This is a genomic window from Mucilaginibacter sp. P2_A4 (genome assembly GCF_056405015.1).
The window spans coordinates 115,343-173,013 of record NZ_JBFUCX010000016.1 but is presented as its reverse complement, the minus strand read 5'-3'; the positions used below and the strand labels follow the sequence as shown (position 1 = coordinate 173,013).

Sequence of the window (57,671 nt, the reverse complement as noted above, 5' to 3'; positions counted from 1 at the left end):
CCTTAAAAAAGTGTGGTGAATGCGGATCCTTTTCGGTATCGCTGTAAGCATGATGCTCACGGTGCATTATAGCATAAGCACGAGGATTTAAGAAAGAAGATCCCTGGCAAATGAATGTTAGCAGATAAAATGTTCCCTCAAAAAACTTGTTTGTTGTGAACATTTTGTGTGAAGCGTACCTGTGTAAGAAGAACGTTTGAAAAAATAGCGACAAGAACCAGTGCGCTATGAAGAATATTATTATTACCACTGAATTAGAATAATTAGAATGAACTGTTATTTATAATCTTTCCAAAGGTACGATTAAAACCGATAAAAAGTTTTTGTGCGAAATTTTTGACGTGAATTTTTTATGAAGAAAGGCTATATTCCCCTTAAATAGCAGCCTTTCTTACTAAGAAATATTTTTTTTATTGTTATTATAAATTAAATTCCCGGGCAAGTAATCGATAAGATTCCAGTCTGTCCTCAAAGTTTTCGGTGATCGTAACGGCCATAATTTCATCAACATTGTAATCATCTGCCAGCCAGCCCAGCTTTAATTTAATTTCGGATGGTGTACCTGTAATAACCCGGTAGCGGTTATGACGGATACGTTCCTGGTCCTGTGCAGTATAAACTTCGTTTTTAATGTCATCATAAGCTATGGGAATAATTGGTCCGCCTTTTTCAAACTGCAGGAAACGATGATCCATAACCGCCCGGTGTTGCTTAATCTTCTCCTCATCTTCAGAGCAAAAAACAAAAATTGCTACGTTAACCTCAGCCTGTGCCAGGTCATCAGATGGCTGGAAACGCTCGCGGTACAATTTAACGTTTTGCGGCCCGCCATTAGGGTTTATGAAATGGGCGAAGGAAAAGCCCATGCCAAAATGCGCGGCAAATAAACCGCTTTGCCCGCTTGAACTTAGCAACCATTGAGCAGGCACCGTTTTTACCTGTGGTATAGCCCTTATTTTAGCCTGTATGGTACCCGGCTCATAAGTATCATGAAAATAGTTATTTAAATCGGCCAGCTGCTCTACAAAATCCTGCTCCTTAAACTGATTGGATGGATTTAGTACTGATGCCGTGATACGGTCGGTGCCGGGTGCGCGGCCCATGCCCAGGTCAATACGACCGGGAAACAATGCTTCCAGCATCCTGAAATTTTCGGCCACCTTTAAGGTACTGTGGTTAGGCATCATGATACCGCCCGAGCCGATACGCATTCGGTGGGTTTGCCCCGCCAGGTGGGCTATCAATACTTCGGGGGTTGAGCCGGCCAAACTACCGGTGTTATGGTGTTCAGATACCCAATAACGGGTATACCCTAATTCATCAGCAAGCTTTGCCAGTTGTATAGTTTCTTTTACTGCGAGCTCGGCAGTAGCGCCTTTTCTAATAGGCGACTGATCAAGCACACTTAAGCGAATTTTCTTTGTGTCCATATTATATATGAACACAAAAATAAGCATAGGTTTGCCTGTGGATATTACAATAGGGTTTTATGGCTTTGGAATTACTTTTAAACAGGTACAAATAGCCATCCGGACACCAGTGAATTTCGCTTAAACGTGTTTAAAAATGGATGTAGATTTTCTCAATTATTAAAAATCAAATTTTAAATTGGAGCTTACGCGTCAACCCCATCAATAAAATGTCATTTTCATCCGTCTCAGATACCAAAAGAAGGAATTGCACAGTTCAATATGCGGTGTTTTATACCTGAAAAGCCCAATTCATAAGCTCAAAAAATTAAAAAAACTATAAAACATTTTTAATTAAAATTTTATCTGCCTTGGTATGCAAACAATTACAGAAATTACAACTTTTAGGGGTATAACCTTTTAATTTATTGTTCCGTATAAAGAATATCGATTTAAGCGAATTATGACAATTAACACAAAATCCGTTAGCGTATTATTGGTTGATGACGATGAGATCAATAATTTCATCTCCATTAAACTAATAAAGAAGGCTTTATTAAATACAGAGATCATGGCCTGCTTAAACGGTAAATTTGCTATTGAGCAATTAGCTGAGATCCAGAACCAGGACCCCAATAAATTGCCCGATTATATACTTTTGGATATTAATATGCCCATCATGAACGGATGGGAATTTTTGGACGAATACAAACGCTTAAACCTCGATCCGCTGGGCAAAAGCAAAATTTTTATCATATCATCATCTGTATTTAGTAACGACATTAATAAAGCGCGCTCGTACCCACTAGTAAAAGACTTTATCAGCAAACCGCTTAACGTAGAAAAAATTAAAGAACTTTTTGATGTGCAGCCACAGGATTAAGCGGGCGTAACTTTAAAATGCTCGCCGCCATCATCACTGCTTACATTACCAATTGCAAATGATTTGGAATGATAAAACAGGCAGGTCCAACCCTCTTCTGATGCTAATTTCCCGTACTCTTCACGCAGTTGCATCGCCTTGCGCCCATCCATATCATATTTAGCTATAAACTTTCTTATCAGTTGCTCTGGTTCCGGTAGTTCGTCGCCACCAAAAAGCACTTTTGTACCTTCTATATCTATCCAGAAAACCTGGTGAAAAGGGCAGTGCCCGCCGGATAGTTCATATCTTATACCGGGTATCAAATCGCCACTCCCCTCAACAAGGGTAATGTTAGCATCCTGCAGGGCCTTAAATATCTCTTTATGGTATGATGATGATTTGCCGGTTATCCCAAACTCCCATTCTCCTTTTTGTATGATATGCCTGGCCTGCGGAAAGCTGGGCACCAGTTTGCCATTGCGCTCAACCACCAGGCCGCCAGAATGGTCATAATGCAGGTGCGACATGAGCACCAAAGTTACATCGTCCGGGTCAAAACCCGCGTTGCGGATATTTTGATGCAGGATCAGTTCATCGCGGGTATCTTTAAAGCCAAGACCGGTATCTAACACGATAAGATCGCGGCTGGTTTTGATCAGGAAAGGGTTTACATGGATAAACAATGAACCCGGTCGGTCTCTGAAATTGTCAGTCTCGGGGTTAAAGGGAATAAATTTTTTAGTTGAATCAACTGAGTATGAACCCTCTCCTAACGCGAAAATTTCCATAGATGCAATGTGTCAGATTTTGAATGTAACTTTGTCTGTTTAAAAAGTCAATAATTATATTTACTGTTTTAAAAGCTACAAAGATATGAATAAACGTTGGGCGGTAAGGGAAAATGCTGATGAAGGATTGGTAAGCAAATTAGCCGCCGAACTTAATATTGATACCGTTTTAAGTACCCTGCTGGTTAACAGGGGGATAAGTGATTTTGAGGAAGCCCGGTACTTTTTCAGGCCCGATCAGCGGCACCTGCATGATCCATTCCTGATGAAGGATATGGAGAAGGCTATTGAACGCATAGAACTTGCCATGGCTGCCGGCGAAAAGATATTAGTATATGGCGATTATGACGTTGATGGCACAACCGCGGTAGCCACCGTTTACGGCTTTTTTAGCAAACGCTATACAAACCTGGAGTATTATATTCCTGATAGGTATAAAGAGGGTTATGGCATATCAACCCAGGGAATTGATTATGCGGCCCAAAATGGCTTCAGCCTAATTATCGCGCTGGATTGCGGAATAAAATCGGTGGATAAAATTGATTATGCCAATACTTTGGGTGTTGATTTTATTATTTGCGATCACCATTTACCCAGTGCCGAACTGCCTGCCGCGGCAGCCGTACTTGATCCCAAACGTGCAGATTGCGAATACCCCTACAAAGAATTATCCGGCTGTGGCATTGGCTTTAAATTGATACAGGCCTACGCCGAAAAAAATGATATTCCCTTTGAGGAAGTAAGCATATACCTTGATCTTGCCTGTATCAGCATATCCTGCGATATTGTACACATCACCGGCGAAAACCGGGTATTGGCACATTTCGGCCTGCAAAAAATAAATACCAATCCCTGCATCGGCGTAAAAACATTAATAGAAATAGCTGGCAGAACCCCGGGTAATTTAACCATATCTGATGTGGTGTTCCTGATTGGGCCGCGCATTAACGCGGCCGGCCGTATTGATGATGCCAAACATGCCGTTGAGCTGCTGATAGCCTGCGATGAAAATGTAGCCAAAGCAAAAGGCCTCATGATCAACACCCGCAATACCGAACGAAAGGGCCACGATCTTAATATCACGGATGAAGCCCTCGGAATGATTGATAATGACGAGATCCTGATTGGCAAAAAATCAACCGTGGTTTTTAATAAAGACTGGCATAAAGGGGTTATCGGCATTGTGGCATCACGCCTTACCGAAAAATATTACAGGCCAACCATCGTGCTCACTCAATCAAACGGTCATGTGGCGGGTTCGGCACGCTCTGTGCTCGGCTACGATCTTTATGAGGCCCTTTGCGAGTGCAAAGATCTGCTGATCCAGTTTGGTGGCCACAAGTATGCGGCAGGCCTCACCATGCATCCTGAGAACGTTGAAGCGTTTAAAAACCGGTTTGAAGAAGTAGTAAGCGCCACCATATTGCCAGAACAATTAATTCAACAGATACAAATTGACGCCGAATTACGTTTAAGCCACATAGAACCTAAATTTTTTAGAATACTGAACCAGTTTGCCCCCTTCGGCCCCGAGAATATGGCGCCCATTTTCATTAGTAAAAATGTGTATGTTAGCGGTAACGCGGGTTTGGTAGGTTCGGCGCATATAAAAATGGCTGTAATGCAGGAAGGCTCACCGGCTTTTGATTGCATTGCCTTTAACCATGGCGAATATCTGCCACAATTGAAAAGCGGTGTTCCGTTTGATATTTGCTACAGCATTGAAGAAAACGTTTGGCGGGAAAGAAGGACTATACAGTTAAATATAAAAGGAATAAGGATAGGAGCGTAAGCTATACATAACAGTCATTACGAGTGGTAAAATCCGGAGGACGCTGAAGGGGAAATAACGTTAAAAAGGTTTGTCATCCTGAGGAACGAAGGATCTATTCGCAGATTTACAGGGCGAAGAAGCATGGCGAATAATAGATCCTTCACTGCGTTCAGGATGACAAAAAATTAAAAAAAACGTCGTAGGTAGGTACGAAGCAATCCCCGATTTGCAGGTCAGCCCTGTACGGTTAGAAATCGCTTCGTACCTCGCAATGACGGTCGGAAAAATAAAATAATGATACTAAGAGCAGAAAATTTAGTAAAAAAATACAAACAGCGCACCGTTGTTAACGATGTATCGTTCGAGGTAGCACAGGGCGAGATAGTTGGTTTGCTTGGGCCGAACGGAGCCGGGAAAACCACCTCATTTTATATGATCGTAGGATTGATAAAGCCTAATGAGGGTACTATTTTTCTGGATGATAAAAATATTACCGGCGATGCCATGTATCGCCGGGCTCAAAAAGGTATCGGTTACCTGGCGCAGGAAGCATCAGTTTTCCGCAAGCTTTCTGTAGAAGATAACATTAAAGCGGTACTGGAAATGGGCACTATGCCTAAAGACAGGCAACGCGATAAACTGGAGGAGCTGATAGACGAGTTTAGCTTACATAAAGTACGCAAAAACCGTGGCGACCTGCTATCGGGAGGCGAACGCCGCCGTACCGAAATTGCCCGCGCCCTTGCCGCCGAACCTAATTTTATTTTACTGGATGAACCCTTTGCCGGGGTTGACCCTATCGCGGTAGAAGAGATCCAGGCGATGGTAGCAAAACTGAGGCACCGCAACATCGGCATCCTGATTACCGATCACAATGTTCAGGAAACCCTATCCATTACAGATCGTGCTTACCTGCTTTTTGAAGGCAAAATACTGGAATCGGGCGTGCCCGAAGTATTGGCCGAAAACGAAATGGTGCGCAAGGTATACCTGGGTGCAAACTTTGTTTTGAAAAGAAAAGTATTCCCTCAATAAGCTTATATGACAATTTTCAACTCTGTATTTACATGGTTTATGAAGAAGCGTATCCACCAGATAGAGCTTTTTATGAAATACCCTAATGAAGTACAGGAGGAATGGTTTGAGCAGCTCATATCTATGGCCGAAAGCACCGAATGGGGCCGCAAGTATCAGTATAAAAGTATTGAAAACCTCAACCAGTTTAAAGAGCGGGTACCTATCCAAACTTATGATACGCTTAAACCCTACATCGAGCGGATGCTCAAGGGCGAAAAAAATGTGCTGTGGCCGTCAGAGATCCGCTGGTTTGCAAAATCATCGGGCACTACCAGCGATAGGAGCAAATTTATACCTGTAAGCGAGGAGGCCTTAGAAGAATGCCATTTTAAAGGCGGCAAGGATTTGCTTACCATCTATTTTAATAATCAACCCAATGCCCGTATGTTCACGGGTAAAATACTCACCTTAGGTGGTAGTCACCAGGTGAGCCAGCTAAGTGCCGATACTTCTTTCGGCGATCTATCCGCGGTGATCATGAAAAATCTGCCCCTTTGGGCCGAATTTCACCGCACGCCCGATATGGATATCGCGTTACTTGAAAATTTTGAGGAGAAAATTGAAAAGATGGCTTATGCCACCAAAGATGTGAATGTAACCAGCATCAGCGGTGTACCTACCTGGAACCTGGTATTGTTTAAACGCGTACTGGAGATCACCGGCAAAAAAAACCTGCTGGAAGTTTGGCCCAACCTGGAAATGTATTTTCACGGCGCCGTTAATTTCACCCCTTATCGCGAGCAGTTTAAAAAACTGATTCCCAGCGATGAGATGTATTACCTGGAAAATTACAATGCATCCGAAGGCTTCTTCGGCATCCAGGACACCAAAGAGCCCGGAGATATGCTCCTGATGCTTGACTATGGTATTTTTTACGAATTTTTACCCTTAGAGAACCTGCATCATGAAAATCCCGAAACGCTTACGCTTGATGAAGTAGAGCTGGATAAAAACTATGCCCTCATCATCAGCACTAATGCGGGTCTTTGGCGGTATATGATTGGCGATACCATCAAATTTTCATCGCTGGCACCTTTCCGGATCCGGGTTACCGGCCGAACCAAACATTATATTAACGCCTTTGGCGAAGAAGTGATCATTGACAATGCAGAGCAGGCGCTTGAAGAAGCCTGCCATCAAACCGGCGCAATCATTCGTGAATACACCGCTGCCCCGGTATACTTTAACGGTAACGACTGTGGCGCCCATGAATGGATCATAGAATTTGAGAAGAAACCCGCCGAGTTTGAACGCTTTGTTGACCTGCTGGATGAAACCCTGCGCCGCATCAATTCCGACTATGATGCCAAGCGTTTTAAAGACCTTGCCCTGCGCCGGCCGATAGTTCGCGTTGCACCCCAGGGCACCTTTTTTAATTGGATGAAGGAAAAAGGAAAACTGGGCGGCCAACATAAAGTACCGCGTTTAGCAAACGACCGCGAGTATGTGGATGCTATTTTGAAGATAATGGAACCGGTAGGACTATAGACGAGATACCTTCTATTCCTATAACTTTAAAGTCAGTTGATCTCCGGGGCCGATTTCTTTTTCTTCTTTATGCCTGGGTACAATATCACCAAAATTGGATAGCGAAATGCCTAACAGCCTGATGCGGGTATCATCCGGGTTAGTAGCAGCCATCAGCTGTTTAGCCGTTTGGCTAATAGTTTCCAGATCGTTAAACGCGGTAGTAAATGATTGATTGCGGGTGATCTGCCTAAAATCGCTGTATTTTACTTTGAGGGTAAGCGTTCGGCCTTTCAGCTCATACTTTAGCAAACGGTTATGAACAGTAAGCGCTATCTTATCCAGTTCGGCCTCCATTTCGGGCAGGGTGGTAAGGTCATAGGCAAAGGTATCCTCGGCACCTAATGATTTGGTTTCGCGGTGGGGCTGTACTTCCCTGTTATCAATACCGCGTACTATCTGGTAGTAAAACCTGCCGGGCTTGCCAAAGTGTTTGGTCATTTCCTCCTCGCTCTGCCTCTTTAGGTCGGCGCCGGTGTGCAGGCCCATTTGCTTCATTTTCTGGGCAGTTACCTTGCCTACGCCAAAAAACTTTTCGACCCCTAAAGCCTCCATAAAAGCTTCAATATTTGATGGCCCTATAAACTTCAGGCCATCGGGTTTATTAATATCGGATGCTATTTTGGCTACAAATTTATTGATAGATACACCTGCCGAGGCTGTTAGGTTTAACTCGTCTTTAATGGCCTGTTTTATTTGCTTGGCAATATCAATGGCCGAGCCGATGTTGAGTTTATCGTTGGTAACATCAAGATAAGCCTCATCTAAAGAGAGCGGCTCTATCAGGTCCGTATACCTGCTAAAAATCTCCCTGATCCGTTCCGAAACCTCTTTATAAGCCGCAAAGCGTGGCCTTACAAACAAGGCATCGGGACATAGCTGCAAAGCCCTTTTTGATGACATGGCCGAGCGGACACCAAACTTACGGGCCTCATAACTGGCCGTGGCTACTACCCCGCCCCTGCCCTGCGGCAAACCACCAACTACCAACGGCTTGCCCCGGTACTCCGGAAAATCCCGCTGCTCAACAGACGCGTAGAATGCATCCATATCAATATGGATAATTTTACGGATGATCTGTATAGGTTGGTCTGGCATCGGTATTGCAAATATAAGCTGCCCTGCTTCGCAAAAAGGTATCAATAATTTTTATTCAATGATGCGGCACAACACCTTAATAATGACCAGGCTTTTTTGCTCCCCGCTTATAAATCCCCTTTAGCCGTAATTTGGCAGATGTAACCTCCTGCCCTGCATTGGCCTTGATGCCGGGCTTATCATCTTTGCCGTTTGTAACTATACCCTCATTATAGGCCGAAGGAATCCATTCGAGGTTTAGTTTATATCCGCTATGCATATTATGCCGTTTTAATGCTATCAATCTTCATCATGCCAGCTGCCAAAAACAATTGTGTTGTTATGCCGGCTATTTTGCAGGGCTTAGTAATACCCTCATTTAATCCTCAAAAATCAAGATCTTTTACGCGGGCAAAACGGCTCAATAAGCAAGGATAATCACAAAAACAGTTACTCCTGAACGCCGGGAGCCGAAAGCAAGACTATTGGGCAAAAAAAACTCCTCACATCCTGCCGTTTTACGCCCATCGAAAATAACATCCGTGACAAATATTTCGGCAAAAAGCAATCAAATATATGCTACCAACCTCCCAGAACTTATTTTAACTTTCTTTAAATCAATGAATTATATATTATCGAACTTTCAAAAACACAGCAAAAAATCTTAGTGTAATAATTACACTAAGATGAATAATATCACCCAAGGAAACCACATCTTTGCAGTGAAAAATAGGACAGCAATATATAACCCTAAGGGCGACAATATCGGGTTAAAATTGGCCCCGTTTTTTGGTTGTATTCATAGATAAGCAATACAATTAATTAACATAACAATTAAAAAATAAAACAATGAAAACCAAAATTTTATCCGTAATCACCATGTTTGTTGTGGTTTTAGGTTTAACAAAATCAACCTACGCCAACTCATTAACAATGGATGCCTTCACCCTATTAAATGATATCAGCACCATCAATAAAATAGAAGTTCACGGGAATGTAGAACTATACATATCTGATGCAACTCAAGACCAGGTAAAAGTTTACAATAAATACTACGCCGAACGCGCATTAGTGCAAAGCAAAAACGGCGTGCTAAGCATTGCCTCATACACCAACGAAAAACTGGTAGTTTGGGTAAGCGCTGCCGACCTTCGTTCCGTTTCGGTATTTGATAACTCCACCGTAAAATCATTCGGTAAACTATCAAAAATTGAATTTAATGTAGATTTACACAATAACGCCGTAGCCAGTTTAAACTTAGACGCGTTTAGTACTACCGTAACCGTAAAAGATAACGCAACGGCCGATTTAAAAGGCGCCACAGAAGAATTAAACCTGAACAGGGCAATCCAGTCAAACGTTAAAAGTAACAACTTTGCTGTAAGCCATTTAGTTGAAAACAAAGCCATTTATACTGCCGGTATGGGCAGCAACACAATGGGCATGTAAACCCGACTTTTGCAAAAGTCCATCATATATTACGGAAGCTATCTGCTAAGCAGGTAGCTTTTTTTGTTTTTGGGGTATTTATAATCGGGCCTTTCCCCCACCTGTCGAGGCATACAATCCAGAGGGGATTGAATGGGCAATCACGCTTTGAAAGATTTGTCATCCTGAACGCAGTGAAGGATCTATTCGCAGACTGTACAGGGCGAAAAAGCAACGCGAAGAATAGATGCTTCACTGCGTTCAGTATGGCAAAATGTGTTTTTGCAAACTCATTCCCCTACCTGATCAGCGTAACAGATCCGCTTTGACGGGCGCTTGTACCATCTGGCATGTTATAAGTGGCAATCCAATAGTACACTCCAGAAGCTACCACGCTACCTTTATAGGTTCCATCCCAACCCTGGAATATGCTTCGGGATTGGAACAGTTGATTACCCCAGCGATTATATATTACCAGTTTAAAATTGAGTGGATTACTTTCCTGGTTAGGCCTGAAAACATCGTTTGCACCATCGCCATTAGGTGTAAAAGCATTGGGGAAAACTACCGGCTCGCACTGATCCTGAATTATATCAATATCAATTTCGTCTAAAATACAGCCCTGCTGGTTAAGTATAGTAAAATGATTGGGGCCAGGGAGTAAATCTTTAATGGTTTGATCAATTGAAAACACGTCATTATCATGTTTTACTTTTACAGCACCTTTGCCATCTCCACTTATGGTAAACTTTATTTCGCCAAGTAATTTGCAAACCGGGGCCTTAACCTTATAAATCAGGCCCGGTTTATCCAATGTAAAATCAGGAACTGTTACCTGCTGCTCTTTATGATCGCCTCCGGATGAGTTGATTACTAATGTGTATGTGCCGGGCATCAGAAAATTAAATACCCCCGTACTATTATTCGCATTATTTAGGGTATAGGTGTAGGTGTCCGGATGATCCTGGGTAATTACTTTTACGCTAGCCTGCCCGTAAGCGCTACATTCCGCCTGTATTTGTACCTCATTTATGGTTATTGGCGGGCAAATATCCTGTTGCAGGGTATAGTCCTTTCATCGGCTATGCAACCATTTTGATTTAGAATAGTAAAATGGTAGTCGCCCGCGGTTAAGCCGGTAAATGTGTGATCAAATTTAAAAACCTGGCCATTGTACCTGATATTATAAGTTGCGTTGGCCACTCCCGCATCGAATTTAATGCTGCCTTTAGCATCACATAAAGGATTAATTTTGGTAAATGTTATAGCCGGATTGTTTAAGGTAAAATCAGGAACTGTTACCTGTTGTTCTTTATGGTCGCCACCCGATGAATTGATTATTAATGTGTAGGCTCCCGGCGTCAAAAAATCAAATATCCCCGTATTATTGCTCTCATTATTTAGGGTATAGGTGTAAGTGTCCGGATGATCCTGGGTAATTACTTTTACGCTGGCCTGCCTGTACACATTACATTCGGCCTGCATTTGTACATCCATGATGGTTATTGGCGGGCAATTATCCTGCTGCAGGTTGTAGTCCTTTTCATCGACTATGCAGCCGTTTTGGTTTAGAATAGTAAAATTGTAGTTGCCCGCGGCTAAGCCGGTAAATGTATGATCAAATTTAAAAATCTGGCCATCGTATCTGATACTATAGGTTGCGTTGGCTACGCCCGCATCAAGTTTAAGGCTACCCTTAACATCGCATACAGGATTGATTTTGGTAAAAGTTATAACCGGATTGTTAATTGAATAATCAGGAACCACAAATTGCAAGCTTGTTGCGCTGAACAGCCCATCCGATTCTACTATTACGGTGTAATTTCCCGGATTCAGATTATTGAAAACCCCGGTTGCATTAGTTATACCATTTAAAGTATAAGTATAATGATCTGTATGAGGAGGAGTAATCACTTTTACGCTGCCCTGATTGTAAACATCACACTCCTGCAGTATCTCTTTATCAATGTTTGGTATTGGCGGGCAGTTACCCGGCAACAGGGCATAATCTTTTTCGTCGGTTACGCAGCCATTTTCATTCAATATGGTAAAGTGATAATTGCCTGCTATTAAGTCGGTAAAAGTATGGTCAAAGCCAAAAATTTGACCGTTAAACTTAATGCTATGTGTTGCGTTTGCATTACCTGCATCAAGTTTAATACTTCCCTTTTTTGAACACATTGGATTTGTCTTAGTAAGGGTTATAACGGGATTACCAATTGTAAAATCCGGCACTGTAAAATAAACCTGGTTTGGAGGTTCGGTACCGTCTGATGAAATAGTTACGGTATAATTACCCGGACTAAGGTCATCAAAAATACCGGTTAAACTGCTTTCCCCGGTGTTTAGCTTATAGGTGTAGTGGGCGGTGTGCGGCTTGGGAACAACTTCTGCACGCCCTTTATTAAACACATTGCACTCCTGACTTGTATTTACATGATCGATTTCGATATATTGTACGGTCCCTGCTTCCGCGTCACTTGCGGCATCCAGAGTTTGATAGGGTAGCACACCAACAACATCCTTAATAACCCTTTTTTGCATATCAAGCTCATAAATCTGCCGTACCGGATATTCGGTAAAGGCATATACTTTAGTAACTCCATTTATTGTTGCTGCTGTTAAACTGTAAATAGTTTCACCGGGTATGGGTATGTATAGTGTACTAAGGGCAACATTTGCCAAATTGATCTTGGCTATGCCCTCACCTGCAGCCACATATAATTCATTGTTATAAAACATCAGGTCTCCCTGTGCACTATAGGGCATCGTCCCTATAAAAATTGTTCTTTTGTTGGCCGGATTAAATGAATATAGCTCGCTACTTATTGCATAGTATAAAATTCCCTGCTTGTCAACAGTAAGTGCATTACCAAAATTACCGTCGCCTAAAAAAACACAATTGGTAATAACAGGTGAATTACCACCCGTTATATCACCAGCAAACATCGAAGAACCGTTACTGTAGTACAATTTATTGCCTAATATGGCTATAGAAAAAAACTCATTGGTTCCACATCCTCCAACAGGCACCGACAATGGACCATTAGGTGTTAAGGTAACGCGTTGCAGAGGCACGCCGTACGCTGCAATATAAAATTGCTGGCAATATCCCTTAACTAACGTTAAAAAGAAAATGGCAAAAAAAAGTAATGCGCTTTTAAAGGGAGATGTAATGGTATAAGACAAGGAATAAGTTTTGCGGGCAAATATAGAAATATTACCTTTTAGGATGCTGACTTTTCTGCCTTTCCTAGTGTTTTCTCCGATGGCTTGCTGACCCAATGAGATGCGTCAGCAGCCCCCAATTATCCCCTCCAGCATTCCCGGTATTCCCGCAGGAATGTTCCCCGCAACAGCAAGGGCCTACCCTTGTGAAGCGGGGAATTGCTCATTGTTGCGGATAACAGCTGTTATCCGCAACATTTTTTTATGATAAGGTTTAGGCTTAAAGCGTTTTTTTGAAAAGCAGTAAATAGTAGCTATACCATCAAACTTTAAGCAGGATGAGCCAATCTTTAAACTGACTATTTACCTGCTTCAAAGTATCACAAAAATCAAGCGTAAAACAATACCTACTTCTGGGTATATTGTGCATAAAAATCATATCCTTCAATACAATTGCCTGCTTCTAAAACAATTGCTATATTGCTATTTATTAATCATTTTAATCACTGCATGGGTATATCAAACGATTTAGAACAAAGAATTAAAGCCGAGATTGATAAAATACATGCCGTTGCTCATTTGCTGCCAGGTGTTACCATTATTCACCGTATGCCCGATTTTATTCTCGAATACATGTCGCCAAGTGGGCTAAATCAATTGGGGATCAGCTTGGCAGAGTTTCGCAGTTATACGCCTTCAGAGTATATAGCTAACTATTTTAGTCCCGAGGACGCAGAAACGTATGTGCCTAAGATCAAACTTATGATTGAGCGGAACAACGATGAAGATATTACCTTTTTTCAGCAGGTAAAAATAAATGGTAACCCGGATTGGGTGTGGCATTTAAGTACGATGAAAATTTTGATGCGTGATGATGAGGGGCTACCGTTGCTAACGATCAATATGGCTTTTAAGGTTGATCCCATACAGCATATCACCGTCAAAGTAGAGCGGATGCTGCAGGAAAACACGTTTCTGCGTAAAAACTACCAGCTGTTCTCTAACCTCACCAAACGCGAACGCGAAATTTTGCGTTTATTGGCGCTGGGTAAAAGCTCGTCAGAAATAGCCGATCAATTATTTATTGCCGTAGGTACAGTAGAAACTCACCGTAAAAAAATCAAACACAAACTAAAAGTGAATTCATTTTTTGATCTATCGCAATATGCTATGGCGTTTGACCTTATATAACCAAGCAAATACCCTCCTTTAGTCCAACTTTTGGAGTTGTATCTACATAGGACGTGCTTTACTTTACACCTTTTCGTATAATTTCACACTTTCTTTACAATTTCACACAAAGTTTGAATAATAAGAAAGTAAATTTCATATTTGAAAAGCTTTAGTTAATACCAAAAGGGGGATTAGTTTAGGGGAACTAATTCCCCCTTATCTATTAATAAAGCGAAAACATACGGCCAACCCAGGGCTGTGCAGATGGCCGAGATCAGGAGCAAATAAATACTCCACATAGTATCATAGCAGGATTAATATTCACAATATTTTATATTTTGAAATGTCTTTTATCTTTTCGTGTTTCATCTTATCTTGCCTCCTCATTCTTTTTAATGATGACTGTAACAAACCTATAGGGTTGTTAGTCATATAGCTGCTTATTACATAATTACGCCCATGCCGGTAAAAACCACTCTTAGCGAAAATATTTCGATAGCGTTACAATCAATAGCCGGTAACAGGTTGCGCACTTCGCTTACCGCGTTAATTATTGCTATAGGGATTATGGCGTTGGTAAGTATTTTAACGGCTATTGAGGGTATAAGGCAGTTTACAAATGATGCCTTCGCCGATTTGGGCGCCAACTCCTTCACTATTCAAAATCGCGGCGAGGGCTTAAATTTCGGTAACGGCGGTCATCGTAAGATATATCCATCCATTACCTATGACCAGGCCGATCGTTTTAAAAAAACCTTTAAACTACCCGTAATAGTTGCTGTTAATTTAGATGTTACAGGCATAGCGATAGCCAAATTTGGCAGCGAAAAAACAAATCAGAATATCTCCGTCTCCGGATCAAACGAAAACTACCTGGCCACCAGTGGTAAAAAACTGTCCTTTGGCCGTAATTTTTCAACCTCCGAGTTGGAACACGGCTCAAATGTGGTGCTTATAGGCGATGAGATCAAACAAAAGCTTTTTAAACACTCCGATCCTGTTAATCAAAACGTTTTTATCGGGGGTATTAAATATAAAATAGTAGGGGTTATAGCATCAAAAGGTTCAAGCTCATTTGGGGGAGATAAATTTTGTATTATTCCCATATTGAAAGCCAAACAGATAGATACCAATAAGAAGGCATCATATACCATTACCGTTAAGGTAAAAGGCCCCGGAGCCCTGGATGCAACAATTGGTGAGGCAACATCCCTATTCAGGAACGTGCGCAGCCTTAATGTGGTTAATGCAACTAATTTTGAAATTTCACGGAGTGATTCTGTTCAGCAGGAGCTTTCAAGCCAGCTGGCCGGTATTACGGCAGGAGGTTTTGCCATCAGTATTATTACCCTGATTGGCGCTGCAATAGGACTCATGAATATTATGCTGGTATCCGTTACCGAGCGTACCCGCGAAATTGGTGTACGTAAAGCTGTTGGCGCCACACAATCAGTGATTCGCAAACAATTTTTAATTGAAGCTATCGTAATCTGCCTCATGGGCGGGGCGGCGGGCATAGTGCTTGGGATGGCTGCAGGTAACGTAATTGCCGTTCAAATAAGCGGGACATTTGCAATACCATATGGCTGGCTTGTATTTGCGGTAGTACTATGTACGTTTATCGGGCTGATATCGGGCTATTACCCTGCCAAAAAAGCCGCCAAACTGGATCCCGTTGAGGCTTTGCGTTACGAGTAAGGCTAAAATTCACTATGCGATTGCCTTTGATATAAAATCCCGGGGACACTGAATGGGAACGACGTTTTAAAAGATTTGCCATCCTGAACGCAGTGAAGGATCTATTCGCAGACTTTACAAGGCGAAGAAGCATGGCGAATAACAGATCCTTCACTGCGTTCAGGATGACAAAAAGCTTTTTTTTATATTGCCTCTACATGCCAAATTTCATCCAAACCAAATATCCAACCCATAGCAGAATGTTGGAGTAAACACCAGCCAATACATCATCCATCATCACGCCGGTACCGCTGGGCAGGGCTTCCATTTTACGGATTCCCAGGGGTTTTACAATATCAAAAAAACGGAATAGTACCAGGCCCGCTAATAAAAAGTAAAGGTTTTGCGGGATAAACACCATGGTAATAAGCATACCTGCCACTTCATCTATCACCACGCGCGAGCTGTCTTCGCCCCAGTCGGGTTCAACTTTATTGCTTACGTAAACACCCCAAAGGGTTATAATAATAGTGATAGCTAATAAATAAAATGGATTTTGAAGAGCAGCGCATTGCCACAAAAGCCAGATGCCACCACAGGTAACAATAGCTGCATAAGTACCGCCCCCCTTTAAAAAACCTATACCGAAGATGGAGGCTATTATTTTGTTGAATTTCATTGTTAAATTTTCCTCGCCTTTTTTCTAAAAGATCGATTTTTTCAATATTAATATACCTGTATCAGAACTTCAGCAGGAATATTTAACATCTCGGTTAATTTGCGGATCATGGACAGGCTTAATTTTCTTTTCCCTGATAAAATTTCAGACTTACGTGAACGATTGCCTAAAATGTTGCTTAACTCACTTTCTGATAAATTCATTTGTTCCATCCGGAACCTTATTGCATCTAATGGATTAGGATAAGCAACCGGATAATGAACCAGTTCATACTCCTTAACAAGTATACTTAAAACCTCAAGCTCATCAGAACTTGCAGAACCTTCAATGATATCGGTTTGCATTAATTCATATACACGCGCTAATGCTTCGTTATATTCTTCTTCTGTTTTAATTGGTTTTAACATAGCTTATTGTTTTAGCATTTATCTTGTCGTATTGATTGTGTGTTCCAAACCAAACCACAAAAACAATTTTCAATCGGTATTCTATATCCACAATTAAACGATAACTGTTGCCGTGAATATTGAATACTACTCTCTTTTCATTTAGTATTGAAGCATTTCTGTAATGCGCCTTTAATTCATTGGGGTTATTCCAGATCGCTAATAACGCTTCTTCATGCCAACTTAATAAAGCTTGTTCTGCCTGATGAAATTCTAAAATATATTCTTTTAATGTTTTTATAGCTATCACCCGCATATAGTACAAATATAGCATATGTTCCCATATTGGTAACAAAAAAAGCAAATAATAGAGTTATATTATTTGCTTCGCCATTATTTCGGTTTTAATCTTCTGCTATCCGCCTACTGCTTATCCAGCACGTCCTCGGCAGCCTCGGCCACTTCTGGTTCAATGGTATGGCGTTTCGGAAAATTGAACAGTAACGATGTTAATACCGGGATAATGAATATGGCCACGGTAAATACCGAAGTTACGATATCAGCGCTTTCGCCTTCCATCATTTTGGAGAAAGGCGCTTCCGGATAAAAGTGAATATATAAGGAAGACGATAATTTAATACCCAATACACCAATCACAATGAAAGCTACTGTTTCCAGGAAAGTAAATTTCTCCATCAGCTTTACAAATGCCTGGGCCACAAAACGCATAGCCAGGATACCAATAAATACGCCGATGTAGATTAAAACCACATGATCTGTAAAGGCCACTGCAGCAAATACGTTATCTATAGAAAAGGCAAGGTCCATCAACTCAACCAAAGCCACTGTAGCCCAAAATACGCCAAACACCCCAACGGTTGATTTGTATAGCCAATTTTTGCTTTTATCTACCTCTGGTTCTTCGCCGCCGGAATTTGCCGCCTGTATTTTCCCTTTAAAATAATCAAAACTGAGGTATAACAGGTACAAACCGCCAATAGGTTTTAACCACCAGATTTTTACCAGCCAGGCGGCCAAAAACAGGCACACGCCGCGCAAAACGTACGCGCCGATAATACCATATCTTAAAGCTTTTTTTCGCTGATCTTTTGGCAAATCCAATACCATGGTTGCCAGTACGGCAGCGTTATCAACAGAAAGCAAACTCTCAATTAAAATAAGGTTTAAAATAATGAGGAGGCCCGCTTTAATATCCGGGCCTAATATGTAGTGAAAAAAATCCATGGTAGCAGGTAATGTATTTTTGTTAATGTTAAATAAACTAAATTAAATCGGTATTCAGCATACTTTTTAAAATATTGGCCTGAACATCAATATTGGTAATATCATCAAGGAAACTGATATCCGAGATCTTTTTATAATTATCGGCAAGCAGGCTTGTAATTTCGGCTGGCATGTATACTTTCATGGCCGCGGCATTACCCTCCAGCTTGTCGTTCTTGTTCTTAAGTTCGTAAACCAGTTTTTCTTTTTTAGACAGATTGGTTGACATATCTATATCCGATATTTTGGCTTTATCAAAAAACACAAACAGGCTATCCTGTGGGGCATATAAAAAATAACGGTCAACCTCCACAAACTTATATATCTCAATAACCTGGCTGCCCGATTTTAACCCGCAATAAAATTCGGTTTTAAAATCATATTTGCACAATACGCCCATCAGTTTGCGCTGTATGGTAGCGTACTCGTTCTTATAAACATCGGGAAGATTGTAAGCCGTTACTTCTTCCACCAGATCATTACTGATGGTGTAGAAAAAATCGGCGGCAAACCGGGAGCTGAAAGAGTTGATGTTTTTAGAAAGCGGATTGTCGTTAGCGCTATCAGACAACACCTGGAACAATTTGCGCAATGAAAGATTGATCTTTAATGCCTGCCTTTGCTTTTCTATATTAAAATTAGCAATGGTATAGGTTGGATCATTTAACCGCTCAATCATTTCTTTATTGATCTGGATCTCATCAAACAACAGACTAATATTGCCTTCGTTGTTCTTCTTGATCTTGCGAAGCAGATCAATCAAACTTTGAGTGAATTGCAGGTGAAACAGATCGAGTTTATTGATATCCAGTTCGGGATTGCTCTCAAATAGTTTATGGATCACCTGGCTGCGCAGGTAAATTTTATAAATAATATCGTCGCCAAAATACACAGAAAGCAATTGCAGCTTACTGAGCATTCTGTTGGATTGATTTAGAATATTTAACCGGTTTTCATCCATGTACTGAGTACAAAATTACGAAAAAAGAAGCCTTGCCCAAAGCGCCGTCAAAGGAGATGACTTTAAAAACAAAATCGCCTGTGGGTACAGGCGATTGGGTATAAAATTCTTATTAATCACGTCACGAGCACAGGGCGGTAGCCCATGACGTTTTTTGCAAAAAATTTTTTTTTCATCCTGAACGTAGTGAAGGATCTATTATCCGCCATGCTTCTTCGCCCTGTAAAGTCTGCGAATAGATCCTTCACTACGTTCAGGACGACAAACCTTTTAAAACGTCGACTCTACTTCAGAGTCGCTGGATTTCGTACTCTCGCAATGACGAGTTCATTATATGCTTTTACGCGTTCGTCACGTGTTTCTTCAACTCAGTTTCCAACGATTGAAGCTCGGTATTCAGCGTTTTCCGGTTTGCGGTACCTTCATCGTGGATGCGTTTTACCTCGGTGAGGGTTTCTATCAACGATGCGGTGGTGCGTTTCAGGGTATCCAATGACACTACCGTTTTCTCGTTCTCGCGGGCTACATCAATGCTGTTTTGTTTAAGCAACTCGGCATTTTTTTGTAGGATGGTGTTCGTGGTATCCGAAATCTTTTTCTGCATCTCCACATTTTCCTTTTGCCTGTTTAGGGCAACGGCTATGGTTAACTGGTTTTTCCAAACCGGAATGGTGGTTGATACTATTGATTGTGCTTTTTCGGCAATGGTAGTATTGTTACTTTGCACTATCCTGATTTGAGCCAGCGATTGCATCATGATAAAGCGAACCACTTTTAAATCGGCAAGGCGTTTATCCAGGCGGTTCACAAAATCGCGCAGGTCGGCAATTTCGTAATCATTATAGGCTGATGGATTGGCGTCCATCTGTGCCAGCTGCTCGTTCAGTTCGTTGTATTTTAACTGGCCCGATATAATAAGCTCCTCCATCTGGTGGATGTAGGTCACATTGCTATCAAACATGGTTTGCAACGAGCTGTTATCCTTTAATGAATTTACGCGGCCGGCTTTGATCTTATTAGTGATCTTATCAATATTGTTAATTACAGTATCGTATTTCTGGAAAAGTTTTTTGGCATCAAATACCAATTTTTTAACAAAGGGAATATGCGATATAAATGAGGTAAACGCGTTTTGGTTTAACTCATCCACGTCGATGTAATTAAGCTCGGTAAGCAAATCGTTGATCAGCAAACCAACCTCACCTGAGTTATAGGTACGTACCGATGTTAAAAAGTTATTACTGTACTTCTCCATTGAAGCCTGCACATCGGTGCCGTAGTTAAGGATGGAGTTAACATCTTTGGGATCCAGCGCTTTTGCTACCTCACTGTATTTTTGCACCTCGGTAGTTGTAATATTGCTCAGGTCTACATTGCCTTCTTTATCCAGCAGCTTTACCGGAGTGGTAGTACCCGGGGCAGGATTAATATCCAGGTTAACCGGGGTTATATTTATTGGGTTATTATTAGGTGTGCCTTCCATGATTTTTTTCTGTTGAAATAGTTGATCGATTATAGCACCCGGATAACCAATATATACCCTGGTGCTTAATTTCTGTTATAAATAATTATTCGTTACTGTTTTAACGGTTTCTTCCAGCTTACGGTCGCGGGTTGGTTCGCCAATTGCATTAAATTTCCACTCGCCGTTCTTTTTATAAAAAACGCCCAGCACCATGGCCACATGGCCAGCAAAATCCTTACTGTGCGCAATATCATAAGTAGCAAACACCTCGTTTACGCGGGTAGGTGTGCCTTCATAAATGCGGATGGATGCAAAGGGGATCGACCCAAAATCCTGCCCGCGGAAACTGTTCAGCATAAAAGCCACATAAGTTACTGATGCCGCAAGGCCCGAAAGATTTACCGTAATCACTTCGTTATCCAGGCCATCATTCCCGTTTAAATCGCCGGTAAGGTCATCACCACTATGCTTTACAGAACCATCTTTTGATTTTAAGTTACCAAAATAGATCACATCTACCAGGTGCTTGTTCTCATCAAATAAGGCGCAGCTGGCATCCAGATCTACAGCTTCTTTGGTTACACCAAAGCCAAAGAGGCCTTTCTTTTCTATAGCGCCCCAGTTGATGCCTATACAAACACTTTGCAATTTGCTGCCATTACTTTTTTCGAGACTGATGCGCTGTCCCTTTTGAAGATTGATTGCCATAATTTTATTGGTATTTGGTTAAGTAATCCTGCAAGCCGCCTTTCATGCCGGCACCAACAGCTTCAAATTTCCAGTTGTTGTCTTTTTTGTAGATGCGACCAAACTCAACCGCTGTTTCTATAGAGAAATCCTCTTCCAGCTCGTATTTTAAAATATCGGCACCTGTCTCGGCATCAAATATCCTGATGAAAGAATTACGCACCTGGCCAAAGTTTTGTTTGCGGGCCTCGGCCTCGTGGATAGTTACCACAATGCAGATCTCGGATACTTTAGCATCCGCTTTTGACAGATCAACCTTTACCTGCTCATCATCGCCATCGCCGGCACCGGTAAGGTTATCGCCAGTATGTTCAACCGAGCCATCCGGCGATTTAAGATTATTGTAGAATACAAAATATTCATCGGCCACCAATCTTTTGTTATCACCTAAAATAAAAACAGAGGCATCTAAATCAAACGCGCTGCCTGTTGATGAACTATTGGTATCCCAGCCCAGCCCGATGGTGAATTTTGGGGCATGTATTGCCTCGCGCTGGCCTTTTTGCAAATTAATTGCCATGTTTAATTAAATTTTTGTTGTTTATAAATAGGTTTTCGGTAATAAAGTTAAGGTTTTTGGCATAAGCGTCAATAGTATGATAGCCATTGCCCAAAGCCATATCGTAAAGCAAGTTTACAAAATCCATGGTTTGGTTTTGTATAAAAATGCCGAAACAATCGGAATTATAATTCAGGATATATTTTACTATCCGGGTATTGATACAAAAGTTGCCGCTTTGAATAATAGGCTCCAGGTCAAATATCGTTTTTACCTGGTGATAGTTCAAAAAGTTCTCGATGTTGGGGTGGATGTTTTGGTTCACCAGTTCGGCAAAATAAAGCATGTAAATATCGTTGCTTAAACCATAGGCCTTAACCATTTTCATGATCATGCGCTCGTGACTGCCGGTGATTTTAATATCATCCAAAAATATTAACGTTTTATCGATCAAAAAATCTTTATCAATATGAAACGAATCGTTGCCTATCAAATTCATTCTTTGCTCGGCGTTCAACTCTCCATAATCCTCTTTGTAAGTTATGGTGCGGTGTACCTTGGTTTCCTGCACTACGGGGAAGCCATGCTGCGCCAGCCAACGGTTAAGCTCATACACAAACCAGGTTTTCATGGCAAAGGTCGCAGTCGGGATAAACGAGTACGGGCTTGATATTACCACAATTTGCTGTGATACAGGTTTGCCGGTTAACTGGTTTTTTATAAAACCATCGGCCAGGGCTGTGCCAAATTTGCGGGATACGGCGTCGTCCCCAAATTTGAAACGGCTGTAGCTGTCTGGGCAAAAGCCAAATTGGGTAGGGTTATCAATATGATGTAATGACCAGGTAGCGTTCATTAACTTATTAAGCTTAAAATGGATTGGTTGTTTGAGTTGATGAGCAAACTTTTAATGCCTGCAGTGTTGGCGCCTTCTATATCAGCCTTAGGGTTATCGCCTATATGAATGATTTTATTTAAATTGATAGTTTCACCCGTATTGATCCGTTTTATGTGCTGCATCATCAAAAAAAACAAAGACGGGTTTGGTTTTGACATCCCCACTTCGTCAGAATACAGCTGAAAATCAAAGTATTCATTCATCTTTAATTCAACCAGTACTTTTCTTAATGTTGCCCCTTTAATAAAGCCGGTGTTACTTAACAAACTAAAGGTACTGCCACCTTTTTCTTTTAGATGCTGCAACGTTGGAATTGTTACAGATGAGTAAACAACCGGTAAATAGTAAAACAGCAGCTTATCCATATCCTGGTACAATTTGCCTGTATCAATATCAGCAAGGCTTAACTGGTTGTCATTAATCAGGCTGATTACCATGAGGTACATTTCATCAGCATCAATATTTTTCCCGGTACTTTCGTTTACGGCATTGCACATCAGATCTACCTGCCTGAATGCTTTTGCAACCTCATCTATACTTTTACCCGTAGGGTTAAAATCGCGATGAAAGATCTTGGTACGCTCAATCTTGAAATAAGGGTTTGATTTGATCAGTGTAAGCCAAAGATCGAAGGAATAGTGGAGGAACATAGGCAGGTTTAGAGGGAGTCAAGAATCAAGAGTTAAGAATCAAGCTGGCAGATAAGTGCAGCTTCCTGAATCTTGATTCTTAACTCTTGATTCTGTCTTTTAATACTGTTTAAGTAATTCTAAAAAATTATCGGTGGTATGCGGTTCGCCAATGGCGCGGAATTTCCAGGAGCCATCTTTGCGGTAAACCTCGGCAAACTTCATGGAGCACATGCCGTTAAAAGTTGAATCTCCGGATAGGCTGAATTTGGCTATCTCTTTACCACTATTATCAACCGCCCGGATAAAAGCATTCTCCACCATGCCAAAATGCTGATTGTTTTTTTGCCCCTGGTATATGGCTACGATGAATAATATGCGGTCGAATTTTGGGTCGAGCGAATCCAGCTTTACAATGATCTGCTCATCGTCGCCATCACCGGCGCCCGTACGGTTATCGCCGGTAAGCCAGATGTGGTTTGATGGGTGCCTCATCGAGTTGAAGTAGATTACATCACCTTCATATAAACTCACTTTATTGCCATTAGGTTTTTGCCAGGTACGGCCCCTATCGGCTACCTTGCCGTTTTTATCCAGCAGGAACGCTATAGCATCCAAATCGTACTCCACCTCTTCGGCCCCGCCGCCAAACAGCTTCCCTAAAAAGCCGCCGCCGCCATGGCTTTGCCTTACATCCCAACCCAAACCAATGGTTACCGAAGACAGATCGAAGCTTTCGCCCTTATCATTTTTACGAAGATCAATAGTTTGACCTTTTACCAGATTTATTGCCATTGTATTACTTATTTAATGATCTGCCCTTTAAAATACTTGCTTAAAAAGAAGGCAAGGTCCTCTTTATAGCCCACACCAGATGCCTCGAATTTCCAGGCGCCGCTACGGCGGTATAGCCTGCCAAATTCAACAGCGGTTTCGATAGAGAAATCCTCACCCAATTCATATTTACAAACTTCGCCGCCGGTTTGCTCATCAATAATGCGGATGTACGAATCGCGCACCTGGCCAAAGTTTTGCCTGCGGGCCTGTGCCTCATGGATGGTTACCACAAATAATATTTCCTGTATCTTGGAATCTACCTTAGTAAGATCGATATTGATGGATTCGTCATCGCCGCCATCACTGTTACCGCCAGACGGATCATCGCCTGTATGGTGAACAGCCGTATCGGGAGAATCTACATTGTTATAAAAAACGAAAAACTCGTCCTGGGGCACAAACCTGTTGGCATCTATCATGATTGCCGATACATCCAAATCGAAATCATAACCTGTGCCTTCGTTTGGGTTCCAGCCCAAACCAACTGTCATTTTTGACAGCCCAATATCTATTTTTTGCCCTTTTTGAAGATTAATAGCCATGGTATAATTGTTTATATAAAAGACTTGCAAACCCTTATAATGTTACGGAAATGCAGGTGTAATTTGCTTTAATTATGATCCGAAATTTTAAACTAAGATATATGTTTTTTGATTGCGATAAATGAAATAAAAATGAAGGGAATTTGATGCAAAAACACAATTGCTGTAAAGGGGTTTAAGCTAATCTGTTGTACTTATCTATACCAATCACATCAGCAGAGTGACCTCTTGTAGAAATAGCATCCTTTGCCTCGCAGAGCGATGCTAATAAGTTAAGGCGGTAAGACGTCAGAGAGGTCTAAGCTTTGTAGAAAAAATCAAACCGGATAATTTTCCGCTCCAGAGGTGCGGCCCATGATGTAGCGTACCTCTGGCACGCTAAAATTTGTTGATTTATTTGTGCTACAAAGCTTTTGCTCCCCCGGAGCAGGCAAAGCCTTAATTTAATGGCATTACTCGTAGGCCTACTAAAAAATGGGGATGAGCACCTGCAACGTATACAACATTTTTATTATTCACTGGTATTCAACAACTTTGTATAAACCTGCAAGCAATATGGCAAAAATACCACCTAAATCAAATACCGAACAGGTAACCGAATACATCCAAAAGCTGGATGGCCCGGTGGCCGAAATAGTGGAAACTATAAGGCAGATAGTATTAAGCACCAACCCTGAAATTGGCGAAGAAATAAAATGGAACGCCCCGAGTTTTTTGTATACGGGTGATATGAGTCCCTTTAACCCAAAGGAATATAAAAGGTATATCATTGTGATGAACCTGCACAAACGCATCCTCCTGGTATTTCCAAGCGGAGCAAAGGTTAATGATACTAGCGGATTATTAACCGGCGATTATGCCGATGGCCGCAGGTTGGTATACATACAGGATATGGATGATCTGAAAAGCAAAGAAGCCGGCATCAGAAAAGTGATTTTGGATTGGCTGGCCTTGGTAGAGAAGTAGAGGAATTAAGGGTACGTCTGAGTTATTTCTTCAGTTTCTTTTCTCTTTTCTTAGGCGATGTCATTTTGGTAATGGTTTTGCCTTTAACAATATCTTTGGGCCTTTTAACTTTTGCCAAAGAGTTTTCCCAGGCCTGCTCAACAAGCCCTGAAATGTAATCCCACGGAAAATCATTCAGGTTATTAACTGGCACATACCTGTACTGGTTGCCCTTGCCCAATAAAAGCTTCTGCGGGTCGGCAATGTCGGCTCCCCAATAAAAGCCAAAATGGATGCCTTCATTAATACGATATACTGCTATTGAGCAAAAGGTTTGCCCCAGTTTTTCTGTAGGCGACCAGCCAAACGCCAGCGCATTATAATTATCATAAATGAGTTCGTTAGCTTGCGGATATAAATCCCATACCCATTCGCGCAGCCATAATACTTTCTCCCTTACCTCCGGCGAAAACTCATACAGGAATCTAAGCAGATCGGATACTTCTTCTTTTGGCATGATTGGGTGGTTTGGCACTTTAAATATATCGAGATAAAATTTAAAGAGCAAGGAATTAAGCGGGGGAAAAAGGTTGCTTAGTGAAAATAAAAAAGATGAAAATCCATGCAATGTATTCAAATTCGATCTTACTTTGCATTGATGAAATACCTGCCTTACGAACATTTTTATATAGATACACAGTTAAAGCCGAATGAAGTTCAAAAGATCATGGAAAAAGAGATTTCACCAAGGAGCAATAGATTTCTGGATTTTGGCCGATCAACCGAGGGGACTTATTTTAAGGGGTATGTAATGAATGGCGAATTTCAATTTGAACCTGATATTTCAGGGCGTAATTCTTTCAATCCCCAAATTAAAGGTTCAATATCTGCTTACGAAAACGGAAGCAGAGTAATTGTGAAAATGACTATACATCCCGGCGTATGGGTCTTTATAGGTTTTGCGTTTTTTTTTCTTACCATTACCGGCTTATCAATGGTCGTAAGCGAAATGAAGAAAGGGCAAATTGGGTTTCCTGTTTTCGCACCTTTATTGATGCTTGCATTTATTTATCTGCTTACAATACTCTGCTATAAATCAGAAAGCATCCCGGCAAAACATAAACTGACTGGCCTACTGAAGGGAGAAATAACCTATTTAAAATAAATTAAATATTTTTTCTTGTTTAATAAATATTTACGTATCATTGTGCCATGAAAAATACAATATGTATACCCAGCCAATTCCCGCAACTGATTTATCAGAGGAGGTAGCTACGTATTCATAAAAAAGATATAAAGTAACCAGGTCCCCTTAGATAAATCTAAGGGGATTTTTTGTTTTCAGGGTAGTATATCAATTGGTCAGATTACCACATTTGGGATGTGGAGGCTCCCGGCTCGAGCCCGGGTTACCCTACTTGGAAATATAGCTCAATGGTCAGAGCAGCACCCTTATACGGTGTCGGCTAAAGGTTCAATCCCTTTTATTTCCACTATAATGAATTGATTTATAATAATTAAGCACGTGATGAATGTATTTACTTTAACAGGATAGCTTAGGCTGTCAAAAAATGGGTCGGTTGCCCGAGTGGTCCAAGGGAGTCCTCTGCAAAAGGAATGTTCGCAAGTTCGAATCTTGTACCGACCTCTTTATGTTTTCTGCGGTGTAAATGGCGACACCGTTGATTTGGGTTTAGTAATCACGAGACAGATTCGTGCAGGAAGGCCTATGCAATATCAATTATTATAATATTATAATAATTGATATTGCATGTATTTTATACACAATATTGCGTATTTAAAAAAATATAATGGTATAATTTACCGAGTGGTTTTTCAATATTATGCTTTAATTTTTTGCCTGTGGTTTAAGCCCCATTGCACCAATGTTTCCGTAACAGGTAAAACACTCAGTCCATATTCTGTAATGGCATAATTTACGGTGATTGGCCTGGTATCCATCACTGTTCTGGAAATAAGCAGGTTCATCTCCAGGTCCTGCAATTCTTTAGACAGCATTTTGGCCGAAATCCCCTCAATTTCGCGCTGAAGCTTTTTAAATGTATTTTTCTCGGCATGGCGGTTATTCAAGTGCCGCATGATTCTCAGCTTCCATTTTCCGCCTAATATTTCAAGGCTGTCTTTTATAGCAGCTAATTCCTGGTCGCAGCTGGCTTCCTGTATAATTCCGTTGATGTTGATTGTGGCCATAGTAATTGATAGTTAACTAAAGGTAACTGGTAACCTTTAGTTAACCCATAACAAAAATAAACTATTAGCCTTTAATTTTGATTGCACGTTAATTAAATAACAAAATGAAAAAGCTCAATTATTATGTGCTCGATGTATTTACAGATACAAAATATAAAGGCAATCAACTTTCAGTAGTTTATACCGATGATGAACTTGAACTAAGCCAATACCATGCTATATCAAGGGAGTTTGGCTATTCAGAAACTTCTTTTGTGAACTATTCAACAACAGAAAACGCGCTAAAGGTACGCTCATTTACACCTGCGGAGTTTGAAGTAATTGGCGCGGGGCATAACCTGTTAGGTGCCATATGCCTGACTTTAATAAAAGGCTGGGATATTTTTAAACATCAGGATGGGGAGCCATCGGTAATTATTAAGGACACGAGGATTCCACTCCGGGTTACCGAAATTGACGACCTTCCATACGTTGCCATGAAACAGCAACCGGCTAAAGTGATCAGCACCATACCTGCCGACCTGGTTACTCAAGCTACTGGATTATCCTCTGGCGACTTGAATTTAAATGGCTGGGAAATCAACATAGTTGAAACAGAGGTTGCACACCTGATGGTACCGGTAAAAAATCTCGCCGCATTACAAAAAGCAGTGCCCGATAAATCAATTTTAAAACAGCTTTCTAAAAAATATGACTTCGAGGGTTTCTACCTGTTTACCACCAATCAGCCGGATGCGCGGTATAGTGCCGAAGCAAGGTTTTTCAATCCGGGGATAGGGATTGATGAGGACCCGGCAACAGGTACGGCAGCGGGGCCTTTGGCCGGTTACCTGGAAAAACTTGGCCATATTAAACAAAACCAGGACTACCAGATTTTACAGGGGACAGCAGTTCAACACCCCTCATCAATCCATGTTAAAGTTGCCAGCGATGGCGTTTGGGTAAGTGGGTCTTCAGTTATCGTTATGGAAGGAACACTGTACCTGTAAAGGGTACTCAGGCGACTAATAAGTATTTATAGCTTTTCATAAAAATCCACCGGTGCATCTGCGGCACTTCCTATGGCTCCACCAAGGCTAAATTTATTCCCGTTAAGTCCTATATATTTAGCCTCGCCACTATTATCATTATCAAAAATGATGCGGTTAAGCTCGGTGCCATTTACGTTTTCTTTAAACAGTTTAAAGGTGCCGCTTTTTTGCAATTGATGTTTAACCGAATACTTGTAAGTACCTCCGATGAAGCTGTAAATGGTTCCATTGCCGGGTTTATAGGCATTGGTATCAGTTGGGGGCACGCAATAACATGTGGTTCCGCGGTATTCCCAGTTGCCTGTAATGTTAAGGTTACCGGCCTTATTAATTTTATTTTCTTTATGGCAGCTTATCATAACAATAGCCGCCAGTACTACAAATAGCAATTTTCTCATTGATACTCAGGTTTGTTAATGATATTACGGCTACGGTAATGAAAATGCTACAGTAAATTTTGCTAAGTAGCTAATAAATCTGTATCATCGTAACAATAACCTATTGCAATTTATAATGAAATATACTAAGCCCTTCACAAGGATATCCATCTTTTTGTTTACTGTTTTTACTTTACAAAGCTGCGCGCCACCCGGCCCGGGAATTTATAAAAATGACAAAATAAGCTCCGGAGATCAAACTCGTTTTCACGATTTAAATAAAAAGTTATTTGCTGCACTAAAAACTAATGATGAAGTACAACTGGAGTTCATCATGTCGCAGGATTTTATTGCCGCTCCCTACCGGAAACGACAGGTAGAGCTGGCAAGCAACCGCTTTAAAGAAGGCGAGTATTCCCTGCTTGATGAATATTACATCGTAAACCACTACATACATGGCGATACCATTAACGCCAATTTAAAGGGTAGTAACAATTATAAATTGTATTGCCCCGGCGGCGTTAAAGAAATGTACATAGCCTGTTTTGTGCCTAAGAATATTGCCAATCAGTACATGATCACGGCAATTTATTGCAAGTTTGATTATGGGTGGAAACTTAACCAGCTTGATCAAAGCGCCTACGCCAAAAATGGCCAAAACGCACCGCAGCTTTATGCCGCTGCCAAAGCAAGCTATGCTAAAGGCTACCTCGTAAATGCGCTTAATACTGCTGCATCGGCCATTAATTGTACCCGCCCAAGCACCATATGGAAATATGATGCTGAAACCGAAATGAGCGGCTTCTACAGCACGGTTTTAAATGAAGTATCAGGTAAATACCATATCCCTATGACGATAAAGGGCGCCCCCACCCACCTGGAAATCATAAGAATATTTAACCAAGCTACCCCCGAGGGTGATTTCCCGATGATATATTACCTTACCAATATCAAACTAAAGGACACCACGGCCCTTAAAAAGGAAAACGAAGGAATAAGGAAAGTAATTGGCAATACCATTCCAGGATTGGACAAGGAGAACAAATATGTGATGTATTCTGCCTTTAATGAATGGCCCACAGGCATCAAAACGGTGGAGCATTTTGATATGAAACAAAAGCTGAGATAAAGCTTAAAGCAGAAGGCATTAAGCTGAAAGCCCGACCCGGATATGGATGAATAATTGGCGGGACGATTTATTCACGTCCCCCCAATTATTCGCTATCCTCGTCCTTGATTCCTTTGAGCAGGGCATAAATGGCCATGGCATGTCCGTGTCCCAGTTCAAAATCTTCTTTAAGCCATTTTACAATATCACCTGCTTTTACAGCTGCTTTTAATTCGCCATTTTGGGTGATGCCTTTTTCTTCGGCAAGTGCCCTGAAATCTGCCGGACCTTTGCCCGTTTTTGCCTTTATCGTATTTAAATATCCCTGGAATGACATAATGGGTATTATAGGTTTATCAGCCTAAATATATAAAATTGTAAAGAAAGGTCAATAAAATTATGTCTCCCCCCTTAATTGGGTATCATATAGCGGCTTATCCCTTAAAGTTGTATAGAATACTAAGCTATATAACTTATTTTGAGTACAAAATTCACCTCTCCGCGACAGGTTATACTACACTTCAAAGTAAAAAATGTAATTGGTATTTAAATTGTAATTGATTAATCGAATCAGTTCTTAACAATCATTTACTAACACTTTAAAATATCTACCATGAGATCAATTTTGTATATCGTTGCCGTTATCCTCATTATAGGATGGGCAGTAGGCGCATTTGTTTATTCAGTAGGTGGCTTAATCCACGTACTATTGGTTATTGCAATCATTTCGTTGATTCTGGGCTTTTTACGCACGGATACAGCTATATAAACCTGCTAACCAATCAGTAATACAATCATCAGCGAGGCTGAAACAACCCCGGTTTGCCAAGGTAAGCCGGGGTTTTAAATTTTAATCAAGGCCTTCTTTATATGCATCGATGGCATTTTTGGCTGCGTACCTGCCGGCTTCAACCATCTCCTCGGCCTTATAAAAATCATAGGTACTACAATACTCATGCGATATATTGACCAGGATATTGGGTGAATATTTTTCAAGGGCAAGCTTCGTGGTATGATAGGTCATTAAATTTAAGGTTTTATTGATCACGTTAAAATAGCCCAGCTTTTCTTCATGATTGGGTGGCTTCACCGTGTAAAGCTGACGATAAAAGTCTTTTATTTTTTGGCGGTAAAGGGAATGTTTTACTTCCATCACATTTTGGCATACCACCGGCTTATCAACAGGAATCATCGCGTTTACATTTACGGCCACTAATATATCTCCCGGCTGCCTTTTTACATGTTCAATAGGCAGATTGTTGATAATACCCCCATCAACCAATAAACCATCTGCGTACTTTACCGGCGTAAAAACAGTAGGAATGGCAATTGACGCCCTGATGGCATCATAAATACTTCCCTCCGTAAAAACCACTTCTTTTTTATTAATGATATCGGCCGCTACGGCTGCATACGGTATGCTAAGATCTTCAATATTGGCATCATTGATAAACGCTTTTATGGTATTAAAAAGCTTATCCCCCTTAACCATACCTTGTGCACTAAAACTAAAATCAATAAGACCGAACACTTTTAGTTTATCAAGTGTGTAAAGCCAGCTTTTATAGGCTTCCATTTGCCCTAAAGCATATACACCGCCAACAACAGCCCCCATTGATGTACCGGCAACCGAAATTATATTAAATCCCTGTCGCTCCAATTCTTCAATTACACCAATATGAGCTATGCCCCTGGCCCCACCGCCCGATAATACTAAGGATATATTTTGTTTCATTTAACAAATAATTGGTTGCATTGATAGCCTTGTTAAAACTATTAATGTGTATAGTAAATGTAACAAATAACAGCAAAATTGTTTGGAAACTTACCTTACCAGTAATTGTATAGTAACTGTGCAATTATTGTATAACTCCGTTTTGAAGCATCTTTTGCCTATGGTTTATAACGGCAAATACGTTTATGCAATGCAGCCACAGTAAAAAGCGCATCACAACGATTACCACCCGAAATAAGAAACTAACTAAGAAAGAGGAAGGAATACAGGCTATGAGCAGCAATACCATAGCTAAACTGTGGAGATATTATAAAATATAAAAACCGCATGCCTGATGCACACGGTTCTTATATCCTGGATTTATTTATTTATACCGAAAACGAAGTTCCGCAACCACAGGTACTGGCAGCGTTAGGATTATTAAAGGTAAACCCACGAGCGTTTAAGCCATCCTGGAAATTAATCTGCATCCCCATCAGGTACATGCCATGTGCTTTATGCATAAATACTTTTATGCCATCAATGATAAATTCCTGGTCCCCATCCTTTTTCTGATCGAAACCTAAAATGTAGTTCATGCCAGAGCAGCCACCACCTTCAACACCAACACGCAGGCCAAAGTCTTCACCTATCTCTTGCTGATCCTTCAATTTAAAAAGTTCTTTAACGGCTCCCTCTGTAAAGGATACCGGTGCAATTTCAACAGCAGTGCTCATCTTATTTTTATTTAACTATACAAATATAAGGTAAAATGTGGATTTTTACATCCACGGGTATTTTATGACCTCAGCTTAACATTTTAAAAAAACATGCTAACACCTCTTTATTTACTTGATATTTTAAAATTTACCATTGCCGGGGCCGGTGTAGTATGGATAGCTTTTTACCTGTTTAAACCTTACCTGGATAAACAAAGCCAGTTACAAATATTGGAGCTCAAACGCAGTGTTAGTACACAAACATTGCCATTACGCTTGCAGGCGTATGAGCGGGTTGTATTATTTATTGAGCGTATTAACCCTGCTAATATGCTTATCCGCCTCAACGTTGGCGGCTTATCGGCAGCCGAATTGCATATCATCGTGGTAAACGAGATCCGTAACGAATTTCAGCATAATGTTACGCAACAAATATACGTGAGCAGCAGGGTTTGGGCTGTGCTCAAACGTGTTAAAGAAGATACCCTGAGCCTGGTAAACAATGCGGTAAAGGCCATGCCCGAAAATTCAACCGGCATGGAACTAAGCAAAACCGTGCTCATCCATTTAAGTCAGCTGGAAGATGATCCGTACGAGATAGCCGTCAACCTGGTTAGGCAGGATCTGGAAGAATTATTTTAAACGCAATGGCTAAAAAATTCAGCACCACATCTGGTATCGAAATTAAGGAAGTATACATCGGGCCATCGCAAATGGATGAACTCCCCGGCGAGTTCCCATTTACACGAGGCATCCAGAAAGACATGTACCGGGGCAAAGCCTGGACCATGCGCCAATACGCCGGATTTTCAACAGCCGAAGAATCAAACAAACGTTACCATTATTTATTAAGCCAGGGCACAACCGGCTTATCTGTCGCCTTTGATCTTCCCACACAAATTGGTTACGACAGCGACCATGAACTATCAGAGGGCGAAGTTGGCAAAGTAGGCGTAGCCATTGATTCGTTAGAAGATATCGAGATTCTGTTTGATGGTATCCAATTAAAGGATATTACCACCAGCATGACCATTAACGCCACCGCGCCTATATTGCTGGCCATGTATATTGCCCTCGCCAAAAAGCAAGGGGCCGATCTGCACCAGATCTCGGGAACCGTCCAAAACGATATATTAAAGGAGTACGCCGCGCGCGGTACATATATATACCCGCCTACCCCATCCATGCGGCTCATTACCGATGTGTTTGAATATTGCAGTAAAGAGGTGCCCAAATGGAACACCATATCCATATCGGGATACCATATCCGCGAGGCCGGCTCAACAGCCGTGCAGGAGCTGGCCTTTACCTTAGCCAATGGTAAAGCCTATTTAAAAGCGGCCCTGGATAAAGGGCTTGATATAAATGTATTTGCCAAACGCCTTTCTTTCTTTTTCAACTGCCATAATAATTTTTTTGAGGAGATAGCCAAGTTCAGGGCAGCAAGGCGAATGTGGGCGCATATAACTAAGGAGTTGGGCGCGACCGATGCCGGGGCGCAAAAGCTCCGTTTCCATACCCAAACCGGCGGCTCAACCTTAACAGCCCAGCAACCACTAAATAATATTATACGTGTAAGCAACCAGGCGCTGGCAGCGGTATTGGGCGGCACACAATCACTACATACCAATGGCTATGACGAAGCTTTGTCATTACCTACCGAAGCTGCTGCAAAAATAGCCCTGCGTACCCAGCAGATCATCGCTTTTGAAAGCGGCGTTACCGATACCGTGGATCCGCTGGCCGGTTCTTATTTTATAGAAGCGCTCACCAACGAGGTAGAAGCCGCCGCACAGTTATATATAGATAAGATAGACGCCATGGGCGGCGCAGTGAAAGCTATTGAACAAGACTATATCCAGCAGGAAATAGCTGCATCTGCCTACCAGTACCAGATCGATATCGAAAACGGCGAGAAAATTTTGGTTGGCGTAAACAAATTCGTCCAGCGGGAAGATGCTCCCCGCAACGTGTTCAGAGTTGATGACTCCATCCGCAAAATGCAGATGGAAAAAATCACAAAACTTAAAAACAAAAGAAACAACAACGCTGTTAAAGATAATCTGCAACTATTGAAGATGGCTGCTTCGGGCACCGAAAATTTGATGCCCTTTATAGTATCTTCGGTTGAAAACTACGCTACCTTAGGAGAGATCGCAGATACACTACGCAGCGTTTTTGGAGAATATTGATATCGTGCCGTGGCTTTTGAAATTGTGCAGATAGCTTGCCACATTTAATAAATATCAGATTTTAATTGTATTCGGCACTGGTCCAGCGCTTTAGTTTTTAGTTTAGTACAAACGGCTAATATGGCTCAACAATTGCCTCAATTTTGGCGTATAACAACGTCAAAAAAAAGCCACTTTTTTACCGATTTTTGCTCTGAAAGAAAAAGAAAAAAAATTAATTAAAAATTTATACAATTGCGTTTCTCAATACAAAATAAAGCCTTATATACAAATTTTATATTTAAAAACAACTTTTGTTGATAACTTGAGAAATGTTAAAAAAGTGAAAATTTAATTTTTTTATAAGCTTTTTTTGGCAATATTCGATGTTCCGTAGCAGTCCCAAAAGATGTTGGCTGAGGGGTTGGAAATCAAATAATTACTTATATATACATGGAAAAAACTTGTACTAACGTTTGGAATAGCTGTCTTCAGATCATAAAGGACAACATACCGGCACAGAGCTTTAAAACCTGGTTTGAGCCGATAAAAGCCTTAAGGATGGAGGGGAGTGTTTTAACCATACAAGTACCAAGTTTGTTTTTTTACGAATGGCTTGAGGAGCACTACGTAGGCTTGCTGCGCAAAACAATAAAAAAACAATTAGGGGACGAAGGACGTTTGGAGTATAATATTGTTGTTGAGCAATCATCATCAAGCAAACCCTATACAACTAATATGCCCTCGAACGGAAATGGCGCCGAGTCAAAGTATCAGTCAATGCCGATACCTATTTCAATCAATAAGGATATCAAAAATCCTTTTGTGATTCCCGGCTTGAAAAAATTAAATGTAGATCCGCAACTGAACAGGAACTACACCTTCGAAAACTTTGTTGAAGGTGACTGTAACCGTTTGGCCCGCTCTGCAGGCTACGCTGTAGCCGCAAAACCGGGTGGCACTTCATTTAACCCTTTAATGATCTATGGTGGTGTAGGTTTAGGTAAAACTCACCTTGCCCAGGCCATCGGTAACGAGATCAAACGTTCGCTACCCGATAAATTGGTACTTTATGTATCATGCGAGAAATTTACTCAACAATTTGTTGACGCGCTGAAACATAACAACATTAACGATTTTGTGAATTTTTACCAGGCCATTGATGTACTCATCATGGATGATGTGCATAACTTTGCCGGTAAAGAAAAAACACAGGATTTCTTCTTCCACATATTTAACCACCTGCACCAAAGCGGCAAACAGCTGATCATTACATCAGACAAAGCCCCTAAAGACCTGGCCGGTTTAGAAGAAAGACTATTATCAAGATTTAAATGGGGCCTATCCGCCGATTTACAGATCCCTGATCTGGAAACCCGCATGGCTATCCTCAAGAACAAAATCTACCAGGATGGTATTGAACTATCAAATGATGTTATTGAATATGTAGCCCATAACATTGATAACAATGTACGTGAGCTGGAAGGTGCTATGGTATCATTACTGGCACAATCAACCCTTAACCGTAAGGAGATAGACCTGAACCTTGCTAAACAAATGTTGAAAAACTTTGTGAAGAACTCATCAAAAGAAATTTCGATGGAGTACATACAAAGCCTGGTTTGCGAATACTTTGAAGTACCTATTGAAATGGTGAAATCACAAACCCGCAAACGCGAAATTGTGCAGGCCCGCCAAATTTCAATGTACCTTGCAAAGGCCCATACCAAAAGTTCATTAAAATCAATAGGCCATTTCTTTGGCGGCCGCGACCACTCTACCGTGATCTATGCCTGCCAAACTGTTGAAGACCTTATCGACACCGACAAGAAATTTAAAGGTTACGTTGCTGATATTCAGAAAAAACTTAAAATGTCATAAACTAACCTGCTAACCATATTACTACAAGCCTTGCATAAACTATGCAGGGCTTTTTTGTGGGGAAAGAATTTCCTATACAAAAGGCAATCCCCACCATCAACCTCCGCAATGCCGGTTTGCCCGGTTATTTTGCCGTATTGAACATAAAAGCGCTTTGCTATCCGCTGTATTCATGCTTCCTTTGTATAAAAGTATTTCACAATGAGGAAGTTAGTAAATCAAACCAGCAAGCGAAATTATTTCATACTGGCTATTGTTTTAATTATCGCTTTTTCCGGGATCCAATTTATTCATCCCGAAATTAAAAACTCACCGGCAACCGGCGACTTTGAAGCTCCTGCCGACGTTAAAGCCATTATTATACGCGCCTGTTACGATTGCCACTCCAACCAAACAAACCTGCGATGGTATGATAAAGTAGCCCCCATTTACTGGCAGGTGGCGCAGCATGTTAAGGATGGCCGGGCGGGTCTTAATTTTTCTACATGGAAAAACCTTGCCCCGGCCGATCAGAAAGCGAAACTATGGGAGGCTGTTAACCAGATTTCGGCAGGCGCAATGCCGGTTAAAGATTATGTGCTGGTACATTCATCGGCAAAGGTGTCGGCCAATGATCTTGCCGTGTTAAAAAAGTACATGGCAGATATGGTTGTAAATAAACCCGCGGATACCGCAAAAATAAATGCTTTGGATAAACAATATCAGCACTGGCAAAAAGGAAAAGTTGCTGCGGATAAACTGCCCACCGCGCTTAACGGTGTTACCTACATTCCCGATTACAAAAACTGGCAGCCTATAAGTACAACCGAGCGTTTTGATAATGGCACGATGCGGGTGATATTTGGTAATGATGTGGCTACTAAAGCTATTAAGGAGAATCACATTAATCCCTGGCCAAACGGAACCATATTTGCCAAAGTAGCCTGGGACCAGCTTGCCGATAAAGATGGAGAGGTACACACCGGCGCTTTTAAGCAGATAGAATACATGATTAAAGACGATCAAAAATATAAAACAACCAAAGGCTGGGGTTTCGCCCGATTTAAAACCCCTAAACTGGTGCCTTACGGTACCGATGTAATGTTTGCCCGCGAATGTGTAAGCTGCCATAAACCTTTGGCCGATGAGGATTTTGTATTTACCCAACCCCTTAAACACCAATAATCATGAAAAGATCAATATATATATTATTAGCAGGATTGGCTATGTTATCATCCGCCTGCGGTCACAAAACTAACAGTGCCGATCTGATCAACAAAAAAGCCTCACTTCCCCCATCATTTCAATTTGAAGCTTTAGGCTTAAAGGTGATGTCGTCGTCAATCAATAAAAAACGGGGTACCATGTCAACCCTGTATGCCAATGAGCTTGGTTTAAAAAATGCAATAGCCGGCTTAAAAAAACCTATGGCGGGCGAAGTATTTGCATTAGTTACCTGGAAACAACAGGAGGATGACCATTGGTTTGGCGCTAAAATTCCAGGCGACCTGAGTAGTGTGGAACTTGTAAAAACTATGGCTATAGCCAACCATACCGTCATCAGCTACAAAAAATTTGAAGGCAAAGATTTGGTTGCAAACCTGGATACACTTCATCAGCAAGATAGAATTAAATATATCTTTGAGCAGCAACCATCTGTAATGCCATGATTTTTACCGGGTACGTTAAAACTAATAACAAAAAAGTATTCAGGGTATCAGCCCGCATCATCTGGTTCAGCTCGCTGTTCATGGGGATCTTGGCATCGATACCCAAAATACTTCAGTTACACATCCAGGGGATTGAGCTGGTTGTAGATGCATCCATCGCCTTTTTATTTTCGCTGTTTGTTTGGTATTTTAACATTTACAGTCTGCCCAAGTTTTCTAACCAGCAAATTACTACGCGTTTTTTTAACCGCCGGCTAAGCAGCAGTTTGTTTTTAGGCATTATGCTGATGCTGATACTTGTTGCTATTCACCAGGCGCTATTTCCTTATTACCATTTTCAATCCATGACGTTGATGTATGAGTTTAGGGGGGTATTGATCAACTTAACCATCTACATGTTTCTGTATTTGCTATACCAAAGTTATAGCGCGCAGTTAATGAGCTTTGAAATGGATAGGATTAAAACAGACAACCTTGGGGCGCAGTATGAATTGCTGAAACAGCAGGTAAATCCCCATTTCTTGTTTAATAGTCTTACAACACTGAAGTCAATGGTGGATATTGGAGATGAGCATGTAGCCGATTTTATAGTTAAATTGGCTGATTTTTATCGCTTTTCATTAGAAAGCAGAAAAATGGATATCATTCCACTATCCGAAGAATTAGACATACTAAATGCCTACCTGTATTTACTAAAGGCCCGTTTTGAAGATGGCATCCAAATTACTTTTAAAATTAGCAACCAACATCTGTCATCATACATACCTCCATTTACGTTACAGTTACTGGTTGAAAATTGTATTAAACATAATGTAGTTTCGTTGGAGCAACCTTTAAACATTGCCTTGTATTCTGAAGGAGAAATGCTGGTGATAATAAATCAATTGCAACTCAAAAAAACGCCGGAATCATCTACCGGGGTAGGGTTAGAAAATATTAACCAGCGTTACCTGCACCTTTTGCATAAAAAAGTAGATGTAGTTGCCGATGGTACATCCTTTAAGGTTTATTTACCTGTAATATATGACTATACTCATCATTGAAGACGAGGTTAAAACCGCGAAAGCACTTGCCCGGCTTATTGTTGCGGTACAACCGGGCGCGCAAATAATAGCCTCGATACAAAGTGTGGCCACGGCCATCAGCTTCCTTAATACCAATGCCAGGCCCGATCTGATCTTTATGGATATCCAGCTGGCAGATGGTTTATGCTTTGAGATATTTAAAGAAGTGAAAATTGAATCGCCTGTAATATTTTGTACCGCTTATGACGATTATGCCATAGACGCCTTTAAAGCAAACGGTATAGACTATATACTTAAACCATTTTTAAAGGAAAACATTTTGCAGGCTTTTGATAAGGTAAGTAAGTTACAGAGCTTTTTCCAGGGCCCTAAGAATGATCTGCCTGGAATTGAAGTCTTACTCAACCGGCTGGATAATAAACAGGATAAAAAGAGTTTCCTGGTATTTAAGAACAACAAGTATGTTACTATTGCAACAGAGAATATCGCTTTTTTTTATATCCGGAACGAAACACCTACCATCACCACATTTGACCTCCAGGAGTATCCCATATCACAATCTTTAGATGAAGTACACAAACTTTTATCAGCCAGTCAATTTTTCAGATTAAGCAGGCAATACCTCATCAACTTCAACGCGGTAAAAGAAGTAGAACATTATTTTGCACGTAAATTATTAATCAGGCTGGTTATACCCAGTCCTGATCAGTTATTGATAGGAAAAGACAAAGCAACAGCGTTTTTAGATTGGCTGGAAAACCGGTAAAACCCAAGCCGCCGTAATGCCTAACAACCCAACAGCACTTTCATAGCGAATCATTTACCGATTCAATTGCCCCATTAATCGATACCTACCTTTGAATGTGCAATTGTTGAAACATCTTTAAGCTTCAAGAGCTGCTTACCTGCGCATGTTGGTTAAGCGGCGGCGCGCTTAGGTGCGTTAATCCACCATAATTAATGATGCTTATAAATGTTGGTTGCCTTAAAGCCCGAAAAATCCCTTGTCTTTGTTGTATATTTTTTACTTGCGCTATTTTTAGGTAACAGCGCGCAGGCGCAAAGCCTGGGCGATCCGGTTGTTAAAATAACTTTTGGATCAGGTACGGCCTCCCGTGCCGGTGCCTTATCTGCCGACTCGGGCACCACCACTTATGTTTACAGCGGCAGCGGCCAGATTGGCGAAAATTATTATACCATTACCAATCAAAGCACCACCACGGTTCACGGAGGTTTTGTTACCAGTTACGACCATGATTACGAAACCACCGGCAATACCAACGGCTATATGATGGTGGTAAACGGCAACCTGACTGCCGGTACCGTATACACCCGAACCGTGCCGGGTTTGTGTGGTAATACACAATACCAGTTTGGCGTGTGGATTAAGAATGTATTGGCATCGGGCGGCATATTACCCAATATGATTTTCCATATCTACGCGGCCGATGGTGTCACAGAACTGGGTAACGGGGTACCAACGGGTGATGTGCCTTCTGGCAACGTATGGCATAATTATACTGCCAACTTTACCTTGCCAGCAGGCACAGGCGATGTGATTATTAAATTGGTTAGCAATGCCAGCGGCACACAGGGTAATGATTTCGCGGTGGATGATATTACCTTTAGTCCGTATGGATCAACGGTTTCGGCTGTTTTTACCGCGTCGGCCAGTGGTACAGTTACCACATGCGCAGGTTCGGCACAAAGCTATACTATTAAAGCCACCAGCACCTTGGCCAGCGGATATGTACAAAAACTGCAAATGTATACTAATGGTACCTGGACAGACCTGGGCACCGCCGGTACAGCAACCACGTATACCATAAGCTCGCCCACCACGGCAGGCACCTATAAGTACCGCCTGGTTTCGGCTACAACTGGTAACATTACTTCGGCAAGCTGTGTAGTTGCATCCAACAACCTTACTTTAGTAGTAACGCCATCACCTGTAGCCGGTTTTACCGTACCCAACGCTACCTGCCTGAGCACCGCCACCGTATTTACCGATGCTTCTGTTACCAACGGATCAACCATAACCTCATGGGCCTGGAATTTTGGCGACGGGCAAACCTCGGCGCTGCAAAATCCAAACCATACATACACCCAAACCGGCACCTACACAGCGACACTCACCGTGGCGGGCAATACCGGCTGCACAGCGTCTGTAGCAACTAAAACCATAACTATCAGCGCCTTGCCGGTTGCAGCCTTCGGCTTTTCCACACCAGATTGTTTAACCAAAGCGGTTACTATTACAGATCAATCCACAACCGCCACGGGAACCATAACCAGCCGACTTTGGGACTATGGCGATGGGACTACCGAAACCAAAACCAGCGGCACGGCATTTGAGCACTTATACAGCACCGCCGGCACCTATAGTATAAAGCTTACCCTAACCAACTCCGGCGGATGCACGGCCATCAGCACAAAAAACATTACCATAAGTCCCCTGCCTCTTGCCGCATTCACTATGCCCGATGTTTGCCTGGCCGATGCTTCTGCAACTTTTACAGATAACAGCACCATTGCAGACAATACCGCCCGCGGCTTTACCTATCTATGGAACTTTGGCGATGCCAACGCCACAACAGCCAACCCCAATACATCCACATTAAAAAACCCCTCGCATAAGTACACCCAGGCAGCAGTATACCCGGTTACCCTTACGGTAACATCAGCAAGCGGCTGTACCTCCACCCTCACCCAAAACTTTACCATAAACGGATCAATTCCCGTAGCCTCATTTACAGTAGCCAACACATCAACGCTTTGCAGCGACCAACAGGTTACATTTACCAATACATCAACAGTAAATTTTGGCAGCATTACCAAAGTAGAATGGTATTATGATTATGGCAATAACCCTACCACTGTAGTTACAGACCAAAGCCCGGCCTATGGTAAAATTTACTACCATACCTACACTGCCTTCCATACCCCGGCCACACAAAATTACCAGGTACGTATGGTAGCTTATTCGGGCGGCAGCTGCGTATCTGTCATGGATAAAACTATTACTTTGCTTGCTGTGCCCGAGTTAACTTTCACCGCACCATCGGCCGTGTGCATCAATGGCGGTACCGTGCAGCTGGCAGCGCAGGAAATTGCCGGGGTAGCCGGTACAGGTGTTTACACCGGCACCAGCGTAAGCAATACTGGATTGTTTGATCCGACCACAGCCGGGGCAGGTACCTTTACCATCAATTACGTTTATAGTGCGACAAATGGCTGCCCTGTTACGTTAAGCCAACCAATTACGGTTAATCCCATACCTGTCATTACAGCTGGACCAGACATCACCGTACTCGCCGGTGGCAGTGCAAGTCTGCCTGCAACAGCGAAGGGCGACGGCCTTACTTATTCCTGGACACCGACTACTTACCTGAACGATGCAACCGTATTAAACCCAACGGTTACCCCACTGCAGGATATTACCTACACCCTAACGGTAAGCAACAGCGCCGGATGTTCGGTAAGCGGGCAGGTGAACGTTTCCGTATTGCAGGGACCGGTAGTGCCAAATGCGTTTTCGCCCAATGGCGATGGCGTTAACGATCAATGGAACATTAAATATCTTGATACCTACACCAACTGCACGGTTGAAGTTTATAACCGTTATGGGGCCAAACTATTTGCATCAACAGGGTATACCGTTCCCTGGGATGGCACCTACAACGGCACGCAGGTACCCGGCGGCGTGTATTATTACATCATCAACCCAAAACACAGCCGAAGCACCCTATCTGGCTCATTAACCATCATCCGGTAAAATGCAAGGTGTAATTTCTCCGCCGAAATTATACTACCTCTAACACGCATCCTGCTATTTTTAATATTAAGGTAATCATAAGCTACTTACACCTATGGAGCCCATGTATACAACCATGGCGGGTAAATCAGGTCACGTACAGAAATAACCTCTTATGGCATGCTAATTTTTTGATTATCCAACTAAAGTGTTATTCCTTTGTTAATTAAACGATGATAGGAAAAGGCCGGCAGGTTATACAGCAATGGTACAAGCAAAAAAACTGGCATCAGTTCCCGTTTCAGCAGGAAATGGAAGCGACCTATCTTGCCGGCTATTCGGGTTTGCTGAACGCGCCTACAGGCAGCGGTAAAACCTATGCCTTGTTTTTACCTTTCCTGGCCGATTTTATTAATAAACACCCGGATACCTATACCACGCAAAAAAACAACGGCTTACTCATGCTATGGATAACCCCACTGCGTGCTTTAACCAACGATATCCGTAAAGCCATGCAGGAAGCCTGCGATGAAATGGGATTACCCTGGCGCATTGCTACCCGAACAGGCGATACCCCGGCTGCAGAAAAAGCCGCCCTGAAGAAAAAACTCCCGGAAGTACTGCTCACCACACCCGAAAGCCTGCACCTGATGCTGGCTCAAAAAGAATATCCAAAAATATTCAGCAACCTGGAGGTAGTGGTTATTGATGAGTGGCATGAGCTGTTAGGTACTAAACGAGGAGTACAGGTGGAATTGGGTTTGTCCCGGCTCAAGGCCCTTGCCTCTCTTGGCAGTTCTCAGTTAGCTGTTAACAGGGAGCAGCCGGCAATGGGAGGTGAAGAGTTAGTCGTGAAAAAAAATCAAAATGAGCCTCTCGGTAATACTGCAAGCCGCGACCTGCCTCCTGCAAACCGCGAACTCAAGATCTGGGGTATCAGCGCAACCATTGGGAACCTGGAGCAGGCGGCCGAAGTTTTATTAGGTAACGATTTTCCTCCGGAGCAGATTAAGATGGTGCGGGCCAACCTGGAGAAGAAACTGGAGATAAAATCCATCATCCCGGATAACGTAGAGAATTATTCCTGGGCGGGGCATATCGGCTTAAAATTGCTGCCGCAGGTAATGGAGATAGTGGCCCGCAGCAAAACCACACTGATATTTACCAATACCCGTTCGCAATCAGAGATCTGGTATCATGCTATTTTAGATAATTACCCGGAGTATGCCGGCATCATGGCCATGCACCATGGCTCACTGGATAACGAGTTACGCAACTGGGTGGAGCAGGCCCTGCACGCCGAGGCCCTGAAAGTTGTAGTATGCACTTCGAGCCTGGATCTTGGGGTTGATTTCAGGCCGGTGGATACTGTGGTGCAGGTAGGCAGTCCCAAAGGTGTTGCCCGGTTTATGCAGCGTGCCGGGCGAAGCGGCCACCACCCGGGGGCCGTATCAAGAGCCTATTTTGTACCCACCCACTCGCTGGAGCTTTTGGAAGGTGCGGCCCTTAAGGAAGGCATCAAGAAAGGCATTTTTGAAAGCCGCGACCCCATGCTGCTTACCATGGATGTACTGATCCAGTATATGGTTACGCTGGCGGTATCAGATGGTTTCAGGGCCGACGAACTATTTAAAGAAGTGAAAGGCACCTATGCCTTTGCCGACCTTACCAGCAAGGAATTTGGCGAGCTTTTGGAGTTTATAACCAGCGGCGGCAAAACGCTGGCCCAATACGATGAGTTTTTAAAGGTGGAGATTGAGGATGGCTTATATAAGGTGAACAGCCGCCGGGTGGCTATGCGGCACAGGTTAAGCATAGGCACTATTACCAGCGAATTAAGCATCAGGGTAAAATGGCTTAGCGGGGGCAGTTTAGGCACCATCGAAGAATCCTTTGTATCCAAGCTCAAACCGGGCAGTACCTTTTGGTTTGCAGGCCGTAGCCTGGAGTTTATCCGGGTGAAGGAGATGACCGCCTATGTTAAAAAATCAAACTCAACCAAGGGGCTTATACCGAGTTGGAATGGTGGCCGCATGCCTTTGTCGTCACAACTATCGGCTGTATTCCGCGATAAGCTGGATGAGGTGGCTCATGGTATCGAGAAAGATATAGAAGTGATAGCCCTTAAACCTTTATTTAAATTACAGCAGGAACTATCGCATTTGCCGCAAAGCCATGAGTTTTTGATTGAATCGTTTAAATCGCGCCAAGGGCATCACCTGTTGTTCTACCCCTTTGAAGGGCGGTTGGTGCATGAGGGCATGGCATCACTACTGGCTTATCGCATCAGCAAGATTAAGAATGCCAGCTTCTCTATCGCCATGAATGATTATGGCTTCGAGCTGCTTACCGATGAGGACGTACCCATTGAGCGGGTGCTGGAAGATGCCAGTTTTTTCTCTATAGATAACCTGATAGATGATATCCAGCACAGCCTGAACGCCAACGAAATGGCCCGCCGCCGTTTCAGGGATATCGCCCATATCGGCGGACTGGTATTTACAGGCTACCCCGGTCAGCAGGTGAAGAACAAGCATTTGCAAGCCTCCACCTCGCTGCTGTTCGAGGTGTTTAGCGAGTATGAGCCAAATAATTTACTGGTACGGCAAGCCTATAATGAGGCCCTGGCTTTTCAGCTCGAAGAGTTTAGGTTGAGGGCGGCTTTACAGCGCATCGGCACCCAAACCATCATCCTGAAAACGATTGAGCGCCCTACCCCATTCGCGTTCCCCATTATGGTTGACAGCCTGGGGAGGGAACGGTTAACCACCGAAACCATGGAAGAACGCATTGCCAAAATGGCCAGGAGCTATGGGGCCGAAGGCGTTGGTGAGGTTAATGAAAGTAAAAAAAGCAGGAAGCCGGGAATTACCCGAAAGAAGGGGTTTTAGGCGGATGGACAGATTGTCTTGTCCTAAAATAGGTTTTCACGGGCTGCCTAGAGGTTATGCGTTTTTGCTGGGACTTTGAATGGCTTGAAAACCGCATGGCTTCGTCAGTTCTTGATAGGATTCACCTGGTAAATTTATTGAACAGAAGTGGAGATTGACTTCCTGTCAATCAAGATAGCGAAATAAAGTTTTGCATCTGATGGGCTCTTTTCGTTTTCGGAGATCATGTATTAAAAGGATTTCACAAAAAATGTATGAAAAAACTATTAAGCATTATTTTAAGCATGGCTGCATTGAACGCTGCGGCACAAACTTCCCACTTTACTATTAACGGGCAGATTGGTAATCTCAACGGTAAAAAAGTTTATTTAAGCTTTATGACAGATGGTAAAGGTCATGAGGATTCGACTACATTGGCCAGCGGGACTTTTCACTTTACCGGTCAAATGAATCCCTACAGTTCAGTACGGTTAGCACTTGATCATAAAGGCCTTGGACGTGAAATCGCTACTCATGGCGGGGATGTTATCTATTTTAATTTTGCAAACGAAACGCTGAATATTGACTCTAAGGACTCTTTGGCAAACGCGCGAATGAGCGGTTCTAAAACCTATGAAGAATATTCGGCTTATGTGAAAGCCGTAGGTCCGATGCCATGGGATATTGACCATATTTCCAATGCCGAGATCGCTGCTGCACCCGAACTTGTGAACGATACCGCGTTCACCAACCAGGTGGCCCGCCACCACTATAAAATGGTTGCTGATCTCCAAGCCAATAACCTGGAGTTCGCCAAAACCCATCCGGATTCTTTCTTTGCACCGGTTGCGCTGTTCGGTACCGCTGCTAATGATAAAACTGTTACGATAGCCGAACAGGTATTCAAAACCTTCAGCCCGGCAATCAGGGCAACAGATAATGGCAAATCCATCAAGGAGCTTATAGAGGCGCATTACCGCCTTAAAATTGGAGCGGCTGCACCAGTTTTCACACAAGTAAACCCGGCAGGTAAAGCGGTTTCTTTAGCCAGCTATAAAGGCAAGATTGTGCTGGTTGATTTCTGGGCCAGCTGGTGTTCACCTTGCCGCCAGGAGATCCCAAACCTCTTGAGCCAGTATAAAATGTATAAAGATAAAGGGTTCGAGATCCTATCTGTATCACTGGACAGCAGCCGTGACAAATGGCTGAAGGCTGTGCAGCAGGAAGGCATGGGATGGCCGCAAGTCAGTGATCTGAATGGCAGCAGCAACAGTGTCGCCCGTCTTTATGGTGTTTCAGCGATACCTGCAACCTTCCTGGTAGATCGTGAAGGCAAACTCATCAGCACCAATCTTCGTGGCGAAGATCTTAATAAAAAACTGGCAGAACTTTTTAAGAATTAAGATGCAGTCACGCTTTCTCCTGATCCTGTGTAGTTTCATAATTAACCGTTATGCAGCTGCTCAGGATCTTAAATCAACAGTGGACAAAGTCAGGCCCGCCTGTGTCCGTATATGGGGTTTCGATACTTTGCAACAACAACGCACCAGTGCACAGTTCAGTGGCGTAGTGGTAAAAGGCAATTATATCCTTACAGCCGCTCATGTTATTACGCCCGGCAGCACCTACAAAATCTTTTTTCCAAACGGCGAAGAAACCATCGCGGAGGCGCTGGGAAAGATTGAATTGTCTGAAGACAAAACACGTCCTGACGTAGCGCTCATGAGAATTTTGAAAGGCACAAACCATCCGGGAGTAGTGATGAGTTTAGCTGATCTGCATAAGGATCAACCCTGCCTTAGCATTGCCTACCCTGAAAGCCTTGACCAGGAACAGCCCACTATTCGTCTTGGCAAGGTTATCGAACCATTGAATAGCCGCGGATTTATCCGGTCAACAGCTTTGATGGAACCAGGTGATTCAGGCGGTCCTCTCTTTAATTTAAGTGGAGAGCTCATAGGGTTACACAGTGCTATCGGAATCCCGGAATCGGAAAATTATGATGTGCCAGTAAATTTGTACCAGGAATATTGGTCGGCGCTTCAGAAACCGGTTATTTATCGAAACTGGCCTGAGCGGGTAGACGCCGTCCAGAAAGATAATAGAACTCTGGAGTTTACCTGGCCCAAAGCCGGAACTTATACCGGTACCTGTGTCAGGATCACGAGTCGGTTAGATGGTAAAGCGCAAACAGTGCTTGGGACAGTGATTCAATCGTTCGTAGTTTCAAAGAGTTCAATAGTCGGCGATTCAGTTTTTATTCTTGGTAAACCGGGCATAGTAATAGCACGGGACAAAGAACATGACCTCGTGCTGATCCGTCCGGCGCAAAAGCTTAAGGGCCTAAAAATTAAGCAGATCATCAGCCCCGATCCTGGGGAGGTCTTGTTTGCACCCGTAATAGATTCAGTGGTGACAGGTATAGTTAGCGGTGGCCCGATCGGCCTTCGAAAAATTAATAGTGCTGGCTTTTTAGGCGCTACACCTCAACATGGCAGCAGCCCTGAAAAAATTTATTTTGTTCGCCCTGGTTCACCGGCGGCGCAGCTGGATATTCGCTCCGGGGATATAATCCCTGGTCTGAATGACTCATTGAAAGCTCATTGGCCAGGCGACACACTGCAACTTAAACTGCAAAGAGGCTCAAAAAACATATTGAAAAGCGTCGTGCTCACTTATCCGCCATTAATGCTTCATGATCATCCGGCTTACCATTTTGCCGGTGGCAGCAGCCAGCGTAATGATGGGTTCAGGAATATTTACAGTACCGACCTGATCTTGCGCCCCGAACAATGCGGAGGCCCTGTATTTGATATGCAGAATCATTTCATAGGCATTAATATAGCACGCTTTAGCAGAGCTAATTCTGTATTGATTAGCGCACAAGCTATCAAAGACTTTATCGTAGTCAATTCGCGATAATATCATGGAGCATAAATCTTTAAAACCTTAAGATTATAGGTCATGCCCTTTAGCATGTGTTTGATCATTTAGATAATCCGGGGTGCTGAATTCAAATAGCCGTATATTAGTGCTATTATAAAATAAAGTAGCAGGATGTTTAATAAAGCAGCGTTGAATGCAAAGGTCAAGACCTGGCTCGATGAACAAATCAAGAAAAGCGTCGTAAAAGAAGTTACAGAGTGTTACGACCTGATGGACAAGGATAGCACCAATCACCGCAACATTTTCCGGATCTGTAAAAAACAGCTCAATGCGGTGCGGTCAAAGATCGTTTTGAGTTATGTAAAGGTACTTGAACTGGTGATTCTGGTTTATAAATAAACAGTTAAACTGCACATAAATTATTACTCCGGCGTTTTTCTGCATTTTCGCCGGGGTTTAATTAGTTAATTTGTTTAAGCTAATGCATTTTCGATATTTTTGAATAGTTGTATGTGTTTTTTTTAAAATGCGCTGCAAAATTGATCTGACCGGACACGGTGATGTGAAAAGTAGACTTTCCGTTATGGTCGTGTCTTGTCCTAAAATAGGTTTACACAACAGCGTTCACTTGTCAGCGGGGTACACGCGACACGCGTGCACCAGCTGAGGCGGCATACCCGCGCCAGTTGGGCTTTGTTAATTAATTGAATTTTGTTAAAATTACATAATACCATCACTATTGTATGACAGCAAAATTATTTTCTTTTATCGCTTTACTTTTAAATTTATCGTCAGCTATTGCACAAGAACATCTTTGGTTAAAGCAAACTAAAATTTCTGAGGTCATTGAGTTTGAAAAAGGAATTGATCCGCAAACAGTTTTTTTGTCTCAAAACATTGCTCTTTCCAAAGATTATTATCCCCTGGTAGATAAACATAAAGTAACAAACCCGATTATAACTCAAAGAATACCCTTTAAATATTTACCAATAAATGCTGAATACTTTTATACTCCTGGAGATTCTACACTGCGCCTAATATCATATGATTGGGAACAGGACCGGTATGGAAATTTCTTTAATAAGCAAAAAATGTGGAGAGAAGAAAGCTCAAAGCTGGACATATACAATGGCGAATATGAAAGAATCAAAAAAGATTTGTTGACCCAATTAGGAGTACCAACAGCTGCCGATACATCTACTAAAGAAGTAAATACTCATGGACAAAAATATCTTTCCAGAGAAACTTTATGGGAAAATAGCTCCTTTAAGGCAAATCTTAATATGATTTTTGCATCAACAACTTATAGAATTCGTTTAACTCTATATTGGAAAGAATAATTGCTATTTGATTAAAACTCTTTAGTCACGAGTACGCCGCCCGCTGCATACTCGCGCCAGTTGAGGCTCTGCGGTAGCTGAGGTCATAAATCTTGTAAGGCTAAAGCAAATTCCCGAACGACTGCATTATTGCATTCCAGCGCTTCATTGATTAATATCGTATTACTTTCTTCTTTTCTTTTTATTAACATAATTCCATATTGTTGAATTAATTCTCTATGGTCACGTAACATATTTACAATCGAAGAAACAGCAATTTCTTTAAAATTCAAAAGGCTTAAAAGCCCTATTTTGTGCAATTCACTGTCAACAAGATTGTATCTTTCTACAAGTTCAATAGCAATTTGTAATTGCTTTGAATCCGCATTTGAAAGCAAACGCATCCCCAACATACCAATAGCTAAATTTTCGTCTGAAATGCTTTGAACAAGATGAATAAATGCTTCCTTGTGACTTTCAGTTGAGCATAATATGATAAACACCAATGAATGATATCGTATATAGGGATTATTATTGTTCACATGTTTTACAACATATGGAAATAGGTCACATGCGTGAACTGCTATTTCAGAGGCTATCCAAATCGCTAGTTTAATAACATCTTCGTTGTTTGAATTAAGTAATGGAATAAGGGTTTCTATCTCAAGTCCGTTTTTTGAATATTGATTGTATAAACCATAGCCTTTGCCCTGTTCTTGAAACAGAATTGGGTCAAAAAGCAATTCTGTTATGAGTTCTTTTCCTTTATTATCTATCATGATCCAATGAAAAGTTTTTTTAAAGCTTTAATTGTCTTGTCCTAAAATAAGTTTACACTACAGCGTTCACTTGTCAGCGGGGTACACGCGACACGCGTGCACCAGCTGAGGGATTACATTATAAATAATGGCAATTAATATTGCAGTAGTATTGAACTTCATATTATTTATCAGGTTGTTTAACTCCGACTGGCGCGAGTATGCAGCGCCGGTCATGTGCGTTGGGGTACTCGTGACGCGGTATGTTATTAACTGGTATCAGCCTGAAATTATCGTCGTTTTGAGCCTAATTCTTCTTTGTCGGGTCAAAACCGTAAATCCATTTATTTAACAGACCATTGGAGCTTTGCAGGCCAACGCAATCCATTAACTCTTCAAAATAATGGCATATCCTTTCCTTGTCTTCCGTATCCAGTTCATCAGCGTAGGTATTAAACCTGTCTAAACCTTTTTTTATATTATCCTGGAATTTCCTTTCGGTTGGATGCAAGCCCACTGTCACTAAAAAATCTTTCGCGGCCAGGTTTAAAAGGGCATTCAACTGAGGTTTTAATTTGGGGTTCGATAGACCATTAAATGAGGTATTAGGCTCGCCGTCAAATTTCGATTGCTGAATAAACTGGCTGAGCTTTTGCCGGGCGTCAGGATTTACTTTCATTGTTGATTGCTCCTGGGCGCAAACTGTTGTCATTACAGCTACGAACATTAAGATGAAGAGTGATTTCATAAGGCGACCGAATATATATGTAATGCGGTAATAAACAACGCAGTAGCGCACACAAAGAATATTACCTACCAAGCAACACAAAAGCAAGAGCCACAATTGCCGGCAATGCTTGTGAAAAAAATATTTTTTTGCTTGCTGTAAGCGCTCCGTATAAACCTGCAGTAATTACGCAGCTTAAGAAAAACACGCTGATGTTAAACGCCCATAATTTATCCGAAATGAAGAATGTCCAGATAAGACCCGCGGATAAGAAACCATTATACAAGCCCTGGTTAGCGGCAAGTCCTTTTGTCGGGGAGAATAAGCTATCGGGAAGAGCGCCCTTAAATGTTTTTCGGCCAAGCGTTTCCCAGGCAAACATTTCCATATAAAGGATATATAAGTGTTCGACTGCTACGAGTCCTACTAAAATTTTGGCTATTATCTCCATTTTTTCTAATTGGTTAGGTTTTTCTAATTTAGGGAATTACGGTCTATTTAACGAGTCCGAAACATTTAGTTTTTATACCGGCGCCCGATGTCATCCCTTTCTTGCGTTAGGGGGTGCAGCGGATACCGGCCAAAGTGGTTAAGGCCTGTGTAGTATGAGCGTAAAACCCGGCCCGCAGGGAACGCCCACATTAGTAGCAAGTAATTAGTAGCAAGACGCAATTAGGTGATATTAGGGAGCGAACATTGCATGTGGTTTACCTGTCCTGTGGGATGCCGATCCGTCAGCCGACGGACGGCACGACGTCCGCTATTTTTTTTTACCCCTTTTTTTCAACCCGCCCCGATTACCTGACGATGGTTACACTCCCCGACAACGATTTGTTGCCATTTTTAAGATTGATAATATAATAATAGGTCCCCTCCGGAACGGGCTGTCCCTTAAAAGTGCCATCCCAGGCAATATTGTAACCAATTGATCTGAACAGTCTTTGCCCGTACCTGTTGAATACTTCAACCGTATTACGAGGGTAAGCGCTTAAATTTTTTATCTCCCACAGGTCATTTCTGCCGTCGCCATTGGGCGAAAAGCTATTGGGAATGCTGATATCCCCCGGAGTTGCAGGAGGCGTTGGCAAAGGATCAACAGTGATGGTAAACTGCACCGGCAAACCTGCGCATAAATTATCACTAAATATAGCCATGAAATTTCCGCCGGGCTGCACAGGAATTTGCTGTGTAGCTGTATTGGTTGCTGCATCAATAACCGATATATAAGCCGAAAGCGAATTAACCACGTAAACCTTGCTTCCGTCGCTGCTAAGGGTAATATCGGATGGGCTATCGCCAACATCTACTTTAGTAAGTATGTTATTGGTTAAGGTGTTGATAACGGTAACCTTTTTTGCTGTTATGTTTGATACGTATAACCGGGTGCCATCCGGACTTATTGCAATGCCCCCTGCCGGCGTTGCAACGTCAATTTTATAAGTAAGTAACCTGCTGGCAATATCAACCACAGCTATATCATGTGAATTATAATTGGCTATATATAGCTTTTTATTATCCGGGCTTATGGTGATACTGCCTGGGGTTATACCGGTAACTAAACCATATTCAAAGATATTAGTGGCAGTATCATAAAACTGAACCGCATTTGAACCTGCGTTGATGATGTATAGTTTTTTACCATCGGCACTGATGGCCAGATCAGCAGGGTTGAGGCCGGTTGCAACCGTTTTTACAATGGCGTGCGTATTGGCATCAATAACGCTTAAGCGGTTAGATGTACCACCTGTAACATACAGCCTGTTGCCATCGGGACTTATCACCATACCCGTTGGGTTAACCCCTGCCGCAAAAGCAGTAAGTACTTTATTGGTAGCGGTACTGATTACAGATACCGTATTTGAGCCCGGATTGACCACATAAAGCAGGCTTTTATCGGGGCTCAGCACCACCCTCGACGGATTTGAATGATCCGGCATTCCTTGCGTGATATCTTGCTCTACTTTGTTGGTAATGGTATTTACTAATGAAACTGAATTTGATAAGCCATTGGGCGCATAGGCATAGTTTGCAGGCACCGGACTAACCGTAATATTAGCAGTAACAGGCATGGTGCCTGTATTTACCGCAATGAATTTGCCGATATTCCCGGTACCGTTGGGGGCTAAACCAATAGTTGTATTATCATTTATCCACGCATAACTGCCTGCTGTACCGGTAAAATTAACGGCATCTGTAAGTTGCCCGTTTTGTTTGGTTTGATTAGCGACCGGATTAACCACAGGCAACGCGTTGATATAACCAGTTACCTTTGCTGTTTGGCTAACCGAACCCGAACTTAGCATGACATCTCCGGATATATTGCCTGTTACGGCCTGCGCCGATGACCGCACATAAATGATGATATTGGAGATCAGTCCGGAGTTTTGGGTAAGCGTTACACTATTGCTATAAGTTCCATTGGCAACAAGCGAGATCTCAAAATTATTGGGGGCTGTAACCGTTACATCGGCAGATAAACCACTTGCCGAAACCGGAAATTGTTGAATAGCCGGGCTTACAGATGGTGTACCGGCACAGGCCGAAATGACGCCTGCTACATCGCCAACAATAATTTGCGGGATAGCCGTTGTTGATAATATGTGCTTTACCTGCTGCGCGGACCGCGCACCAACTGTGGCACTCAGTGAAAATACAATGGCACTTATTAAACGCAGATATTTTTTCATGCAGCTTTGTTAACCTGCATATTAAAAATAACATTAACTACCATAATGTTTTTTAAAGCTGATAAATATAATACCATTAAAAATACTTGATATCGTTCCCTCATACCCAGTGTAAGTGTATAGTAACCATAGCATAACTTAATTTGTTTGTTCATTAAGAGATGGCGTTGCGCAATAACCAACACCTCCTTACGCAAGTAGCAGAACCGGCGGCATTAGTAAATTAACCCCATCTGTCTGTCAACAAAAAGGCATGATCCTAAAACCATGCCTTTTATATATCCATGCAAAAACCTTTCGGCTTTTGCCTTTCACTTAAAAATTAATAACGGTAGTACTCCGGTTTAAACGGACCATCAACGGTTACGCCGATGTATTCAGCCTGATCCTGATCAAGTACTTCCAGCTCTACACCAATTTTAGCAAGGTGTAAACGGGCAACTTTTTCATCAAGGTGTTTTGGTAAGGTGTAAACCTCGTTTTTGTAAGCTGCATTGTTTGTCCAAAGCTCCAGCTGGGCCAAAGTTTGGTTGGTGAATGAGTTACTCATTACAAAACTTGGGTGACCTGTAGCACAACCTAAATTAACCAAACGGCCTTCGGCCAACACGATAACATCACTGCCATCAATGGTGTATTTATCAACCTGTGGTTTAATTTCAATTTTGGTATTACCGTAAGTACCATTTAACCAGGCCATATCAATCTCGTTATCAAAGTGACCGATGTTACAAACAATGGCTTTATCTTTCAAGGCACGGAAGTGCTCTTCGCGAACGATGTTTTTGTTGCCTGTTGCAGTAACCACAATATCGGCTTCTTTAATGGCAGTGCCTAATTTTTTAACCTCGAAACCTTCCATAGCTGCCTGTAAAGCGCAGATAGGGTCAATTTCGGTAACAATAACGCGTACACCAGAGTTACGTAAGCTATCGGCAGAACCTTTACCTACGTCGCCATAACCGCATACTACTGCTACTTTACCAGCCATCATAACGTCTGTTGCACGGCGGATAGCATCAACCAGCGATTCGCGGCAACCATATTTATTATCAAATTTTGATTTGGTAACAGAATCGTTCACGTTAATTGCAGGCATTGGCAATGTACCGGCTTTCATGCGCTCATATAAGCGGTGAACACCTGTAGTAGTTTCCTCAGAAAGACCTTTGATCTCGGCGATCAGTTCCGGGAACCTATCTAATACCATGTTGGTTAAATCGCCGCCATCATCCAAAATCATGTTCAATGGTTTGCGGTCTTCGCCAAAAAATAATGTTTGCTCAATACACCAGTCAAATTCTTCGGCGTTCATACCTTTCCAGGCATAAACAGAAATACCTGCAGCAGCAATAGCGGCAGCGGCATGATCCTGGGTTGAAAATATATTACATGACGACCAGGTAACTTCGGCGCCAAGCTCAATCAATGTTTCAATTAATACAGCGGTTTGGATGGTCATGTGCAGGCAGCCTGCAATACGTGCACCTTTCAAAGGCTGGCTTGGTCCGTACTCCTGGCGTAAAGCCATTAAGCCCGGCATTTCAGCCTCGGCCAGTTCAATCTCCTTGCGGCCCCATTCGGCTAACGAAAGGTCTTTTACTTTGTATTTAACAAATGCAGTTTCTACTGATGACATATCATTTCAATTTTGATGCAAATTTAACTTATAAGTTTGTGAAAATGAAATGAAGAATAGTGGGGTTTGCTGTTATAGGGAAGTTGTAAATCGAATTCACATTTATTATAAAGGGAATAAGCGCGGCGCCAAAGGCCAAATTTCAAAACCAATTTGTCATTTCGAGCGAGCAAGGGCGGGACTGAGCGCGGTGCGAAAGCCAAACTTCAAAACCAAATTGTCATTTCTTTTATTAAAAAAGATGCGTTCACACTGTATTTTCCATGGAAGAAATAAAAAAAAACACCTTCCCCTATTTCGTTGCCGCCTGCATGGTTAGCTGTCCATTATAAACGCCGCCTGTTTCAACCAGCAGGGTTTGGGTTTTAATGCTGCCGGTAATTTCGCCGCTTGCTTTTATTTCCAGGGATCCGGTTTGGATATCGCCATTAACGGTGCCATAAACAACAATCTCTTTGGTGATGATGTTACCCTTTACCTGCCCTTTTTCACCAAGGATCAGGCCTTCGTCAACCGTTACGTCGCCATTTACCAATCCATCAATACGGGCAAATGCAGGTGCATTCAAACTGCCATCTAAAATACTGCCCTCGCTTATAAGGGTTGATATTGCCTGAAGATCAAGTGCCACTTTATCTTTTTTTCCGAAAATAGACATATTGTTGTGAGGGGTGTATGGTGAGTGGTGAGCAGTGAATGGTTAGTGGTGAATAGTGAGTAGTAAGTTTATTTAACATTAACCTCCTAGTCACTATTCACCACTCCGCTTTCACCTATTTATTTAGTGTTAAATATTTAACCGGATTTACAGGTTTGCCGTTCACGCGTACTTCGTAATGTAAATGCGCGCCGGTGGAGTGGCCGGTGGAACCTACCAGGCCTATCTCGTCGCCTACGTTTACTTCCTGCCCTACTTTTACCTTTATTTTGGATAGGTGCCCGTAAACGGTTTGGATATTGTTGATGTGCTGAATGCGGATGCAGTTGCCATAACCACCGGCCCAACCTGCAAAAACTATCTTGCCGCTTGCGGTACATTTTACTTCATCACCCCGTTTGCCTTTAAAATCAATACCCGGATGAAACTCGGCGTTACCGGTATCAAATGGATCGCTGCGGTAACCAAAAAACGAGGTAAATGAACTGATGCGGGGGTATCCCATTGGTGTAAAAGCAATGGTACCCATCAGGTGATTGAGGTAATCGTTATACAGGGAGTAGACTTCGTTGTCTGATAGTTTTTTACCTTCGGCATTGCTATCGCCACCAAGCCCTTTGGTGCTGAAACCTTTTAGTCCACGGCGGCGTAA

57 protein-coding genes and 3 tRNA genes (2 of these 60 running past the window's edge) are annotated in these 57,671 nt (G+C 42.2%); 28 read left to right on the top strand and 32 right to left on the bottom strand.

Annotation, left to right across the window (positions count from 1 at the left end):
- Together AC1DYB_RS24995 and AC1DYB_RS24990 are read right to left on the bottom strand one after the other, a co-directional pair.
- Positions 1-250, bottom strand: the 5' portion of a protein-coding gene (locus AC1DYB_RS24995; protein ID WP_295716071.1) for an acyl-CoA desaturase. It extends 485 nt beyond the left edge of the window; only the first 250 of its 735 coding nucleotides appear in the window; its start codon is at positions 248-250; its stop codon lies off the left edge, out of view.
- 169 nt (positions 251-419) lie between these two features.
- Positions 420-1,430: an LLM class flavin-dependent oxidoreductase gene (locus tag AC1DYB_RS24990; protein ID WP_477438936.1), complete on the bottom strand. Its 1,011-nt coding sequence runs from the start codon at positions 1,428-1,430 to the stop codon at positions 420-422.
- Between the two features lie 442 nt (positions 1,431-1,872).
- Here AC1DYB_RS24990 and AC1DYB_RS24985 point away from each other — a divergent pair, with 442 nt between their 5' ends.
- Positions 1,873-2,292, top strand: a complete 420-nt coding sequence (locus AC1DYB_RS24985) for a response regulator (RefSeq protein ID WP_477394228.1) — start codon at positions 1,873-1,875, stop codon at positions 2,290-2,292.
- Here AC1DYB_RS24985 and AC1DYB_RS24980 read toward each other — a convergent pair.
- On the bottom strand, positions 2,289-3,062 hold the full coding sequence (locus AC1DYB_RS24980; RefSeq protein ID WP_295716065.1) for an MBL fold metallo-hydrolase: 774 nt from the start codon (positions 3,060-3,062) through the stop codon (positions 2,289-2,291). The two genes, AC1DYB_RS24985 and AC1DYB_RS24980, sit on opposite strands and share 4 nt — an antisense overlap.
- Before the next feature lie 85 nt (positions 3,063-3,147).
- Here AC1DYB_RS24980 and recJ point away from each other — a divergent pair, with 85 nt between their 5' ends.
- The 3 genes from recJ to AC1DYB_RS24965 all read left to right on the top strand — a co-directional run bounded on the left by recJ (position 3,148) and on the right by AC1DYB_RS24965 (position 7,401).
- On the top strand, positions 3,148-4,854 hold the full coding sequence (gene recJ, locus AC1DYB_RS24975) for a single-stranded-DNA-specific exonuclease RecJ (RefSeq protein ID WP_477438933.1): 1,707 nt from the start codon (positions 3,148-3,150) through the stop codon (positions 4,852-4,854).
- Between the two features lie 276 nt (positions 4,855-5,130).
- Positions 5,131-5,871, top strand: coding sequence for an LPS export ABC transporter ATP-binding protein (gene lptB / locus AC1DYB_RS24970; protein WP_366087120.1), 741 nt, complete (start codon positions 5,131-5,133; stop codon positions 5,869-5,871).
- A 6-nt stretch (positions 5,872-5,877) separates the two neighbouring features.
- On the top strand, positions 5,878-7,401 hold the full coding sequence (locus AC1DYB_RS24965; protein ID WP_477438931.1) for a GH3 auxin-responsive promoter family protein: 1,524 nt from the start codon (positions 5,878-5,880) through the stop codon (positions 7,399-7,401).
- Positions 7,402-7,419: 18 nt separating this feature from the next.
- On the opposite strand, the gene dinB is transcribed toward AC1DYB_RS24965, so the two are convergent.
- Positions 7,420-8,538, bottom strand: a complete 1,119-nt coding sequence (dinB, locus tag AC1DYB_RS24960) for a DNA polymerase IV (RefSeq protein ID WP_477438929.1) — start codon at positions 8,536-8,538, stop codon at positions 7,420-7,422.
- Between the two features lie 76 nt (positions 8,539-8,614).
- Positions 8,615-8,797, bottom strand: coding sequence for a hypothetical protein (locus AC1DYB_RS24955; RefSeq protein ID WP_477438926.1), 183 nt, complete (start codon positions 8,795-8,797; stop codon positions 8,615-8,617).
- 569 nt (positions 8,798-9,366) lie between these two features.
- Here AC1DYB_RS24955 and AC1DYB_RS24950 point away from each other — a divergent pair.
- Positions 9,367-9,966: a GIN domain-containing protein gene (locus AC1DYB_RS24950; RefSeq protein ID WP_477438924.1), complete on the top strand. Its 600-nt coding sequence runs from the start codon at positions 9,367-9,369 to the stop codon at positions 9,964-9,966.
- A gap of 277 nt (positions 9,967-10,243) precedes the next feature.
- Here the strand turns inward: AC1DYB_RS24950 and AC1DYB_RS24945 are convergent, their stop codons facing one another.
- Positions 10,244-10,840 (bottom strand): gliding motility-associated C-terminal domain-containing protein, encoded by a 597-nt coding sequence (locus tag AC1DYB_RS24945; RefSeq protein ID WP_477438922.1) that lies wholly within the window; start codon positions 10,838-10,840, stop codon positions 10,244-10,246.
- 140 nt (positions 10,841-10,980) lie between these two features.
- Entirely contained in the window at positions 10,981-13,134 is a 2,154-nt protein-coding gene (locus AC1DYB_RS24940) for a hypothetical protein (RefSeq protein WP_477438920.1), read from the bottom strand.
- Positions 13,135-13,623: 489 nt separating this feature from the next.
- On the opposite strand from AC1DYB_RS24940, the gene AC1DYB_RS24935 reads away from it, so the two are divergent.
- Together AC1DYB_RS24935 and AC1DYB_RS24930 are read left to right on the top strand one after the other, a co-directional pair.
- A complete protein-coding gene (locus tag AC1DYB_RS24935; protein ID WP_477438918.1) occupies positions 13,624-14,304 on the top strand; it encodes a LuxR C-terminal-related transcriptional regulator in 681 nt (226 codons plus the stop codon).
- A 441-nt stretch (positions 14,305-14,745) separates the two neighbouring features.
- Positions 14,746-15,984, top strand: coding sequence for an ABC transporter permease (locus tag AC1DYB_RS24930; RefSeq protein WP_295716046.1), 1,239 nt, complete (start codon positions 14,746-14,748; stop codon positions 15,982-15,984).
- 193 nt (positions 15,985-16,177) lie between these two features.
- On the opposite strand, the gene AC1DYB_RS24925 is transcribed toward AC1DYB_RS24930, so the two are convergent.
- The 12 genes from AC1DYB_RS24925 to AC1DYB_RS24870 all read right to left on the bottom strand — a co-directional run bounded on the left by AC1DYB_RS24925 (position 16,178) and on the right by AC1DYB_RS24870 (position 24,890).
- Positions 16,178-16,642, bottom strand: coding sequence for a phosphatidylglycerophosphatase A family protein (locus AC1DYB_RS24925; protein WP_477438916.1), 465 nt, complete (start codon positions 16,640-16,642; stop codon positions 16,178-16,180).
- Between the two features lie 47 nt (positions 16,643-16,689).
- Positions 16,690-17,049: a helix-turn-helix domain-containing protein gene (locus AC1DYB_RS24920; protein ID WP_477438914.1), complete on the bottom strand. Its 360-nt coding sequence runs from the start codon at positions 17,047-17,049 to the stop codon at positions 16,690-16,692.
- The gene (locus tag AC1DYB_RS24915; RefSeq protein ID WP_295716077.1) at positions 17,033-17,344 is read right to left on the bottom strand and encodes a type II toxin-antitoxin system HigB family toxin; all 312 of its coding nucleotides are present in this window, start codon (positions 17,342-17,344) and stop codon (positions 17,033-17,035) included. The genes AC1DYB_RS24920 and AC1DYB_RS24915 overlap by 17 nt, the downstream gene beginning before the upstream one ends.
- Before the next feature lie 107 nt (positions 17,345-17,451).
- A complete protein-coding gene (locus AC1DYB_RS24910) occupies positions 17,452-18,273 on the bottom strand; it encodes a TerC family protein (RefSeq protein ID WP_295716039.1) in 822 nt (273 codons plus the stop codon).
- A 37-nt stretch (positions 18,274-18,310) separates the two neighbouring features.
- Positions 18,311-19,231, bottom strand: a complete 921-nt coding sequence (locus tag AC1DYB_RS24905) for a hypothetical protein (RefSeq protein WP_477438911.1) — start codon at positions 19,229-19,231, stop codon at positions 18,311-18,313.
- A 382-nt stretch (positions 19,232-19,613) separates the two neighbouring features.
- Positions 19,614-20,756 carry a toxic anion resistance protein gene (locus AC1DYB_RS24900; protein WP_477438909.1) on the bottom strand — a complete coding sequence of 381 codons (1,143 nt, stop codon included), beginning with the start codon at positions 20,754-20,756 and terminating at the stop codon, positions 19,614-19,616.
- A 75-nt stretch (positions 20,757-20,831) separates the two neighbouring features.
- Positions 20,832-21,446: a TerD family protein gene (locus AC1DYB_RS24895; protein ID WP_295716033.1), complete on the bottom strand. Its 615-nt coding sequence runs from the start codon at positions 21,444-21,446 to the stop codon at positions 20,832-20,834.
- 4 nt (positions 21,447-21,450) lie between these two features.
- Positions 21,451-22,005: a TerD family protein gene (locus AC1DYB_RS24890; RefSeq protein WP_295716031.1), complete on the bottom strand. Its 555-nt coding sequence runs from the start codon at positions 22,003-22,005 to the stop codon at positions 21,451-21,453.
- Positions 21,995-22,840 carry a phosphoribosyltransferase family protein gene (locus AC1DYB_RS24885; protein ID WP_477438906.1) on the bottom strand — a complete coding sequence of 282 codons (846 nt, stop codon included), beginning with the start codon at positions 22,838-22,840 and terminating at the stop codon, positions 21,995-21,997. Before AC1DYB_RS24885 ends, AC1DYB_RS24890 begins: the two co-directional genes overlap by 11 nt.
- Positions 22,840-23,532 carry an HAD family hydrolase gene (locus AC1DYB_RS24880; protein ID WP_477438904.1) on the bottom strand — a complete coding sequence of 231 codons (693 nt, stop codon included), beginning with the start codon at positions 23,530-23,532 and terminating at the stop codon, positions 22,840-22,842. The genes AC1DYB_RS24885 and AC1DYB_RS24880 overlap by 1 nt, the downstream gene beginning before the upstream one ends.
- Before the next feature lie 99 nt (positions 23,533-23,631).
- Positions 23,632-24,306 (bottom strand): TerD family protein, encoded by a 675-nt coding sequence (locus AC1DYB_RS24875; protein ID WP_477394195.1) that lies wholly within the window; start codon positions 24,304-24,306, stop codon positions 23,632-23,634.
- Positions 24,307-24,314: 8 nt separating this feature from the next.
- Positions 24,315-24,890 carry a TerD family protein gene (locus AC1DYB_RS24870; RefSeq protein WP_477438902.1) on the bottom strand — a complete coding sequence of 192 codons (576 nt, stop codon included), beginning with the start codon at positions 24,888-24,890 and terminating at the stop codon, positions 24,315-24,317.
- 555 nt (positions 24,891-25,445) lie between these two features.
- Here AC1DYB_RS24870 and AC1DYB_RS24865 point away from each other — a divergent pair.
- Entirely contained in the window at positions 25,446-25,856 is a 411-nt protein-coding gene (locus tag AC1DYB_RS24865; RefSeq protein ID WP_477438900.1) for a DUF1801 domain-containing protein, read from the top strand.
- A gap of 22 nt (positions 25,857-25,878) precedes the next feature.
- Here AC1DYB_RS24865 and AC1DYB_RS24860 read toward each other — a convergent pair whose 3' ends face one another.
- Positions 25,879-26,352, bottom strand: coding sequence for a hypothetical protein (locus AC1DYB_RS24860; protein WP_477438898.1), 474 nt, complete (start codon positions 26,350-26,352; stop codon positions 25,879-25,881).
- Between the two features lie 141 nt (positions 26,353-26,493).
- Here AC1DYB_RS24860 and AC1DYB_RS24855 point away from each other — a divergent pair, with 141 nt between their 5' ends.
- The 4 genes from AC1DYB_RS24855 (at position 26,494) to AC1DYB_RS24840 (ending at position 27,483) form a co-directional block, all read left to right on the top strand.
- Complete coding sequence (locus AC1DYB_RS24855) at positions 26,494-27,000, top strand: hypothetical protein (protein ID WP_477438896.1); 507 nt, start codon at positions 26,494-26,496, stop codon at positions 26,998-27,000.
- 178 nt (positions 27,001-27,178) lie between these two features.
- Positions 27,179-27,252 (top strand) — tRNA-Pro (locus AC1DYB_RS24850).
- A gap of 3 nt (positions 27,253-27,255) precedes the next feature.
- A tRNA-Ile gene (locus tag AC1DYB_RS24845) sits at positions 27,256-27,328 on the top strand.
- Positions 27,329-27,409: 81 nt separating this feature from the next.
- Positions 27,410-27,483 (top strand) — tRNA-Cys (locus tag AC1DYB_RS24840).
- Between the two features lie 194 nt (positions 27,484-27,677).
- Here AC1DYB_RS24840 and AC1DYB_RS24835 read toward each other — a convergent pair.
- Positions 27,678-28,046 carry a winged helix-turn-helix transcriptional regulator gene (locus AC1DYB_RS24835; RefSeq protein WP_477399696.1) on the bottom strand — a complete coding sequence of 123 codons (369 nt, stop codon included), beginning with the start codon at positions 28,044-28,046 and terminating at the stop codon, positions 27,678-27,680.
- Positions 28,047-28,150: 104 nt separating this feature from the next.
- On the opposite strand from AC1DYB_RS24835, the gene AC1DYB_RS24830 reads away from it, so the two are divergent.
- Entirely contained in the window at positions 28,151-29,035 is an 885-nt protein-coding gene (locus AC1DYB_RS24830) for a PhzF family phenazine biosynthesis protein (protein WP_477438894.1), read from the top strand.
- A gap of 26 nt (positions 29,036-29,061) precedes the next feature.
- Here AC1DYB_RS24830 and AC1DYB_RS24825 read toward each other — a convergent pair whose 3' ends face one another.
- Positions 29,062-29,475, bottom strand: a complete 414-nt coding sequence (locus tag AC1DYB_RS24825; protein ID WP_477438892.1) for a hypothetical protein — start codon at positions 29,473-29,475, stop codon at positions 29,062-29,064.
- A 115-nt stretch (positions 29,476-29,590) separates the two neighbouring features.
- Between AC1DYB_RS24825 and AC1DYB_RS24820 the strand changes: the two genes are divergently transcribed.
- A complete protein-coding gene (locus AC1DYB_RS24820) occupies positions 29,591-30,583 on the top strand; it encodes a hypothetical protein (RefSeq protein ID WP_477438890.1) in 993 nt (330 codons plus the stop codon).
- An 85-nt stretch (positions 30,584-30,668) separates the two neighbouring features.
- Here the strand turns inward: AC1DYB_RS24820 and AC1DYB_RS24815 are convergent, their stop codons facing one another.
- Positions 30,669-30,899 (bottom strand): DUF4287 domain-containing protein, encoded by a 231-nt coding sequence (locus tag AC1DYB_RS24815; RefSeq protein ID WP_477438888.1) that lies wholly within the window; start codon positions 30,897-30,899, stop codon positions 30,669-30,671.
- A 276-nt stretch (positions 30,900-31,175) separates the two neighbouring features.
- Between AC1DYB_RS24815 and AC1DYB_RS24810 the strand changes: the two genes are divergently transcribed.
- The gene (locus tag AC1DYB_RS24810; protein ID WP_477438886.1) at positions 31,176-31,331 is read left to right on the top strand and encodes a lmo0937 family membrane protein; all 156 of its coding nucleotides are present in this window, start codon (positions 31,176-31,178) and stop codon (positions 31,329-31,331) included.
- An 81-nt stretch (positions 31,332-31,412) separates the two neighbouring features.
- On the opposite strand, the gene AC1DYB_RS24805 is transcribed toward AC1DYB_RS24810, so the two are convergent.
- Positions 31,413-32,297 carry a patatin-like phospholipase family protein gene (locus tag AC1DYB_RS24805; protein WP_477397498.1) on the bottom strand — a complete coding sequence of 295 codons (885 nt, stop codon included), beginning with the start codon at positions 32,295-32,297 and terminating at the stop codon, positions 31,413-31,415.
- 368 nt (positions 32,298-32,665) lie between these two features.
- A complete protein-coding gene (locus tag AC1DYB_RS24800) occupies positions 32,666-33,013 on the bottom strand; it encodes a HesB/IscA family protein (protein WP_295715999.1) in 348 nt (115 codons plus the stop codon).
- A 93-nt stretch (positions 33,014-33,106) separates the two neighbouring features.
- Here AC1DYB_RS24800 and AC1DYB_RS24795 point away from each other — a divergent pair, with 93 nt between their 5' ends.
- The 13 genes from AC1DYB_RS24795 to AC1DYB_RS24735 all read left to right on the top strand — a co-directional run bounded on the left by AC1DYB_RS24795 (position 33,107) and on the right by AC1DYB_RS24735 (position 50,571).
- On the top strand, positions 33,107-33,637 hold the full coding sequence (locus AC1DYB_RS24795; RefSeq protein ID WP_295715998.1) for a DUF7935 family protein: 531 nt from the start codon (positions 33,107-33,109) through the stop codon (positions 33,635-33,637).
- A 5-nt stretch (positions 33,638-33,642) separates the two neighbouring features.
- Positions 33,643-35,187, top strand: a complete 1,545-nt coding sequence (locus AC1DYB_RS24790; protein ID WP_477438884.1) for an acyl-CoA mutase large subunit family protein — start codon at positions 33,643-33,645, stop codon at positions 35,185-35,187.
- A gap of 432 nt (positions 35,188-35,619) precedes the next feature.
- The gene (gene dnaA, locus AC1DYB_RS24785) at positions 35,620-37,047 is read left to right on the top strand and encodes a chromosomal replication initiator protein DnaA (RefSeq protein WP_091150538.1); all 1,428 of its coding nucleotides are present in this window, start codon (positions 35,620-35,622) and stop codon (positions 37,045-37,047) included.
- 201 nt (positions 37,048-37,248) lie between these two features.
- Positions 37,249-38,211, top strand: a complete 963-nt coding sequence (locus AC1DYB_RS24780; protein WP_477438882.1) for a heme-binding domain-containing protein — start codon at positions 37,249-37,251, stop codon at positions 38,209-38,211.
- 2 nt (positions 38,212-38,213) lie between these two features.
- On the top strand, positions 38,214-38,696 hold the full coding sequence (locus AC1DYB_RS24775) for a hypothetical protein (protein WP_477438880.1): 483 nt from the start codon (positions 38,214-38,216) through the stop codon (positions 38,694-38,696).
- A complete protein-coding gene (locus AC1DYB_RS24770; RefSeq protein WP_477438878.1) occupies positions 38,693-39,739 on the top strand; it encodes a sensor histidine kinase in 1,047 nt (348 codons plus the stop codon). Before AC1DYB_RS24775 ends, AC1DYB_RS24770 begins: the two co-directional genes overlap by 4 nt.
- Positions 39,720-40,487, top strand: a complete 768-nt coding sequence (locus AC1DYB_RS24765; RefSeq protein WP_477438876.1) for a LytR/AlgR family response regulator transcription factor — start codon at positions 39,720-39,722, stop codon at positions 40,485-40,487. Before AC1DYB_RS24770 ends, AC1DYB_RS24765 begins: the two co-directional genes overlap by 20 nt.
- A 207-nt stretch (positions 40,488-40,694) precedes the next feature.
- A complete protein-coding gene (locus AC1DYB_RS24760; protein ID WP_477438874.1) occupies positions 40,695-43,496 on the top strand; it encodes a PKD domain-containing protein in 2,802 nt (933 codons plus the stop codon).
- 212 nt (positions 43,497-43,708) lie between these two features.
- Positions 43,709-46,366 (top strand): ligase-associated DNA damage response DEXH box helicase, encoded by a 2,658-nt coding sequence (locus AC1DYB_RS24755; protein ID WP_477438872.1) that lies wholly within the window; start codon positions 43,709-43,711, stop codon positions 46,364-46,366.
- A 254-nt stretch (positions 46,367-46,620) separates the two neighbouring features.
- On the top strand, positions 46,621-47,748 hold the full coding sequence (locus AC1DYB_RS24750; RefSeq protein WP_477438870.1) for a redoxin domain-containing protein: 1,128 nt from the start codon (positions 46,621-46,623) through the stop codon (positions 47,746-47,748).
- A gap of 1 nt (position 47,749) precedes the next feature.
- Positions 47,750-49,267: a trypsin-like peptidase domain-containing protein gene (locus AC1DYB_RS24745; protein WP_477438867.1), complete on the top strand. Its 1,518-nt coding sequence runs from the start codon at positions 47,750-47,752 to the stop codon at positions 49,265-49,267.
- A gap of 135 nt (positions 49,268-49,402) precedes the next feature.
- Positions 49,403-49,630 (top strand): hypothetical protein, encoded by a 228-nt coding sequence (locus AC1DYB_RS24740; RefSeq protein WP_477438865.1) that lies wholly within the window; start codon positions 49,403-49,405, stop codon positions 49,628-49,630.
- Positions 49,631-49,974: 344 nt separating this feature from the next.
- Positions 49,975-50,571, top strand: coding sequence for a hypothetical protein (locus AC1DYB_RS24735; RefSeq protein WP_477438863.1), 597 nt, complete (start codon positions 49,975-49,977; stop codon positions 50,569-50,571).
- Between the two features lie 83 nt (positions 50,572-50,654).
- Here AC1DYB_RS24735 and AC1DYB_RS24730 read toward each other — a convergent pair whose 3' ends face one another.
- The 7 genes from AC1DYB_RS24730 to AC1DYB_RS24700 all read right to left on the bottom strand — a co-directional run.
- Positions 50,655-51,329: a hypothetical protein gene (locus tag AC1DYB_RS24730; protein WP_477438861.1), complete on the bottom strand. Its 675-nt coding sequence runs from the start codon at positions 51,327-51,329 to the stop codon at positions 50,655-50,657.
- A 286-nt stretch (positions 51,330-51,615) separates the two neighbouring features.
- Positions 51,616-51,987: a DUF4844 domain-containing protein gene (locus AC1DYB_RS24725; protein ID WP_477438859.1), complete on the bottom strand. Its 372-nt coding sequence runs from the start codon at positions 51,985-51,987 to the stop codon at positions 51,616-51,618.
- A 130-nt stretch (positions 51,988-52,117) separates the two neighbouring features.
- Positions 52,118-52,486: a DUF1304 domain-containing protein gene (locus tag AC1DYB_RS24720; protein ID WP_477438857.1), complete on the bottom strand. Its 369-nt coding sequence runs from the start codon at positions 52,484-52,486 to the stop codon at positions 52,118-52,120.
- Between the two features lie 346 nt (positions 52,487-52,832).
- Positions 52,833-54,722 carry a T9SS type B sorting domain-containing protein gene (locus AC1DYB_RS24715; RefSeq protein WP_477438855.1) on the bottom strand — a complete coding sequence of 630 codons (1,890 nt, stop codon included), beginning with the start codon at positions 54,720-54,722 and terminating at the stop codon, positions 52,833-52,835.
- A gap of 322 nt (positions 54,723-55,044) precedes the next feature.
- A complete protein-coding gene (ahcY, locus tag AC1DYB_RS24710; protein WP_295715964.1) occupies positions 55,045-56,361 on the bottom strand; it encodes an adenosylhomocysteinase in 1,317 nt (438 codons plus the stop codon).
- 292 nt (positions 56,362-56,653) lie between these two features.
- A complete protein-coding gene (locus AC1DYB_RS24705) occupies positions 56,654-57,019 on the bottom strand; it encodes a bactofilin family protein (RefSeq protein WP_295715960.1) in 366 nt (121 codons plus the stop codon).
- A gap of 115 nt (positions 57,020-57,134) precedes the next feature.
- Positions 57,135-57,671 carry the 3' portion of a peptidoglycan DD-metalloendopeptidase family protein gene (locus tag AC1DYB_RS24700; protein ID WP_477438853.1) on the bottom strand. 336 nt of this gene lie beyond the right edge of the window, so the window shows 537 of its 873 coding nt (coding positions 337-873); its start codon lies off the right edge, out of view; the stop codon is at positions 57,135-57,137.

Coding starts and splice junctions, on each gene's coding strand:
- AC1DYB_RS24805 (WP_477397498.1), bottom strand. CDS start 32,297: ATGAAACAAAATATATCCTTAGTATTATCGGGCGGTGGGGCCAGGGGC.
- AC1DYB_RS24835 (WP_477399696.1), bottom strand. CDS start 28,046: ATGGCCACAATCAACATCAACGGAATTATACAGGAAGCCAGCTGCGAC.
- AC1DYB_RS24780 (WP_477438882.1), top strand. CDS start 37,249: ATGAGGAAGTTAGTAAATCAAACCAGCAAGCGAAATTATTTCATACTG.
- AC1DYB_RS24750 (WP_477438870.1), top strand. CDS start 46,621: ATGAAAAAACTATTAAGCATTATTTTAAGCATGGCTGCATTGAACGCT.
- AC1DYB_RS24720 (WP_477438857.1), bottom strand. CDS start 52,486: ATGGAGATAATAGCCAAAATTTTAGTAGGACTCGTAGCAGTCGAACAC.
- AC1DYB_RS24870 (WP_477438902.1), bottom strand. CDS start 24,890: ATGGCTATTAATCTTCAAAAAGGGCAAAAAATAGATATTGGGCTGTCA.
- AC1DYB_RS24730 (WP_477438861.1), bottom strand. CDS start 51,329: ATGATAGATAATAAAGGAAAAGAACTCATAACAGAATTGCTTTTTGAC.
- AC1DYB_RS24985 (WP_477394228.1), top strand. CDS start 1,873: ATGACAATTAACACAAAATCCGTTAGCGTATTATTGGTTGATGACGAT.
- AC1DYB_RS24910 (WP_295716039.1), bottom strand. CDS start 18,273: ATGGATTTTTTTCACTACATATTAGGCCCGGATATTAAAGCGGGCCTC.
- AC1DYB_RS24830 (WP_477438894.1), top strand. CDS start 28,151: ATGAAAAAGCTCAATTATTATGTGCTCGATGTATTTACAGATACAAAA.
- AC1DYB_RS24745 (WP_477438867.1), top strand. CDS start 47,750: ATGCAGTCACGCTTTCTCCTGATCCTGTGTAGTTTCATAATTAACCGT.
- AC1DYB_RS24705 (WP_295715960.1), bottom strand. CDS start 57,019: ATGTCTATTTTCGGAAAAAAAGATAAAGTGGCACTTGATCTTCAGGCA.
- AC1DYB_RS24895 (WP_295716033.1), bottom strand. CDS start 21,446: ATGGCAATCAATCTTCAAAAGGGACAGCGCATCAGTCTCGAAAAAAGT.
- recJ (WP_477438933.1), top strand. CDS start 3,148: ATGAATAAACGTTGGGCGGTAAGGGAAAATGCTGATGAAGGATTGGTA.
- AC1DYB_RS24715 (WP_477438855.1), bottom strand. CDS start 54,722: ATGAAAAAATATCTGCGTTTAATAAGTGCCATTGTATTTTCACTGAGT.
- AC1DYB_RS24820 (WP_477438890.1), top strand. CDS start 29,591: ATGAAATATACTAAGCCCTTCACAAGGATATCCATCTTTTTGTTTACT.
- AC1DYB_RS24755 (WP_477438872.1), top strand. CDS start 43,709: ATGATAGGAAAAGGCCGGCAGGTTATACAGCAATGGTACAAGCAAAAA.
- ahcY (WP_295715964.1), bottom strand. CDS start 56,361: ATGTCATCAGTAGAAACTGCATTTGTTAAATACAAAGTAAAAGACCTT.
- AC1DYB_RS24945 (WP_477438922.1), bottom strand. CDS start 10,840: ATGCCCGGCACATACACATTAGTAATCAACTCATCCGGAGGCGATCAT.
- AC1DYB_RS24800 (WP_295715999.1), bottom strand. CDS start 33,013: ATGAGCACTGCTGTTGAAATTGCACCGGTATCCTTTACAGAGGGAGCC.
- AC1DYB_RS24740 (WP_477438865.1), top strand. CDS start 49,403: ATGTTTAATAAAGCAGCGTTGAATGCAAAGGTCAAGACCTGGCTCGAT.
- AC1DYB_RS24815 (WP_477438888.1), bottom strand. CDS start 30,899: ATGTCATTCCAGGGATATTTAAATACGATAAAGGCAAAAACGGGCAAA.
- AC1DYB_RS24855 (WP_477438896.1), top strand. CDS start 26,494: ATGAAATACCTGCCTTACGAACATTTTTATATAGATACACAGTTAAAG.
- AC1DYB_RS24765 (WP_477438876.1), top strand. CDS start 39,720: ATGACTATACTCATCATTGAAGACGAGGTTAAAACCGCGAAAGCACTT.
- AC1DYB_RS24735 (WP_477438863.1), top strand. CDS start 49,975: ATGACAGCAAAATTATTTTCTTTTATCGCTTTACTTTTAAATTTATCG.
- AC1DYB_RS24920 (WP_477438914.1), bottom strand. CDS start 17,049: ATGTTAAAACCAATTAAAACAGAAGAAGAATATAACGAAGCATTAGCG.
- AC1DYB_RS24900 (WP_477438909.1), bottom strand. CDS start 20,756: ATGGAAGGCACACCTAATAATAACCCAATAAATATAACCCCGGTTAAC.
- dinB (WP_477438929.1), bottom strand. CDS start 8,538: ATGCCAGACCAACCTATACAGATCATCCGTAAAATTATCCATATTGAT.
- AC1DYB_RS24825 (WP_477438892.1), bottom strand. CDS start 29,475: ATGAGAAAATTGCTATTTGTAGTACTGGCGGCTATTGTTATGATAAGC.
- AC1DYB_RS24950 (WP_477438924.1), top strand. CDS start 9,367: ATGAAAACCAAAATTTTATCCGTAATCACCATGTTTGTTGTGGTTTTA.
- AC1DYB_RS24865 (WP_477438900.1), top strand. CDS start 25,446: ATGGCAAAAATACCACCTAAATCAAATACCGAACAGGTAACCGAATAC.
- AC1DYB_RS24725 (WP_477438859.1), bottom strand. CDS start 51,987: ATGAAAGTAAATCCTGACGCCCGGCAAAAGCTCAGCCAGTTTATTCAG.
- AC1DYB_RS24775 (WP_477438880.1), top strand. CDS start 38,214: ATGAAAAGATCAATATATATATTATTAGCAGGATTGGCTATGTTATCA.
- dnaA (WP_091150538.1), top strand. CDS start 35,620: ATGGAAAAAACTTGTACTAACGTTTGGAATAGCTGTCTTCAGATCATA.
- AC1DYB_RS24890 (WP_295716031.1), bottom strand. CDS start 22,005: ATGGCAATTAATTTGCAAAAAGGCCAGCGCGAGGCAATACATGCCCCA.
- AC1DYB_RS24990 (WP_477438936.1), bottom strand. CDS start 1,430: ATGGACACAAAGAAAATTCGCTTAAGTGTGCTTGATCAGTCGCCTATT.
- AC1DYB_RS24760 (WP_477438874.1), top strand. CDS start 40,695: ATGTTGGTTGCCTTAAAGCCCGAAAAATCCCTTGTCTTTGTTGTATAT.
- AC1DYB_RS24905 (WP_477438911.1), bottom strand. CDS start 19,231: ATGCTCAGTAAGCTGCAATTGCTTTCTGTGTATTTTGGCGACGATATT.
- AC1DYB_RS24955 (WP_477438926.1), bottom strand. CDS start 8,797: ATGCATAGCGGATATAAACTAAACCTCGAATGGATTCCTTCGGCCTAT.
- AC1DYB_RS24810 (WP_477438886.1), top strand. CDS start 31,176: ATGAGATCAATTTTGTATATCGTTGCCGTTATCCTCATTATAGGATGG.
- AC1DYB_RS24770 (WP_477438878.1), top strand. CDS start 38,693: ATGATTTTTACCGGGTACGTTAAAACTAATAACAAAAAAGTATTCAGG.
- AC1DYB_RS24885 (WP_477438906.1), bottom strand. CDS start 22,840: ATGAACGCTACCTGGTCATTACATCATATTGATAACCCTACCCAATTT.
- lptB (WP_366087120.1), top strand. CDS start 5,131: ATGATACTAAGAGCAGAAAATTTAGTAAAAAAATACAAACAGCGCACC.
- AC1DYB_RS24980 (WP_295716065.1), bottom strand. CDS start 3,062: ATGGAAATTTTCGCGTTAGGAGAGGGTTCATACTCAGTTGATTCAACT.
- AC1DYB_RS24925 (WP_477438916.1), bottom strand. CDS start 16,642: ATGAAATTCAACAAAATAATAGCCTCCATCTTCGGTATAGGTTTTTTA.
- AC1DYB_RS24860 (WP_477438898.1), bottom strand. CDS start 26,352: ATGCCAAAAGAAGAAGTATCCGATCTGCTTAGATTCCTGTATGAGTTT.
- AC1DYB_RS24880 (WP_477438904.1), bottom strand. CDS start 23,532: ATGTTCCTCCACTATTCCTTCGATCTTTGGCTTACACTGATCAAATCA.
- AC1DYB_RS24965 (WP_477438931.1), top strand. CDS start 5,878: ATGACAATTTTCAACTCTGTATTTACATGGTTTATGAAGAAGCGTATC.
- AC1DYB_RS24875 (WP_477394195.1), bottom strand. CDS start 24,306: ATGGCAATAAATCTGGTAAAAGGTCAAACTATTGATCTTCGTAAAAAT.
- AC1DYB_RS24930 (WP_295716046.1), top strand. CDS start 14,746: ATGCCGGTAAAAACCACTCTTAGCGAAAATATTTCGATAGCGTTACAA.
- AC1DYB_RS24795 (WP_295715998.1), top strand. CDS start 33,107: ATGCTAACACCTCTTTATTTACTTGATATTTTAAAATTTACCATTGCC.
- AC1DYB_RS24935 (WP_477438918.1), top strand. CDS start 13,624: ATGGGTATATCAAACGATTTAGAACAAAGAATTAAAGCCGAGATTGAT.
- AC1DYB_RS24915 (WP_295716077.1), bottom strand. CDS start 17,344: ATGCGGGTGATAGCTATAAAAACATTAAAAGAATATATTTTAGAATTT.
- AC1DYB_RS24790 (WP_477438884.1), top strand. CDS start 33,643: ATGGCTAAAAAATTCAGCACCACATCTGGTATCGAAATTAAGGAAGTA.